We start from the raw sequence: 43,823 nt of genomic DNA on the forward strand, positions 1-43,823 counted from the left end.
ACGACGTGCTCACCGCGGGCCTGCACCCAGGCCAGCGCGAGCTGCCCGGCGGTCACCCCGCGGCGCTCCGCGACGGCCCGCAGGGCGTCCACGATCGCCAGGTTGGCGGCCAGGTTCTCCTCGGAGAAGCGGGGCATGCCACGCCGCATGTCACCCTCGCCGAGCTGCCCGGGCGAGGTGATCGCCCCGGTGAGGAACCCGCGCCCGAGCGGGGAGAACGGCACGATCCCGACGCCGAGCTCCGCGCACACCGGCGCGACGGCGTCCTCGATGCCGCGGGTCCACAGCGACCACTCGGACTGCACCGCGGCCGGTGGGTGCACGGCGTGCGCACGACGGACCGTGTCCGCGCCGCACTCGGACAGCCCGTAGTGCCGGATCTTGCCCGCCTCGATCAGCTCGACGAGCGCGCCGACGGTGTCCTCCACCGGGACGTCCGGGTCGATCCGGTGCTGGTAGTACAGGTCGACGTGGTCGACCCCGAGCCGGCGCAGCGACTCGTCGATGCAGCGGTGCACGTAGGCCGGGTCGCCCTGCGCGGCCTGGTTGCCGGCGGCGTCGCGGACGATCCCGAACTTCGTCGCCAGCACCACCTCGTCCCGCCGACCGGCGATCGCCCGGCCGACGAGCTCCTCGTTGCCGCCGCCGCCGTACACGTTCGCGGTGTCCAGCAGGGTGACGCCGAGCTCGAGCGCGCGGTGGATCGTCGCGATCGACTCGGTGTCGTCGCCCGCGCCGTAGCCCTGGCTCATGCCCATGCAGCCCAGGCCCTGTGCGGAGACCGTCAGCGACCCGAGCGTGCGGGTCCCGATGCCCATGCCGGCGCTCAGGGGATCCGGCGGACGGCGCCGGTGTCGGCGCTGGTCGCCATGTGCGCGTACGCCCGGAGCGCCTTGGACACGGTCCGCTGCCGGTCCACCGGCTGCCACGGCCGCTCGGACGCCTCCATCTTGGCCCGCCGGTCGGCGAGCACCTCCGGCTCGATCAGCAGCTCCAGCGAGCGGGCGCGCACGTCGAGCCGGACCCGGTCGCCGTTCTCCACCAGCCCGATCGTCCCGCCCGCCGCGGCCTCGGGGGAGATGTGCCCGACCGAGATGCCCGACGAGCCACCGGAGAACCGGCCGTCGGTGATCAGCGCGCACGCCTTGCCGAGCCCCGCGCCCTTGAGGAACGCGGTCGGGTGCAGCATCTCCTGCATGCCCGGCCCGCCCGAGGGGCCCTCGTAGCGGATCACCAGCACGTCACCGGGCTTGATGTCCTTGCGCAGGATCGCCGAGACCGCGTCCTCCTGGCTCTCCAGGACGACGGCCGGGCCCTCGAACTCCCAGATGTCCTCCGGGATCCCGGCGGTCTTGATCACTGCTCCGTCGACGGCCAGGTTGCCGCGCAGCACGGCCAGGCCGCCGTCGGCGGAGTAGGCGTGCTCCAGGTCCCGGATGCAGCCGCCCGCGGCATCGGTGTCCAGCGACGACCAGCGGTTCTCGGTCGAGAACGCCTGCGTGGTCCGGACCCCGCCGGGTGCCGCGTGGTACAGCTCGACCGCCGTCTCCGACGGGTTCGCCGACCGGATGTCCCACTCGGTGAGCCACTGCTCCAGGGTGGGGGAGTGCACGGTGTGCACACCGGTGTTGAGCAGCCCGGCCCGCCACAGCTCGCCCAGCAGGGCCGGGATGCCACCGGCCCGGTGGACGTCCTCCATGTGGTAGTCCGAGTTCGGCGCGACCTTGCTCAGGCAGGGCACCCGCCGCGAGACCGCGTCGATGGCGGCGAGATCGAAGTCGATCTCGCCCTCCTGGGCTGCGGCCAGGATGTGCAGGACGGTGTTCGTCGAACCGCCCATCGCGACGTCGAGCGCCATCGCGTTCTCGAACGCCTCGCGGGTGGCGATGCTGCGCGGCAGCGCCGAGGCGTCGTCGTCGCGGTACCAGCGGGTGGCGAGGTCCATCACGGTGCGCCCGGCGTTCAGGAACAGCTCGCGGCGGGCCGCGTGGGTGGCGAGGGTGGATCCGTTGCCGGGCAGCGACAGCCCGAGCGCCTCGGTCAGGCAGTTCATCGAGTTCGCGGTGAACATGCCCGAGCACGACCCGCAGGTCGGGCAGGCCGAGCGCTCGACCTCGGCCAGGCCCTCCTCGTCCACCTCGGACGACGCCGACGCGGCGATCGCGGTGATCAGGTCGGTGGGTGCCTGCGCGACCCCGCCGACGACGACCGCCTTGCCGGCCTCCATCGGCCCGCCGGAGACGAACACGGTCGGGATGTTGAGCCGCATCGCGGCGTTCAGCATGCCCGGGGTGATCTTGTCGCAGTTCGAGATGCAGACCAGCGCGTCGGCCGCGTGGCCGTTGACCATGTACTCGACCGCGTCGGCGATGATCTCGCGGCTGGGCAGCGAGTAGAGCATCCCGCCGTGGCCCATCGCGATGCCGTCGTCGACGGCAATGGTGTTGAACTCCTTGGAGACCCCGCCCGCCTCGGTGATCGCGCTCGCGACCAGGTCACCCATGTCCTTGAGGTGCACGTGGCCGGGCACGAACTGGGTGTAGGAGTTGGCGATCGCGACGATCGGCTTGCCGAAGTCGTCGTCGCCCATGCCGGTGGCGCGCCAGAGCGAGCGCGCTCCGGCGGCGTTGCGGCCGTGGGTGGTGACGCGGGAGCGCAGGGCGGGCATGTCGTGGATCTCCAGACGTGTTCTGGATGGTGCGGGCGGCCGGGCGGGCGCGCACGTCGCAGTGGTGTCGCGTGGTGGGGCGCACCGGCCCGGGGCGGCGCGCGCGGGCGGGCGGATCGACGCCCGGGGGTCCGTACGTGCCGTTCGTCCCCACGGTACGCCCACGGGCGGGCGCGCGGGCGGGCCGGGGAGCGTCCTCAGCGCGCGCGGAGGATCGTGAGGATCGCCTCGAGCTGGCGGTCGATCCCGTCGAGGCGTTGGCCGACCCCGTCGAAGCGTTGGTCCACGGCGTCGAAGCGTTGGTCCACGGCGTCGAAGCGCCGGTCCACGGAGCTGCTGAGCTCCTGCAGCCCGATTTCCACCGAACCGACCCGCCGGTCCACCGAGTCGACCTTGCCCTCGATCCGGGTACTGATCTCGTAGAGGGCGTCGATGTCGGCGCCCTGCCGCCGCACCCGGCGGTCGAGCTCGGAGCGGTCCATCCCGGGCGACGACATGGCGGCGAGGGTAGGGCACCGCCCGCGGCCGCGGGGCCGAACGGCGGATCCGGTCTCAGTCCTCGCCGACCGGGTCGGCGAACCGCCCGCCGGAGGCGACCGACAGCGCGGGCAGGTCCCGCACGTGCACCGCGGGCAGCACGAGCTCGTCGTCGCCGGAGAGCACCGCGCTCACCGACGACCGCTTCCCCAGGCGCAGGCCGCGCACCTCGTCCCAGGCGACCGTGCGCGACCCGGTGAGGGTCCGCACCGCCACCGTCGACGGGTCCACCGTGGTGCGGATCCGCAGCACCCACACCGTCACCGCGACCGGCACCAGCAGGAACAGCCAGAAGTACGGCACGCTGAAGTACAGCGGCAGGCCGCCGACGGCGGCGAACAGCGCCACCACGATGGTCAGCCGGGACGGTTTCAGCACCAGCCGGCGGGTGCCCTCCCGGACCTTGCGGCCCTCGTCGCGGACCCGGGGTGTGTAGGCGACGCCGACGTCCACATGCTGGACGGGCCCGGCGGCGGGGGTCGGCTCCCCGGCCGGGGCGGTCTCGGCGGCCTCGCGGTCGTCGGTGCTGCTCACGACTCCAGTGTGACACCGCCGGACGGACGCCCGCGGCCCCGCTCGGGTGGGGCCGTTTGACGACGCGCGTGGGACACGTGCTAGCGTCGGACCATGTTCGACGTTCGAATTATCGTACTTCCCGGGCGCGTCGCCGCCTGAGTTCGACTCCTTCGAACGGCACGACGACGCGCTCACCCTCGCAGGAGCCCGGATCTCCGGGCGGCGGGGGTTTTTTCATGTCCGGCATCTGATCGACAACGATCTCCAGCGAGGCAGACCCAGATGACCACCGCCCACTCCAGGTCCGGCGCGCCCGGCCCGAAACCCGGCCCGCCGCCGGGCCGGCCCACCGTGCCGCGCACCGATCCGGCCCCCCGCAGCCACGGCGCGGTGACCCCGGACACCACGGTGCCCGGCCCGCGGATCGTCGACGAGCCGATGAGCGGGGCCCAGTCCCTGGTGCGCTCGCTCGAGGAGATCGGCTGCGAGGTGGTCTTCGGGCTGCCGGGCGGCACCATCCTCCCGGCCTACGATCCGCTGCTCGACTCGACGAAGGTGCGGCACATCCTGGTCCGGCACGAGCAGGGCGCCGGGCACGCCGCCACCGGCTACGCCCAGGCCACCGGCAAGGTCGGGGTCTGCATGGCGACCTCGGGCCCGGGTGCGACGAACCTGGTCACGCCGATCGCGGACGCGCACATGGACTCGGTGCCGCTGGTCGCGATCACCGGTCAGCAGACCCGGCCGCTGATCGGCACCGACGCCTTCCAGGAGGCCGACATCACCGGCATCACCCTGCCGGTGACCAAGCACAACATGCTGGTGACCGACGCCGCGGAGATCCCGCGCGCGATCGCCGAGGCCTTCCACCTGGCGTCCACCGGCCGGCCCGGGCCGGTCCTGGTGGACATCCCGAAGGACGTGCTGCAGGAGCAGACCACGTTCTCCTGGCCCCCGGAGCTGCAGCTGCCCGGCTACCGGCCGACGACCCGGCCGCACGGCAAGCAGATCCGCGAGGCCGCCCGGCTGATCCGGGAGTCCCGCAAGCCGGTGCTCTACGTCGGCGGTGGCGTGCTCAAGGCGGAGGCGTCGGCGGAGCTGAAGGAGCTGGCGGAGCTGACCGGTGCGCCGGTCGTCACCACCCTGATGGCCCGCGGCGTCTTCCCGGACAGCCACCCGCAGCACCTGGGCATGCCGGGCATGCACGGCACCGTCGCCGCGGTCGCCTCGATGCAGCGGTCCGACCTGCTGGTCGCGCTCGGGTCCCGGTTCGACGACCGGGTCACCGGCAAGCTGGAGAGCTTCGCCCCGGACGCGAAGGTCGTGCACGCCGACATCGACCCGGCCGAGATCTCCAAGAACCGGCGGGCCGACGTGCCGATCGTCGGGGACTGCAAGGAGGTCCTGACCGAGCTGATCGAGGCGGTCCGGGCCGACCGCGCCCAGCACGGCGAGCCGGACCTGACCGCCTGGTGGCGGCAGGTCGGCGGGCTGCGCGACCGGTACCCGCTCGGCTGGACCGAGCCGGCCGACGGTGCGCTCTCGCCGGAGTTCGTGATCGAGCGGATCGGCGCCATCGCCGGCCCGGACGCGATCTACACCGCCGGCGTCGGCCAGCACCAGATGTGGGCCGCCCAGTTCGTCCGCTACGAGAAGCCGCGCACCTGGCTCAACTCGGGCGGGCTCGGCACCATGGGCTACGCGGTCCCGGCCGCGATGGGCGCCAAGGTCGGCGAGCCGGACACCGTCGTGTGGTGCATCGACGGCGACGGCTGCTTCCAGATGACCAACCAGGAGCTCGCCACCTGCGCCATCGAGGGCATCCCGATCAAGGTCGCCGTGATCAACAACGGCAACCTGGGCATGGTCCGCCAGTGGCAGAACCTGTTCTACGGCGAGCGCTACTCCAACACCGATCTCAACACGCACAAGCTGCGCATCCCGGACTTCCCGATGCTGGCCGAGGCGATGGGCTGCGTGGGGCTGCGGGTCGAGTCGAAGGAGGACGTCGACCGGGTCATCCACCAGGCGATGGAGATCGACGACCGGCCGGTCGTCGTCGAGTTCGTGGTCGGCGCCGACGCGCAGGTCTGGCCGATGGTCGCCGCGGGCACCAGCAACGACGAGATCAAGGTCGCCCGCGACATCCGGCCCGAGTTCGACAACGACGAGCTGGCCGCGTCGGTCGACGAGGTCGCGGATGTGACCGAGAAGGCCCTGTCCGAAGCGGAGAACGACCGATGAGCGAGCTGCACACCCTGTCGGTCCTCGTCGAGGACAAGCCCGGTGTCCTGGCCCGGGTCTCCGGCCTGTTCTCCCGCCGCGGCTTCAACATCAACTCGCTGGCGGTCGGCCCGACCGAGCACCCGGACATCTCCCGGATGACGATCGTGGTCGAGGTCGACGAGCTCCCGATGGAGCAGGTCACCAAGCAGCTGAACAAGCTCGTGCACGTCATCAAGATCGTCGAGCTGGAGCCGGACGCCTCGGTGCAGCGCGAGCTGCTGCTGGTCAAGGTCCGGGCCGACGCGACCGTGCGCAGCCAGGTGCTCGAGACCGTCCAGCTGTTCCGGGCGAAGGTCGTCGACGTGTCCCCGGAGGCCGTCACGGTCGAGGCCACCGGCACCGCCGACAAGCTCGGCGCCCTGCTCCGGATGCTGGAGCCCTACGGAATCCGCGAGATGGTCAAGTCCGGGATGGTCGCGGTGGGCCGCGGCCCCCGCTCCATCACCGCGGCCTCCGTCCGCTAGACAGACGTCACACACCCCTCCGAGAGGAACCGTCCCAGAGTCATGAGTGTCAACATCTACTACGACGCCGACGCCGACCTGTCGATCATCCAGGGCCGGAAGGTCGCCGTGATCGGCTACGGCTCCCAGGGACACGCCCACTCGCTGTCCCTGCGTGACTCCGGGGTCGAGGTGAAGATCGGTCTGCCGGAGAGCTCGAAGTCCCGGCAGAAGGCCGCCGACGAGGGCCTCGAGGTCGGCACCCCGGCCGAGGTGTCCGCCTGGGCCGACCTGATCATGGTGCTGGCGCCGGACACCAAGCAGCGCACCATCTACACCCAGGACATCGAGCCCAACCTGAACGACGGCGACGCGCTGTTCTTCGGGCACGGCTTCAACATCCGCTACGAGCTGATCAAGCCCCCGGCGAACGTGGACGTCGCGATGGTCGCCCCGAAGGGCCCCGGCCACCTGGTCCGCCGCCAGTTCGTCGACGGCAAGGGCGTCCCCGCCCTGATCGCCGTCGAGCAGGACCCGACCGGCAACGCCAAGGCGCTCGCGCTCTCCTACGCGGCCGGGATCGGCGGCGCCCGCGCGGGCGTCATCGAGACCACCTTCAAGGAGGAGACCGAGACCGACCTGTTCGGCGAGCAGGCCGTGCTCTGCGGCGGTGCCGCCGCCCTGGTGCAGACCGGGTTCGAGGTGCTCACCGAGGCCGGCTACGCCCCGGAGATCGCCTACTTCGAGTGCCTGCACGAGCTCAAGCTGATCGTCGACCTCATGTACGAGGGCGGCATCGCCAACGAGCGCTTCTCCATCTCCGACACCGCGGAGTACGGCGACCTCACCCGCGGCCCGCGGGTGATCACGCCCGAGGTGAAGAAGAACATGGAGGCGATCCTCAAGGAGGTCCAGGACGGGACCTTCGCGCGGGAGTGGGTGGCCGAGGACGAGAACGGCCGTCCGAACTTCACCAAGCTGCAGCAGCAGGGCCAGGAGCACCCGATCGAGCAGGTCGGCGAGAAGCTGCGCGGCCTGATGAGCTGGGTCGGCGAGAAGGCCAAGTGACGCCCGGCCCGGTGCACCGGGCCGGATGATCACCGCCGGGGGCGACCCGGCAGGATGAGGGCCCGCGGACCGCACGGTCCGCGCCCGCCTGGGGCCCGGGCGCACCCACTCGGGATCAGGCATGCGGAACCCCCGCCCGTCACCATCGGGCGGGGGTTCCGTGCATTCCGGGTCCCGGGTGTGGATCACCCCTACGACCCCGCTCACGTCGTTCCGCCGGGACGGCGGACCCGGCCTAGGATGGGCCGCGGCCAGGCACCGCACGACCCGACCCGGGGAGCACCGTCACACCGTGAGCACCGTCGCCACCCAGAACCGTCCCGTCGTCCTGCTCGCCGAGAAGCTCGCGCCCTCCGCGGTCGAGCTGCTGGGCGAGGACGTCGAGATCCGCCACGTCGACGGCACCGACCGGCCGGCGTTGCTGAAGGAGATCGCCGACGCCGACGCGCTGCTGGTCCGCTCCGCCACCCAGGTGGACGCCGAGGCGCTCGCCGCCTCGACGCGGCTGAAGGTCGTCGCCCGGGCCGGGGTCGGCCTCGACAACGTCGACGTCCCGGCGGCGACCGCGCGCGGCGTCCTCGTCGTGAACGCGCCGACCTCGAACATCGTCTCCGCCGCCGAGCACGCGGTCGCCCTGATGCTCGCCACCGCCCGGCACATCCCGGCCGCCGACGCCGCGCTGCGCAAGGGCCAGTGGAAGCGCTCGGCCTACGGCGGGGTGGAGCTCAACGGCAAGGTCGCGGGCATCGTCGGGCTCGGCAAGATCGGGCAGCTGGTCGCGCAGCGGCTGGCCGCGTTCGGCACCCGGCTGGTCGCCTACGACCCCTACATCGCGCCGTCCCGCGCCGCGCAGCTCGGCATCGAGCTGCTGGAGCTCGACGAGCTGCTGCGCACCGCCGATCTCATCTCGATCCACCTGCCGAAGACCCCGGAGACCCAGGGCCTGATCGGCAAGGACCAGCTCGCGATCACCAAGCCGGGCGTGATCGTCGTGAACGCCGCCCGCGGCGGCCTGGTCGACGAGGACGCGCTCGCCGAGGCGGTCCGCTCCGGGCACGTCGGTGGCGCCGGCGTCGACGTCTACGTCAGCGAGCCGGCCACCTCCAGCCCGCTGTTCGAGCTGGAGAACGTCGTCGCCACCCCGCACCTGGGCGCCTCGACCGCCGAGGCGCAGGACCGCGCCGGCACCGACGTCGCCCGCTCGGTGCAGCTCGCGCTGGCCGGCGAGTTCGTGCCGGACGCGGTGAACGTGCAGGTCCACGGCACCGTCGGCGAGGAGGTCCGGCCGTGGCTGCCGCTGGTGCAGAAGCTGGGCACCACGCTGCACGCCGTCGCCGGGCGGACGCCGACCTCGGTCACCGTCGACGTGGCGGGCGAGCTGGCCGGCGAGGACGTCTCGGTGCTCGCGCTGGCCGCGCTGCGCGGCGTGTTCACCCACGTCGTGGAGGACCAGGTCACCTTCGTCAACGTGCCGCAGCTGGCCGAGGCCCGCGGCGTCTCGGTCGAGGTCACCACCACCCCGGAGAGCGCGAACCACCGCTCCGTCGTGCAGCTGCGCGGCGCCATGCCCGACGGCGAGTCGATCACCGTCTCCGGCACCCTCACCGGGCGGGCCGAGGTGCAGAAGCTGGTCGAGATCAACGGGCGGCACTTCGACCTGCGCGCCGAGGGCGAGGTCGTGCTGCTGGAGTACGCCGACCGGCCGGGCGTGATGGGCCGGGTCGGCTCGCTGCTCGGGGAGGCCGCGGTGAACATCGAGGCGGCGCAGATCTCGCAGACCACCGAGGGCACCGACGCGGTCATGCTGCTGCGGGTGGACCGGCACATCGACCCGGCGGTGCTGGAGCCGATCGGTGCCTCGGTCGGGGCCCGCACCATCCGGCTCATCTCCTTCGACGGCTGAGCCGGCCCGCGGTGGTGCCCGCCGTACGGCGGTGCACACGCCGCTGCGGTGTGGGATCGTGTCGGCCCGCGCACGGGATGGGGGGATGCGCGATGTGGCTGGTGAGAACGATGCTGCTGTCCGCGACGGGGGTCGCGGTCGCACTGGTGCTGATGTTCCTGATCGCCTTCGTGACCGGCATCACGCTGACGGTGCCGGGGGTGGTCGCCGTCGAGTCGGTGATCACCGGGCCGCCGTCGGCGACGATGACCATCGGCCCCGGCCTCGCCCTGGTCGTCGCCGGGCTGGCCGTGCTGATCGAGGTCCCGGGCCGGCTGCGGGCGCGCCGGGCGCTCGCCGCCCGGCAGGCCACCCCGGAGCCGTGCGGGGCCGGGCGGTAGCGGGGCCCGGCCGGTCGTTCAGCCGCGCGGCGCCCAGCCCAGCGCCGGGCCCAGCTTCGTCGCCATGTCGGTGAGGATCTGCAGGTAGTCCTCCGGCGGGAAGCCGAACGGCAGCGCGAACACCACCTCGTCGACCTCCCGGAACCCGGCGTCCGCGTACAGCGCCGCGGCGATCTCGTCCGAGGTGCCGACCAGGTCCCTGGCGAACAGCATGCCCGCCGGGCCCTGCGGCCTCCCGACCCGGACGTCCCGGGCCCTGGCGTACTCGGTGTAGCGGGCCTGCTGCTTTGCCGTCGCCGAGTCGGTCGGCACCACCACCAGGCCCTGCGAGACGCGCCCGGCCGGGTTCGCCGCGCGGTAGGCGAGGATCTGCTGCCGCTGGATCGTCGCGAAGTCGGTCTCCCCGGACGCCGGGGCCCGCACGACGCTGCTGGTCAGCAGGTTCAGCCCCTGCTCACCGGCCCACACCGCGGAGCTGTCGCTGCCCGCGCCGTACCACATCCGGTCGATCAGGCCGGGGGAGTGCGGCTGCACCCGCTCGGAGAACGTCTCGATCCCGACCGTCCCGGAGAACGTGCTCGCCGGCTCGCCGCGGACCAGCCGCAGCAGCCGGGACACCCGCTCCCGACCGAAGTCCTCGACGTCGGCGGTGTCCGGGTACAGCGTGTCCCGCACGTGCTCCCACTGCATCGGCGGACCGACGCTGACACCGGGCTGCAGCCGGCCGCCGGAGAGCACGTCCACCGTCGCCAGGTCCTCGGCCAGCCGCAGCGGGTTCTCCCAGCCCAGCGGGATGACCGCGGTGCCGAGCTCGATCCGCGACGTCCGCTGGGTGGCCGCGGCGAGCACCGCGACCGGCGAGGAGATGCCGTGCTGCAGGTGCCGGTGCCGGACGAACGCGCTGTCGAACCCCAGCCGCTCGCCGAGCGCGATCACCTCGAGGGTGGCCTCGTGGCCGGGACCCGGGTCGTCGGCGTCGAAGGAACCGATCGTCAGGAAACCGAGCCGGCGCAGCGGCTCCGGGGATGTGGGCACACCGGTGCCAACGCGGTCAGATCCAGCCCTCTTCCCAGGCCCGCCGGGCGGCTTCGTGCCGGGTCCTGGCGTCGAGCGTGGTCATCGCCGCGGACAGGTAGTTGCGCACCGTGCCCTGCGCCAGGTGCAGCTCGGCGGCGATGTCGGCGACCGTGCCGCCGGACCGCGCGGCGCGCAGCACGTCCAGCTCGCGGGCGGTCAGCGGGCAGTCGGCCTCGGTCAGCGCCATCGCCGCGATGTCCGGGTCCACGAACCGGCGCCCGGCGTGCACCCGGCGGACCACGTCGGCGACCTGCTGGGCGGGCGTCGACTTGGGTAGGAACCCGGACGCGCCGGCGGCCAGCGCCCGGCGCAGCACGCCCGGCCTGGCGTGCCGGGTGACCACGATCGTCCGGGTCGGAGAGCCGGCGAGCCGCTCGCACACCTCCACCCCGTCGCGCACCGGCATCTCCAGGTCGAGCAGCGCGACGTCCGGTCGTTCCCGGGCCGCGGCGTCCACCGCGGTGCCGCCGTCGGGGCACTCGGCGACCACCCGGATGTCGTCCTCCAGGTCGAGCAGCGCGACCAGCGCGGTGCGGGTCAGCTCCTCGTCGTCGGCCACCAGCAGCCGGATCGGCATCCGTTCCGCTGCACTCACGCGTCCACCCCCGCCGTGTCGCCGGCCTGTTCACCGGTCCGGTCCCCCGGGCCGTCGGGTCCGTCCTCGGAGCCGCTGAGCAGCACCACCCGCAGCCGGAACCCGCCCGCGGCGTCCGGACCGGCCTCGACGTCCCCGCCCCGCTTGCCGATCCGGTCCCGCACCCCGGCCAGCCCGGTGCCGCCGTGCGGGTCGGCGGCGGCCGGCTCGTCCGGGACGCCGTCGTTGTACACGTCCAGCTCGGTGCGGTCACCGGCCCGCCGCACGGTGAACCGCACCCGGGACGGGTCGCTGTGCCGGAGCACGTTGGTCGCGGCCTCCCGGACCACCGGGCCGAGCAGCACCGCGTGCACCGCGGGGACCACGGACGCGTCGCCGACCACCTCGGCGTCGGCACCGGCGGCGCGCAGCAGACCGGCCGCGTTGCGCAGCTCGCCCGCGAGATCGGCGTCCCGGTAGCCGCGGACCAGCGCGCGGGTCTCGGCGAGCGCGTCCGCGGCCAGGGTGCGGACGGTGCGGGCGTGCCGCGCCGCCGCCTCCGGGTCGGCGCCGAAGAGCCGCTCGGTGAGCTCGGCGTGCATGGCGATCGCGTGCAGCGAGTGTCCCTGCACGTCGTGCAGCTCGGCCGCGATCCGGACCCGCTCCCGGGTGGTCGCCAGCTCCTCGGCCAGCCGCCGCGCCTCCTCCAGCCGGTCGAACACCCGGAGCATCCAGATCTGGCCGAGATCGGTCGCCGCCGGGAACGCGAGGAAGAACAGGGCGACCAGCGGGCGCAGCCACGGCGTCGCGTACTGCGGCAGGCCGGCCGCCGTCGCCGCGGCGGCCGCCGCGACGACCAGCAGCCCGGCGGCGACCAGGTCGGCGCGCCGCCAGCCGCGCACCGCCAGCAGCACCGACAGCGCCACCCCGGGCACCAGCAGCCACAGCGCGGCGGCCCGCGGCGCCTGGTGGGCCACCACCAGCAGGCCGGCGGTCCCGGCCAGCAGCGCGGCACCGGCGATCCCCTGGCGCAGCACGGTGGGCGGCGCGCCGTCCGGCCGGACGAGCGTCAGGTGGGCGCCCGCCACCCCGGCGAGCACCAGCACCAGCAGCAGCGACGGCGGGCTGGTCAGCGGGTGCGGCCAGACGCCGTCGGCCAGCACGAGCGCCGCCATGCCGGTGAACAGCAGCGCCGTCACGACGAGGCCGGAACGCAGGTAGACGCGCACCGCCCGGATCCCGCCGGCGGTCGGGCCCGCGCCGCGCCCGTCCGACCGCCTGACAGATGTCATCCCACGCCCTCGCCGAAGTCATCCCCGCCCGTGCGGTTCCGACCCTACTGACCGGACCGCCCGGTGGAGATGCTCGACGGGCGCACCGCCGGACCGGGGGAGGACCCGATGCAGCTGCTGATCGACATCGCGCCCGCCGGGGTGTCCCGGTGAGGGGGCGGGACACCCCGGGCGGCCCGGCGATCGAGGTGCGCGGCCTCGGTTTCCGGTACGGCGGCACGATCGCGGTCGACGGCGTCGACCTGGTCGTGCAGCCCGGCGAGGTCTTCGGGCTGCTGGGCACCAACGGCGCGGGCAAGACGACGACGCTGGAGCTGGTCCAGGGGTTCCGCGCGCCGCACGCCGGCACCGTCCGGCTGTTCGGGCTCGATCCGGTCACCGCGGGGCGCGCCGTCCGCCGCCGGACCGGCGCGGTACTGCAGCAGGCCGGGTTCCTGGCCGAGCTGACCGTCGCCGAGACGATCCGGATGACGGCCGCGCTCTCCAGCCGCACCGACGACGTCGATGGCTGCATCGACCGGGTCGATCTCGCGCACCGGCGGGACGTGCCGGTCGGGCGGCTCTCCGGCGGGGAGCGGCGCCGGCTCGACATCGCCACCGCCACCTGGGGCGGGCCCGAACTGGTGATCATGGACGAGCCCACCACCGGTCTGGACCCGGAGTCGCGCCGGGTGCTCTGGGCGATGGTCCGGCGGCTGCGGGCCGATGGCGCCGCGATCGTCCTGACCACGCACCACCTGGAGGAGGCGGAGGCGCTCGCCGACCGGCTGGCGATCATGCACGCCGGCCGGGTCGCGGTCGCCGGGACCCTGGCCGAGGTGCTGGCCAGCCGGCCCGCCGCCGTCACCGCGGAGCTGGACTCCGGGATCGGCCCGCCGCGGATGCCGGGGCTGAGCAGCGCGTCGGCCGGGCACGGCCGCACCGCGCTGCGGCTGGAGTCGGCCGACCTGACCCGCGCGACGCACGCGCTGACCGGCTGGGCGCTGGACGCCGGCGTCGTGCTGCATCGGCTGCGGGTCACCGGGGCCGGGCTGGACGAGGTGTTCCACGCCGTCAGCAGGGGGACCGACCCGGCGGACCCGGCGGGGCGGCCCCGGTGAGCGCGCCGGCCGGGCGGCGCGGCGGCCGGTGGTGGCGGCTGGCGCCGGTGGAGACGCGGATGCTGCTGCGCCGCCGCACCGTGGCGCTGAGCCTGCTCGCCGGGCCGCTGATGATGGTGTTCTTCGCGGTCGTGGTGGCGCCGGAGGACCCGGCGGGCTGGGGGATGCTGGCCGGCATCGCCGGGCTGGTCGGGATGCTGCTGTCGGTCTACGCGACCAGCGCGACGGTGTTCACGCTGCGCCGCGAGTCGGGCGCGCTGGCCCGGCTGCGGACGACCGAGCTGTCCGGGCCGGGGATCGTCGCGGCGACCGGGACACCGCTGTTCGCGGTCGGGGTGCTGCAGACGCTGCTGGTGCTCGCGGTGTTCACCGCGCTCGGCGCCCCGCCGCCGGCACAACCGCTGCTGCTGGTCGTCCCGATCGTGCTCGGCGCCGCGTTCTGCGTCGTCGCCGGGGCGCTGACCAGCACGTTCAGCGCGGGCGCGGAGAGTGTCCAGTTCACCGTGCTGCCGCTGGTGATCGCCACCTCGGTCGCCGCGAACCTGCTGGCCACCGGGATCGACGGGCCGCTGCGCGGGATCCTTCTGCTGGTTCCCGGCACCCCGGTCGCCGACCTGGTCGTGACCGCGTGGACCGGGGTCCCCGGAGCCGACGTCGGCGGCCTCGCCCCGGTCGTCCTCGGTCCGCTGCTGCTGCTGGCCTGGTGCGCGGTCGCGGTGCTCGGCGCCGCCGCCCGGTGGCGGTGGACGCCGCGCGGGTGACCGGGTCGCGGGTCACCCGGACGGGCGGTCCCGCGCGGTCCGGGCCCGGGCCGCGGACGTCCTGTGATGGGGTGCACGAACCACCGGAGGTGGCCGTGTGCCGCCCCGTGTGGTTCCTGCCGACCGCGAACGGCGCACGGTTCACTCTCCGGGGCACCCTCCTCCGGGTGGCCAGGCGATGACCCTGCGTCGGCAGGCGGTAGCGTGCGGCCAGCAGTACGACGAGAGGACGAGGTCATGCGCCTTGCGGTCATCCCCGGTGACGGCATCGGCCCGGAAGTGATCAACGAGGCACTCAAGGTCCTCGGCGAGGTCGCCCGCGACGTGGAGACGGTCGAGTACGACCTCGGTGCGGCGCGCTGGCACTCCACCGGCGAGCTGCTCCCGGAGACCGTGCTGACCGAGATCAAGCAGCACGACGCGATCCTGCTGGGTGCGGTCGGTGACCCGTCGGTGCCGAGCGGCATCCTGGAGCGCGGGCTGCTGCTGCGCCTGCGTTTCGAGCTGGACCACCACGTGAACCTCCGCCCGGCCCGGCTCTACCCGGGTGTGCGCGGGCCGCTGTCGGGCAACGCCGAGATCGACATGGTGGTCGTCCGCGAGGGCACCGAGGGCCCGTACGTGGGCACCGGCGGGCTACTCCGCAAGGACACCCCGCACGAGATCGCGACCGAGGTCAGCCAGAACACCGCGTTCGGCATCGAGCGGGTCGTGCGGGACGCTTTCGCGCGCGCCCAGCGCCGCCCGCGCAAGCACCTGACCCTGGTGCACAAGACCAACGTGCTCACCTACGCGGGCGCCCTGTGGTCGCGGATCGTGGAGGAGGTGTCGCTGGAGTACCCGGAGGTCTCGGTCGCCTACCAGCACATCGACTCGACCACGATCCACATGGTCACCGATCCCGGCCGCTACGACGTGATCGTCACCGACAACCTGTTCGGCGACATCCTCACCGACCTCGCGGCCGCCGTCACCGGCGGCATCGGGCTGGCGGCCAGCGGCAACCTCGACGCCAGCCGCACCAACCCGTCGATGTTCGAGCCGGTGCACGGCTCGGCGCCGGACATCGCCGGGCAGGGCATCGCCGACCCGACGGCCGCGGTGCTGTCCGTGGCGCTGCTGCTCGACCACCTGGGCCACGGCGACTCGGCCCGCCGGATCGAGGCGGCGGTCGCGTTCGACCTCGCCACCCGGGACCACTCGGCGACCGGCAACACCTCGTCGATCGGCGACCGGCTCGCCGCGCTGGTGTCCAGCCGCGAGGTCACCACACCCTGATCCGCGGGACGGCCGCCGGGAACCCCGGCGGCCGTCCGTCGGTCACACCTCGTCGGCGGGCCCGGTCAGCAGGCTGACCCCGGCACCGGCGAAGTTCTCCAGGTCGGCGACGGCGGCCTGACCCTCCTCGCTGCCCATCCCGGCCTGGAACGCGGCCGCGTCGGCGAACTCCAGGATCGCGACCAGGTGGTAGTCGGGCTTCGCCCCGTCCGGACCGGGCGCCGGGCGGGAGACCACGTAGCGCTGCAGCCCGGGCAGCTTCTTCGCCAGCGGCGCGTGCACCCCGTCGTAGTGCCGGTCGAACGCGGCCGGGTCCTCGGGGTGGTTGTAGAGGGCGGTCAACTGGAACACGTGTCGGTTCCTTCCGGTGTCGGTACGGCGGCGCCTCGCTGCGCGCGCCACCGTCGACACTGCTGCATCGGCCGCCTTCGCACCACCTCCGGACGGACCGGTCCGGCGACGCTGTCGGGTGGGGGTGGAGCCGGGCCGGAGACGGTGGGAGCCGCCGCGGGCGGCCGGACTACCCTGGGCCCACCATGAGTACTCCAGCCCAGGTCCGGGTGCGGTTCTCGCCGTCCCCGACCGGTATCCCGCACGTCGGTCTCATCCGCACCGCCCTGTTCAACTGGGCGCACGCCCGCCACCACGGCGGCACCCTGGTGTTCCGGATCGAGGACACCGACGCCAGCCGGGACTCCGCCGAGTCCTACCAGGCCCTGCTCGACGCGCTGAACTGGCTCGGCCTCGACTGGGACGAGGGGGTCGAGAAGGGCGGCCCGCACGGCCCGTACCGGCAGAGCGAGCGCGGCGAGATCTACGCCGACGCGCTGCGCAGGCTGATCGAGGGCGGCGAGGTCTACGAGTCGTTCTCCTCCGGCGAGGAGATCGAGGCCCGGCACCGGGCCGCCGGGCGGGACCCGAAGCTGGGCTACGACAACGCCGACCGGGACCTCACCGACGAGCAGAAGGCCGCCTTCCGCGCCGAGGGCCGGTCCCCGGTCTACCGGCTGCGGATGCCCGACTCCGACATCACCTTCACCGACCTGGTCCGCGGCGAGATCACCTTCCGGGCCGGCCAGGTACCCGACTTCGTGCTGGCCCGCGGCGACGGCACGCCGCTGTACCCGCTGACCAACCCGGTCGACGACGCGCTGATGGAGATCACCCACGTGCTGCGCGGCGAGGACCTGCTCGCCTCGACGCCGCGCCAGATCGCGCTGCTGCAGGCGCTGCAGCGGGTCGGGATCGGCAACGGGCCCTTCGTCTACGCGCACCTGCCGCTGGTCACCGGCGAGGGCAACCGCAAGCTGTCCAAGCGCGATCCGGAGTCCAACCTGTTTCACCATCGGGACCGCGGTTTCGTCCCGGAGGGGCTGCTCAACTACCTGGCCCTGCTCGGCTGGTCGATCGCCGACGACCGGGACGTGTTCGGCCTGGACGAGATGGTCGCCGCCTTCGACGTCTCCCGGGTGTCCGGCAACGCCGCCCGGTTCGACGTGAAGAAGGCCGAGGCGATCAACGCGGCGCACCTGCGGCTGCTCGCCCCGGACGACTTCGCCGCGCGGGTGGTGCCCTACCTCGCGGCCGAGGGGATCGAGCTCACCGCGGACCAGCGGGACCTGCTGGCCGCCGCCGCGCCGCTGGTGCAGGAGCGCAGCCAGGTGCTGTCCGACGCGGCCCGGATGCTCGCCTTCCTGTTCCGGGACGAGGAGAGCTTCACCCCCGACGCGGACGCGGCCGGGAAGAACCTGAACGCCGACGCCGAGCCGGTGCTCGACGCCGCCGTGGCCGGCCTGACCGAGCTCCCCGAGTGGACCGCGCATGCCATCGAGGAGTCGCTCAAGAGCTCGCTGGTGGACGGCCTGGGCCTCAAGCCGCGGAAGGCGTTCGCCCCGGTGCGGGTCGCCATCAGCGGCCGGACGGTGTCGCCGCCGCTCTACGAGAGCATGGAGCTGCTGGGCCGCGAGCGGTCGCTGGCCCGCCTGGGGGCCGGTGTCCGGCACTCCCGGGGCATGGGTTAGAGTACGTGCAGCACGGAGATCGGGGCCCGGTCGAAATGGGGCCCCGATTTTCGATGGGGTATGGTGTAATTGGCAGCACGACTGATTCTGGTTCAGTTAGTCTAGGTTCGAGTCCTGGTACCCCAGCGGAAATCGCCCCCTGGTTCATCCAGTTCCAGGTTCGGATTTCTGACATCGGCATCATCTCGTCTCGGCCCCGTCGTCTAGCGGCCCAGGACGCCGCCCTCTCAAGGCGGTAGCGCGGGTTCAAATCCCGTCGGGGCTACCACGCGAGATGCCTGTCGCGTCCGGTTCACGGTTCGTCCGTGGTCCGGTTCAGAGATGAATACCGATGTTCCTGGTCCCGTCGTCTAGCGGCCTAGGACGCCGCCCTCTCAAGGCGGTAGCGCGGGTTCAAATCCCGTCGGGACTACCACGGCGAAAGGCCCCTGCTCCATGCGGAGCGGGGGCCTTTCGTTCGTGCCGGGGGGTGCGAGCGGCCGCGCAATCGCCGGCCGGGCGGGACCGCTGTCCGGCTGTGAACCGTGCCGGTCGCTCGTGCCGGTCGGCGGTCCGTGCCGACCGGTGCCGTGGCCGCGGCGTGGTGGGCGGGCGGCCGGGACGGTCCGTCCGTGGGCGTGTGCGGCGCGGCGTGGGGCTCGCCTGCCTTCGGGTCCTCCGGTGGTGCGAGCGCGTGACCGGCGCGATGCCGGGCCCGAGCGGTGCCCCGCGCCGCGCGCGAACCGCCGGTCGCGCGCGGCGGTGCGGGATCGGTCGGTCATCCCCCGCCGGCTACTCGGGCGGTGGCTCCACCGGCGGGCTGACACTCGTGGTCGACGGCGGAGGATCATCCGTCGTCGGCGGGTCGACCGGGTCGGTGGTCGGCGGCGGGTCGTCCGGGGTGGTCACCGGGGGCGGCGGGGGCGGCGGCGCCTCCTCCGAGGTCGTCCGCACGGTGGTCCGCTCCCGGGTCGGCTCCGGGTCCTGCCGCTGCGGCGGCGGGGGCGCCTCCTCGCTGGTCGGCGGCGGCGCCTCGCTGGTCGTCGGCAGCGCGGGCAGCTCGGGCGTGGCATTGCTCACCGAGCGGTCCTGCGGCCAGAAGAACACCGCGCCCAGCACGGCGAGCGCGGCCACGACCCCGCCCGCCCCGATGAGCACCGCCGGGGAGCGCCGCGCCATCGCCGACGGCGGCGGCGAGACGGTGGTGCCGTCGTCGTAGCCGTAGCTCGCGGTGGCCGGATCGTCGCCGGGGTACCCGCCGTAGGGCGGCGGCACGACCGGGATCCGGTCGGTCGGCGGATCGGCGTTCGCGCCGTCGAGGTAGGCGGTCTGCCCGGCGGGTAGCTGGGTGGTCGGCGGCGGGCCGGCCGGGATCCGGCCGGTGACCGGGTCCGGGCCCTCCCAGGGCAGCGGGCCGGGATCGTCGGCCAGCGCGGCACCACCGGCAGCACCCGCAGCGGCACCGGCGGCGAGGTCGGCCCCCGGCGGGGTCGCGGTGGCCGGATCGACCGGGCCGAGCGCGAGCACCGCGCCCTTCGCGATCGCGTTCTTCGGGTCGGCGTCGACCTGCACCGGCCGCCCGAGCTCGGACGAGACCAGTTGTGCGACCAGCGGCACCCGGGACGAGCCACCGACCAGCAGCACTACCGACGGACCGGACGCGGCCAGCCCGGCGGACTCGATCGCCCGCTGCAGCGCCTCCACCGACTCGTCGAGCCGGGGCCGGATGCGCTCCTCGAAGTCGCTGCGGTGCAGCCGCACCGTCGTCCGGATCTCGCCCAGCCAGACCGGGATCGAGACCTCGGTGTCGGCGGACAGCGCCTCCTTGGCCTCGCGGCAGTCGCGGCGCAGCCGGGCCATCTGCGACCAGCTGTCCGGATCGGCCTCGTCGAGCGCCTCGAACGCCTGCGGCACGGCCTCCCGGACGTGGTCGACGACGGCCTGGTCGAAGTCCGCGCCACCCAGCTGCTCGACGCCCTCCGGCCGGCCGAGCAGCGTGAACAGCGTCCCGCCGATGACGGTGCCGCCCGTATCGGTGGTCCCGGCCGCCTCCTTGCGGACGACGGCGGCGTCGAACGTCCCCCCGCCCAGGTCGTAGACGGCGACGGTGGCGCCGCCCTCGACCCGCTCGTTGGCGGCGTAGTGCAGGGCGGCCGACTGCGGCTCGGTGAGGAAGGTGACGGCCAGTCCGCGCTCGGCGAGCGCGCCGGCGAACAGCTCCCGCTTGTGCCCGCCCCAGGACGCCGGGTGGGACACCGCGATCCGGTCCGGCGGACCGCCCTCGATCCGGGACACGATGTCGACGACGTGCCCGGCCAGCAGCGCGGACAGCTGATCGGGGGTGAAGGCGTGCTCGCCCAGCGGGATCGGGGTGGGGTCGCCGATGCGGCGCTTGAACTCGCGCGCGACCCGGTCGGGCTCGGTCAGCGCGCGGCGCTCGGCGGCGTCGCCGAACAGCAGCGCACCGTCCGGCGCGCAGTGGACCACGGACGGGATGTCGACCGAGTGGTCACCGAGAGTGACCATCTCCGGGCCGGGGCTACCGGAGCGGATGACCGCGGCCGCCGTCCTGGTCGTGCCCACGTCGACACCCAGGAGGTAGCCCGCCGATTTGCTGGTAAGCACAGTCTCCCCGGAAGCACTCCACCGTCGTCACGGGACCGGCCCGGTGCCGGACCCCCACACGGTAGTGGGACGGGGGATGTGCCGGGGCCCGGGGTCAGGCCAGCCGGTGCTGCAGCGCGTCGGCCGCCGCGAGCAGGTCGGCCGCCCAGCGCACGCCGGGCCGCCTGCCGATCCGGTCGACCGGCCCGGACACCGAGACCGCGGCGACGACCTGGCCCGCGGCGTCGCGGACCGGGGCGGAGACCGACGCGACGCCGGCCTCCCGCTCGGCCACGCTCTGCGCCCAGCCGCGGCGGCGGACGTCGACCAGCACCCGGTCGGAGAAGGTGGCGTCGGCGAGCACCTGCCGCTGGGTCTGCGGATCGGACCAGGCGGCCAGCACCTTGGCACCGGACCCGGCGGTCATCGGCAGCCGGGAGCCGACCGGCACGGTGTCGCGCAGCCCGGACGGCGGCTCGGCGTGCGCGATGCAGATCCGGTGCACCCCGTCGCGGCGGTAGAGCTGCACGCTCTCGCCGGTGATGTCGCGCAGCCGGGGGAGCACCGCGGCCGCCGCGTCGAGCAGCGGATCGGGACGCCCGCCGGCCAGCTGACCGAGCGTCGGGCCCGGGTGCCAGCGCCCGTCCGGCGTGCGCAGCAGCATGCCGTGCGCCTCCAGCCCGACGGCGAGCCGGTGCGCGGTCGCCCGGGGCAGGCCGGTGCGCTCACAGAGCTCGGCCAGCCCACAGGGTCCCTCCGCCGTCGCGCGGAGAACCCCCACCGCCTTGTCGAGCACGCCGATCCCGCTAGACTGTCCCACGTTCCGATACTAACGTCCCAGATCGTGGGAAGTCCACCCGCGATCAGATCACAGAGGGAGGCGAGCGTGAGCCCTGCAGAGACGCCGCGCACGCTGGCCGAGAAGGTCTGGGACCGGCATCTCGTCCGGGCGGGCGAGGGTGACGAGCCGGACCTGCTCTACATCGACCTGCACCTGGTGCACGAGGTCACCAGCCCGCAGGCCTTCGACGGGCTCCGGCTCGCGGGCCGGCCGGTGCGGCGCACCGACCTGACACTCGCCACCGAGGACCACAACGTACCGACCCTCGACGTCCTCGCGCCGATCGCCGACGAGGTGTCCCGCACACAGGTCGAGACGCTGCGCCGCAACTGCGCCGAGTTCGGCGTGCGGCTCTACCCGATGAACCACGCCGAGCAGGGCATCGTGCACGTCGTCGGGCCGCAGCTGGGCCTCACCCAGCCCGGCACCACCGTCGTCTGCGGCGACTCGCACACCTCCACGCACGGCGCCTTCGGGGCGATGGCCTTCGGCATCGGCACCTCCGAGGTCGAGCACGTGCTCGCGACGCAGACCCTGCCGCTCAAGCGGTTCCGCACGATGGCGATCAACGTCAACTCCTCCGACGGGACGCTGCGGCCCGGGGTCACCAGCAAGGACGTCATCCTCGCGGTGATCGCCCGGATCGGCACCGGCGGCGGGCAGGGCTACGTGCTCGAGTACCGCGGCAACGTCATCGAGAACCTCTCGATGGAGGCCCGGATGACGATCTGCAACATGTCGATCGAGGCGGGCGCGCGGGCCGGGATGATCGCCCCGGACGAGACGACGTTCGCCTACCTGAAGGGCCGCGACCACGCGCCCGCGGGCGACGACTGGGACGCCGCCATCGCCGACTGGCGGTCGCTGCGGACCGACGAGGGCGCCACCTTCGACGCCGTCGTCGACATCGACGCCGACGAGCTCACCCCGTTCGTCACCTGGGGCACCAACCCGGGGCAGGGGCTGCCGCTGGCCGAGTCCGTCCCGGACCCGGAGCGGATCACCGACGAGGCCGAGCGCGCGGCCGTCGAGAAGGCGCTGACCTACATGGGTCTGACCGGCGGGACCCCGCTGCGCGAGGTCGGGGTGGACGCGGTGTTCGTCGGCTCCTGCACCAACGGGCGGATCGAGGACCTGCGGTCGGTCGCCGGGATCCTGGACGGGCGCAAGGTCGCCGACGGCATGCGGATGCTCGTCGTCCCGGGCTCGATGCGGGTGCGCAGGCAGGCCGAGGAGGAGGGCCTGCACGAGATCTTCACCAGCGCCGGCGCCGAGTGGCGCTCCGCGGGGTGCTCGATGTGCCTGGGCATGAACCCGGACCAGCTCGCCCCGGGCGAGCGCTGTGCGTCGACGTCGAATCGGAACTTCGAAGGGCGGCAGGGCAAGGGCGGCCGCACCCACCTCGTCTCGCCCCTGGTCGCCGCGGCCACCGCGATCCGCGGCACCCTGTCGAGCCCGGAGGACCTGGACTGATGGAGAAGTTCGACACCCACACCGGGATCGGCGTCCCGCTGCGCTGGTCCAACGTGGACACCGACCAGATCATCCCGGCGGTCTACCTGAAGCGGGTCACCCGCACCGGCTTCGACGACGGCCTGTTCTCCGCCTGGCGGCAGGACCCGTCATTCATCCTGAACAACGAGCCCTACGACCGCGGTTCGGTGCTCGTCGCCGGCCCGGACTTCGGCACCGGATCGTCCCGCGAGCACGCCGTCTGGGCGCTGATGGACTACGGGTTCCGGGTCGTCATCTCGTCCCGGTTCGCCGACATCTTCCGCGGCAACTCGGCCAAAGCCGGACTGGTCGCGGCCCAGGTGGAGCAGCCCGACGTGGAGCTGCTCTGGAAGAAGCTGGAGAACGAGCCGGGCACCGAGGTGACCGTCGACCTCCGGGAGCGGTCGGTGCAGGCGGGCGACCTGACCGTCGCCTTCACGATCGACGACTACGCCCGGTGGCGGCTGCTGGAGGGGCTGGACGACATCGGTCTCACCCTCCGTCACGAGGACGCGATCACCGCGTTCGAGGGAACCCGCCCCGATCGGATGCCACGCACCACGGTGTGAGATCGCACCGGGTGGTCGCGGGCCGTCACCGGGCGGCCCGCGACCACCCGTACGGCCCTGCCCGACCGGTGGGTATGCGACCTCGACTCGCCGCCAGATCTGGTGCGTTGCAGGGCCTACCCCTACCGTTCGTGACCATGAACAAGGCTCAGCTCGTCGATGCGCTGACCACCCGGCTCGGTGACCGTCGGGCCGCCACCGCCGCTGTGGACGCGATGGTCGACGTCATCGTGGAGACCGTGGGTGCGGGCGGCTCGGTCACACTGACCGGGTTCGGCGTGTTCGAGCCACGCCGGCGCGCGCCCCGCACCGCTCGCAACCCGCGGACCGGCGAGACCGTGCCGGTGGGGGAGACGATCGTGCCCTCGTTCCGGCCGGGCGCCGCCTTCAAGGACCGGGTGGCCGGGAGCGAGGCCGCCGCCGCGGGTGCGACGAGCGCGCCGAAGCGCGCCCCGCGCGAACGCGCGGCCGCCGGTGCGGCCGGGGGGCGGGCCGCGTCCGCGGCGCCCGGGACACGCAGGCCCGCGGCGCGCAAGCCGGCCGCCGCCAAGCCCGCCGCTGCCCGGACCGGGCCCGCCGCCGGCACGAAGCCCGCTGCCGCCGGAAAGCCCGCTGCCGCCGGGAAGTCCACTGCCGGTGCGAAGTCCACCGGCGCGAAGTCCACCGGCGCGAAATCCGCAGCTGCCGCGACGAAGCCCGCCGCCGCGGCGAAGAAGCCCGCAACGGCCGCGTCGAGGAAGCCCGCGGCCAAGAAGCCCCCCGCCACCTGATCCTCCGTCCCCGGCACGACCGGTGAGGGGTACCCCTCGGCACCGGTGTACCGCTCGGTGGGATCAGGGGGAGGGGCGGCGGTAGTAGTCGGCGAAGAGGAGGGCGCCCGCCGGGTCCAGGCCGAGCAGCCAGGTGCTCGCCTTGTGGGAGGGGGCCTCGGCGCCGGCGCCCGCCTCGTCGAGCAGGTCCTCCACGACGTCCGGGATCACCCCGCCCTGACTGCTGATCAGTGTCACCCCGGGCTGGGCGGCGAGCTCGCGGAACCGGGCCCGCCCGGCGTCCGGATCGACCCAGTAGCCGTTCTCGCCGAGCAGCGGCTCCACCGGGAGGTCCTCGACCCGCCCGGAACCCAGCCCGCTCTTCCCGGCGAACGGCGCGATCGTCTGCCCGCAGCGCAGCGGCGGCGCCGTGTAGAGCCGGTCCGGGCCGAACCGGGGCAGGAACCCGGCGAGCCGGTCGGCCTGGGTGTGCCCGGTGCCGGACAGCGGGCGCAGGTCGTCGTCGCCCTCCCAGGCGGTGCGGCTGCCGGCCTTCGCGTGCCGGACCAGCACCACCGTCGACGACGGCACGCCGGTCGTGGCGAGCCGGGTGACCAGCCGCGTGTCGTGCCCGTGGGTGAGCAGCGACGCCGCCTCGGCCGGGGAGACCCAGCGCAGCGCGTCGGTCTCGTCGTTCGGGGTGAAGCCGTGGTCGCCGACCGCCTCGGCCGCCCAGTAGTGCACGACCTTCCGGCCGCGGCCGGGCACCCGGTAGGTGGTGTGCCCGAGCCGCGCACCGAGCCGGCAGTCCAGCCGGGCCTCCTCGGTGGTCTCGCGCAGCGCGGTCAGGGTCAGCGACTCGCCAGGGTCCTGGTGGCCCTTGGGCAGCGTCCAGTCGTCGTAGCGCGGCCGGTGCACCAGCGCGATCTGCAGCCCGCCGCCGGGGGAGCGCCGGTAGGGCACCGTCCCGGCGGCCACCACGTCGGCCAGGCCCGCCGGATCGACCTCGGCACCGTCGGTGCGCACCGGGGAGAGGAACGTCATCGGCCGGTCAGTCCTCGACCGACCCGCGGCGCGAGTTCATCATCTCCACCTGGTGGTCGCGCACCCGGATGTTCGACGACCCGGGCGCGGGCGAGGGCGACCAGATCCCGTCCGGCCCGAGCGTCCAGCAGCGGGTCGCCGGATCGAGGCAGGAGTCGAACATGTCGCCGAGCTGGTCGGCGAGCTTCGGATCGGTCACCCGCAGCATCACCTCGACGCGGCGGTCGAGGTTGCGGTGCATCATGTCCGCCGAGCCGATCCAGTACTCGTCGGCGGCGCCGAAGTGCAGCACCCGGGAGTGCTCCAGGAACGGCCCGAGCAGCGAGCGGATCGTCACGTTCTCCGACAGCCCCGGGCGCCCCGGGATCATCGCGCAGATCCCGCGGACCACGATGTCGACCGGCACCCCGGCCTGCGACGCCCGGTAGCAGGCGTCGATCACGGCCTCGTCGACCAGCGAGTTCACCTTGATCCGGACGCGCGCGCCGGGCTCCCCGGTGCGGTGCGCCTCGATCTCGTCGTCGATCCGGCGGACGATGCCGCGACGCACCCCGTACGGCGCGACCAGCAGGCTGCGGTACGACGTCTGCCGGGAGTAGCCGGTCAGCGAGTTGAACAGGTCGGTGAGGTCGGCGCCGATCGTCGGATCGGCGGTGAGCACGCCGATGTCCTCGTAGAGCCGCGCCGTCTTCGGGTTGTAGTTGCCGGTGCCGATGTGGCAGTACCGGCGGATCTCCGAGCCCTCCTGCCGGACGACCAGCGCCGTCTTGCAGTGCGTCTTCAGGCCGACCAGGCCGTAGACGACGTGCACGCCCGCCTTCTCCAGCTGCCGGGCCCAGCGGATGTTGGCCTGCTCGTCGAACCGGGCCTTGATCTCGACCAGCGCGACCACCTGCTTGCCGGCCTCGGCGGCGTCGATCAGGGCGTTCACGATCGGCGAGTCGCCGGAGGTCCGGTACAGCGTCTGCTTGATCGCCAGCACGTTCGGATCGGCGGCGGCCTGCTCGATGAACCGCTGCACGCTGGTGGAGAACGAGTCGTAGGGGTGGTGCACCAGCACGTCGCCCTCGCGCAGCGTCGCGAACACGCTGCGCGGGGTCTCCCGCTCGGCGAACGCCGGATGGGTGGCCGGGCGGAACGGCTCGTCCTTCAGGTCCGGGCGGTTCACCCCGTGCACCTGCCACAACCCGGTCAGGTCGAGCAGCCCGGGCACCGTGACGACGTCGTTCGGGTCCACGTCGAGCTCGCGCAGCAGCAGCTCCAGGACGTGCTCGGACATCGTGTCGAGCACCTCGAGCCGCACCGGCGGGCCGAACCGGCGCCGGGCCAGCTCGCGCTCCAGCGCCTGCAGGAGGTCCTCGTCGCGGTCCTCCTCGACCTCCAGGTCGGCGTTGCGGGTGACCCGGAACGGATGCACCTCGGCGACGTCCATCCCGGTGAACAGGTCGCCGAGGTGCGCGGCGATCAGGTCCTCGATCGGCAGGAACGTGACGGTCCGGTTGCCGGAGCGGGTGTCGGTGTCCGGCGGGTCGACGGTCACCAGGCGCGGCACGTTGTTCGGCACCTTCACCCGGGCGAAGCGCTCGGTCCGCCCCTCCGGGTCACGCACCGTGACCGCCAGGTTGAGCGACAGCCCGGAGATGTAGGGGAACGGATGTGCCGGGTCCACGGCGAGCGGGGTGAGCACCGGGAAGACCGACTCGGAGAAGTAGTCGGACAGCCGCAGCCGCTCGGCGTCGGTCAGGTCGTCCCAGGCCCGGATGTAGACGCCCGCCGCGTCCAGCTCCGGGCGCAGCTCGTCCATGAACACCTCGGCGTGCGCCCGGGACAGCGCCCGGGACCGCTCGGTGATGCGGGCCAGCTGCTGGCGCGGGGTGAGGCCGTCGGCGCTGCGCACGCTCAGGCCGGTCTCGTCGCGGCGCTTCAGGCCGGCCACCCGGACCATGTAGAACTCGTCCAGGTTGGACGCGAAGATGGCGAGGAACTTGGCCCGCTCCAGCAGCGGCTGGCTGGCGTCCTCGGCCAGGGCGAGCACCCGGGCGTTGAAGTCGAGCCAGGACAGCTCGCGGTTGAGGTAGCGGTCCTCGGGCAGCACGTCCGGCACCGCCGACGCCGGCGTGGTCGCCCCGGCCGGCGGCGCGATCGGGGCCGCACCCGGCGGCGGGGGCGGCGCTGCGGGCGGCGCCTGCTGGGCCGGGATCTCCGTGGGCACCGGCTGGTCCGGGCTGACCTGGTCGGCGACGGCCCGGCTCGCGGTGTGCATCCGGCGGGAGGCGGGGCGCGGGGCGCGGCGCCCGCCCGGCCGCGCCCGGGCCCCGGAGTGGGCGGGGCCACCGCGCTGGGACGAGCCGTTCCGCCCGTTCGGTGCTGCCGCGTCGTCACTCACCCCGCAATTGTTTCGCACCTCGCGCGGGTCGGCCAAGGGAGACACTGCGGGAGGTCGGTGAATTCCCGGTGCCACGGGCGGAGATGTGTCACACCTTCGGGCAGCGGAGCGCCCCGGGCGGGGGACTGCCCGCCGGTCCGGCCTGCGGTAGGGCGTCCCGCGCGTCGATCACCGCGCGGGTCCAGGCACCGACCCCGAGCCGCACCGCCTCGTCGAGATCGGTGACGGTGTCGACGTCGCGGCGCAGCCCGGGCCGCACCCCGGGCAGCACGACCGCCCCGGACTCCCGGTGCGCCGCCGCCGAGGCGCCGCCGAAGTGCGGATCGAGCCGCCGGCCGGGGGCGGCGAGCAGCAGCGTGGTGCCCTCGCCGGGGGCGTCGGGCTGGAAGGCGCGGTGCACTCCGGAGCCGAACAGCCGGGCCGCGACGGTGACGGCGTCGTCCAGCTCGGCCGGGCGCAGCGCCGGCAGGTCGGCCTGCAGGGCACCGACGATCACGTCGTCGTCGGCCGAGCGCAGCAGCGCGGCGCCGTGCCGCAGCGCCCCGTTCAGGCCGCGGCCGGGGTCGGTGACGACCTCGACGCCGAGCGCGCCGACCTCCATCGCGACCGCCGGGTCGGACGAGATCACCAGCACCCGGCGGACCGTGGTCGCCGCGACGGCCGCGGCGACCGTGTCCCGGGCCAGCGCCAGCGCGAGCCGCTGGTGCGCGCCGAGCTCGCCGACGCCGCCGTCCGCGGCGCCGCGCAGCCGGGTCTTGGCCTTGGGCAGCGGTTTCACCGGCACGACCAGGTCCGCCCGCAGGGTCACACCGACCATCGTCGCACCTCGGAGGCCGTTCCCGTGTCACGGAGGCGTCACGGGACCGGGTCGGGCGGGCGGCCGGCACCGGGGGTGGGTTTACCGGGACGGTCCGTTGTGGGGAGACTCCACCCGGACGATCCGGATCACTCGCGGTCCGGGACCGCTGACGACCCCGCCTCGACGCGGGTGTGAGGAGGCCGCCGGTGGCCCGCGAGAAGGGCGGATTCTGGGTCGGGCTCGCCGCGACCGTGTTCTACCCGCTGGGCTGGCTGACCGGCCGGCAACGCTACGAGGGCCGCGAGCACCTGCCCGCGACCGGCGGCGCGCTGCTGGTCGGGAACCACATCTCGTACCTGGACCCGATCCACACCGCGCTGTTCGTGCACACCGCGCGCCGGGTGCCGCGGTTCATGGCGAAGAACAGCCTGTGGGACGTCCCGGTGCTCGGGTCGATCCTGCGCGGCAGCGGGCAGATCCCGGTCTTCCGGGACACCGCCGACGCCCAGCAGAGCCTCGCTGCGGGCACCCAGGCGCTCGCCGACGGCAAGATCGTCATCATCTACCCGGAGGGCACCATCACCCGGGACCCGGACGGCTGGCCGATGCGCTCGCGGACCGGGGTCGCCCGGATGGCGCTGGCCTCCGACGTGCCGGTCGTGCCGATGGTGCACTGGGGCACCCGGGAGGTCTACGACCACTACGGCAAGCGGTTCCGGCCGCTGCCGCGCACCGAGCTGGTGCTGCGGGCCGGGGAGCCGGTGGACCTGTCCGGCCACCGCGGCCGCCCGGTCGACGCCGTGGTGCTGCGCGAGGTCACCGACCTGATCATGGCCGCGGTGCGGGACCTGCTGGCCCAGGTGCGCGACGAGCCGGCCCCCGCCGAGTTCTTCCGGCGCGGGCCGGAGCGGGAGGCCGGGCAATGAGCGCGCGTCCGGTGAACGAACCGGTGCACGACATCGCCCGGGTCGCCGTGCTCGGCGCCGGGAGCTGGGGCACCTCGTTCGCGAAGGTGCTCGGCGACGCCGGCCGCGAGGTGCGGCTGTGGGCCCGTCGCGACGAGGTGGCCGACGCCGTCAACGGGACCCGGCAGAACCCGGACTACCTGCCCGGCGTCGAGCTGCCGGACCGGCTGCGCGCCACCTCGGACCCGGCGGAGGCGCTGGACGGGGTGGACGCGGTGGTGCTGGCGGTGCCGTCCCAGTCGCTGCGCGCCAACCTGGAGCACTGGCGCGACCTGATCCCGGACGGGGTCACCCTGACCAGCCTCGCCAAGGGCGTCGAGCTGGGCACGCTGAAGCGGATGACCGAGGTGATCGACGACGTCACCGGGGTCGGCGTGAACCGGCTCGCCGTGGTCTCCGGGCCGAACCTGGCCGCCGAGATCGCACACGAGCAGCCGACCGCCACCGTGATCGCCTGCACCGACCACGGCCGCGCCGTCGCGCTGCAGACGGCGTGCGCGACCGGCTACTTCCGTGCCTACACCAACACCGACGTGATCGGCGCCGAGCTGGGCGGTGCCGGCAAGAACGTGATCGCGCTGGCCGTCGGCGTCGCGTCCGGGATGGGGCTGGGCGACAACTCGCGGGCGTCGCTGATCACCCGCGGGCTGGCCGAGATGTCCCGGCTCGGGATGGCGCTCGGCGCCTCGCCGCTGACCTTCGCCGGGCTCGCCGGGATGGGCGACCTGGTGGCGACGTGCTCGTCGCCGCTGTCGCGCAACCGCACCTTCGGCGAGCAGATCGGCCGCGGCGCGACCCTCGCCGAGGCCGAGCGGGCCAACCACGGGCAGGTCGCCGAGGGCGTCAAGTCCTGCCTGTCGATCTGCGAGCTCGGTGAGCGGCACGGCGTGGAGCTGCCGATCGCGGACGCGGTGCGCCGGGTCTGCCACGAGGGGATGACCGCGCCGCAGATGGCGAAGGAGCTGATCTCGCGGGCGCCGAAGCCCGAGTAGCGCGCCGCGGTCGCTCAGGGTCGCGGCTCGGGGGCCTCCCCGGCCAGGTCGAAGAAGCGGGCGACCTCGGCGGCCAGGTCCAGGTCGTGGTTCGTCGGGCCGAGCACGGCCGGCGCCGACGCCGGGCCGGGCACGGTGTGCCCGCCGCCGTGCACGGTGAGCAGCCGGACGGCGGGGCGGCCCGGCTGCCGGTGGTCGGTCTGCACGATCCGCGTCCGGTCCCGCGGGCCGGACCGGCGGGCGATCTCGGTGTCCACCGGCGGATCGGTGATGCCGTTGTGCCCGGCGAAGTAGCGGGCCGTGCCGGGCATCGACAGCGTGCGGCCGCCGACCGAGAACAGCAGCCGCACCCACCAGGACATCGCGCCGCCGGTGTACGGCACGATCCGGTCCGCGGTTCCGTGCACCAGCAGGACCGGCCGCGCCGCGGGGGCGTTGCCGGCCAGCAGGAAGTTCGCCGGCTCGGGCATGGTCGCCGCCAGCACCGCGATCCCGGCGACCGGCGTCGACGGCTCGTGGAGCAGCCGCAGCGCCATCTGCCCGCCGTTGGAGTAGCCGAGCGCGACCACCCGGGCCGGATCGACCCGGCCGTCGCCGGCCAGCTTGTCGATCACCGCGCGGGCGAAGGCCACGTCGTCGATCCCGTCCCGGCGGGCGGGGAAGCCGCTCTGCGCCCGGGCGTCGTTCCAGTTCCCGCGGTACCCGTCGAGATGGGCCACCACCACGCCCTGCTCGGCGAGGCGGTCGAACGACCCGCCGGTGACGGAGCGGAACGCGGCTCCGTCCTGCCGGGAGCCGTGGAACACCAGCAGCAGCGCCTGCGGCACGCCGGTGCCGGGTGCGCCGAGCACCGTGAACGTGCGGGTGCGGCCCGCCACCGTGACCGTCTCGTCGCTGTGCCGGACCCGGTCGTCGACCGTCATCGGATATCGCCCTCCGACCGCACCTCGGGACCTAGCGGATAAATATCTGTTTCACTGCCGGGGCCCGGGTAGCGTGTCGGCCGATGAGCGGCGACGGGACCAGATGCGTTCGGGGCGGCGGACACGGTGCGCCGGAGATCGGCGCCCCGGTGCACCACGGCCCGGTGCTGACCAGCACCTTCCATCTCGGCCGGCCCGAGCAGGCGGAGCCGGGTGCGGACTTCTACGCCCGCGCGGACAACCCGACGTGGCGTGATTTCGAGGCCGCCGTCGGCGAGCTCGACGGCGGGCCGTGCGTCGCCTTCCCCAGCGGCATGGCGGCGATCGCGGCGGTGCTGCGCGGGTTCACCGGGCCGGACCGCGGTGTGCTGCTGCCCTCCGACGGCTACTACGTGGCCCGGCTGCTGGCCGACGAGGAACTGGCTCCGCTGGGAATCGGCGTCGGGTACTGCGCGACGGCCGGTGACTGGGCCGCGGCGATCGAGGAGACGCGGCCGGGGCTGGTGCTGCTGGAGACGCCGTCGAACCCGGGCCTGGAGGTCTGCGACATCGCCGCGATCGCCGCCGCAGCGCACCGGACCGGCGCGGTCGTCGCCGTCGACAACACGACCTGCACGCCGCTCGGCCAGCGCCCCCTGGAACTCGGCGCGGACCTGGTGGTCGCCTCGGACACCAAGGCGCTGTCCGGGCACGGGGACCTGCTGCTCGGGCACGTCAGCGCGGCCGATCCGGTGCACGCCGAACGGATCCGGGCCGCCCGCACCCGGGGCGGGGCGGTCCCCGGCCCGATGGAGACGTGGCTGGCGCTGCGCGGCCTCGGCACCCTGGACCTGCGGCTGGCCCGGCAGGCGGAGAACGCCCGGGCGCTCGCGGTGGCGTTGCGCGGGCACGGCGCGGTGCGCGACGTCCGCTGGCCCGGGCTGGCCGACGATCCGGCGCACGCGCTCGCCCGCACCCAGATGCGCCGCTGGAACGGCATCCTCCGGTTCACCCTGCCCGACGTGCACGCCGTCTCGGACTTCCTCGCCCGCACCACCCTGGTCGACTCGACGACGAGCTTCGGCGGCCTGCGCACCGCAGCGGACCGGCGGGCCCGCTGGGGCGACGCGGTGCCCGGGGGGCTGGTGCGGCTGTCCTGCGGCGTGGAGGACACCGCCGACCTGGTGGCCGACGTGATCGGCGCGCTGGGGTAGCGGCCGGGATCAGTCCCGGGCGATCTCGCCCAGCCAGCCCTGGATCTCCGCCGGTTGCAGGTCGCAGTACGGGCAGACGGCGACGAACGTCGGCGCACCCGGACCGGAGACCTGGAACCGTTCGCGCGCCCCGCGGCGACCGCAGCAGGTGCAGGTGGAGTCCCGCACCTCCGGGTCGGCGTGCTCGCTGTTCTCGTCCATGGCCCGTGTATAGCCGCCCGGGGCGGGCCCGGCACCGGGCTGTGGCCGACCGCACGCCGGGTGTGAAGCAGACGTTTCCGCTGGTTACGCCGGGATGGCCGGTGGACGGCCGGGGCGGTCGGCGGCGCCGGACGGGCACCGCGTACACCGGTCGTCGGTACTGCTATCACACTCGCGTAACCCGGCTTCCGTATGGTCGACTACATCACGGACCTCGAGCGTTCGCGGAGGTGGTCGCGTGCCGTACCGACAACCCGTCCCCAGTGGTGCCGGGACCGTCGTCACCCCCGACCTGAGAGCGGTCGATCCGCTCCCCGACGATCACCCTCCCGCACCGGGTACCGAGCCGCCGACGGCGGTGCCGGTGCCGACTGGGGCCCGGGTACTGCTCCTCAACGCCAGCTTCGAACCGCTGGCCGTCGTCACCTCGAAGCGGGCGATCCGCCTGCTGCTCTCCGGCAAGGCCGAGTGTCTCCAGGAGGCGCTGGAGGGCACGGCGTTCCGGTCCGAGAACCTCTCGCTCCCCGCGCCGTCGGTGCTGCGGCTGTCCCGCTACGTGCGCGTCCCGTACCGCCGCGCGGTCCCGATGACCCGCGCCGGCGTGCTGCGCCGGGACGGCCGCCGCTGCGCCTACTGCGGCAAACGGGCGGACACCATCGACCACGTGGTCCCGCGCAGCCGCGGCGGTGCGCACAGCTGGGAGAACTGCGTCGCCGCCTGCCGGGCGTGCAACTCGCGCAAGGCGGACCGGCTCGTCGAGGAGCTCGGCTGGACGCTGGCGACCGTTCCCGGGCCGCCGTCGCGCAGCGGGGCCGGCGTGCTGGTGCTGGCGGTCGAGCCGCTGCCGGCCTGGGAGCCCTGGCTGTCGGCGGCGTAGCGCTGCACGGATGCCGGACCGCGCCGCACGGGTGCTGGACCGCGCCGCACGGGCGCGGATCGGGGCGCGGATCAGGGCCGGATCAGGGGCGGAGCAGCCGGGAGGCCAGCCGCACCCGGCGCCGGATCGGGCGGGCGTCGCGGGCCCGGAACGCGCTGCAGCCGGTGCCGCAGGCGCCGCAGTCGGTGCCCGGGCGGTAGTGCTCGTGCGCGTCGCGCCCGTGCCCGCACCGGCACGGGTCGACGACCGCGGGGGCGTGCGGCGTGGCCGGCGGGCCTGCGGGGTTCGCGGCGGCGTCGTCCGCGGCGGACCGCGGGGCCGGGATCGCACCGGCCGGGGAGACGGCGGTCGGGGTGTCCGGGGTGACGCTCATCGGGGCTCCTGTCGGGTCCGCTACGACCGGGTGGCCGTACTGCCCGGTGATTCGCTTACTCCGGCCGGCCCATTAACGATTCCCCCGTTGGTTCGCCAGAACTGACGACGGGTTCCCAGAACGTTCACGATGGGTACTCGCCAGGCCCTGACCTGCAACTATGCGTAACGGTGATCTCGATCGCGAAGGCCGGGCGTCAACCTTTCGGTAGCGCCGGACGTCTTACTACGACGAGACAACCGGACCATCGAGCGGTCCCGGAAGGATTCCGATGCGCAACGCCGTCCCCCCGCCCCCCGTGACGCGGCGCCGTACCGGCCGCAGGTTCCTGGTCACCTTCCTGACCCTGCTGCTGGTGCTGCTGCTCGTCGTGGCGGGCGCGGTCGCGTACCTGGTGTCGAGCGTCGGCAACGACGTGCCGCGGATCCCGGACGCCTTCCGCGGCCTGGAGGCGACCGACCGGCCGGCGACCTTCGGCGGGACCACGTTCCTGCTCGTCGGCACCGACTCGCGGGCCGACGAGCCGATCACCGGTGCCGGTGCCGCGCCGGACGCCGACGGCGGCTCCGAGCGCAGCGACGTGATCATGCTGGGCACGCTCGCCCCGGACGGCCGGAGCGCGTCGGTGGTGTCGATCCCGCGCGACTCCTGGGTGGAGATCCCCGGCCGCGGCATGGACAAGGCCAACGCCGCGTACGCCTACGGCGGGGCACCGCTGCTGATCGAGACCGTCGAACAGCTGACCGGGGTCCGGGTCGACCACTTCGGCGTGATCGACTTCGCCGGCTTCACCTCGCTGGTCGACTCGGTCGGCGGGATCGACGTGACGGTCGCGCGGGCCACCAGCAACGCCGGCGTCGACTTCACGGCGGGTGAGAACCACCTCGACGGCACGCAGGCGCTCGCCTACGTCCGGCAGCGCTACGACCTCCCGGGCGGCGACCTGGACCGGGCGGCCCGCCAGCAGAACGCGATCAAGGCGCTGCTGGAGAAGGTGCAGGCGGCGGCGACCACCGACCCGGCGACGCTGTACTCGTTCGCGACGAGCGTCGGCGACGCGGTCAGCATCGACGACTCGCTGACCAACACCGGGCTCGTCACGCTGGCCCTGCAGAACCGGAACCTGCGCGGATCGGACGTGGCGTTCGTGACCGCGCCGGTCGCCGGGCTGGGCCGGGAGGGGGCGCAGTCGGTCGTCCACCTGGACGAGGCCCGCGGGCAGGAGCTGTGGGGGGCGGTACGGAACGGGTCGGTGCAGCAGTACGCGGACCTGAACCCGGGGGAGGCGCTGGGGGAGACGCCGTCGTAGCCGGTGGTGGTTGAGCCGCGGGTCACATCACCGGCGCGCTGCTAACGGCCGGTCCCGCTGCGCCGACCTCAGTCTCGATCATCGAGGGAGGTTCCGTGCGGGTCCTGCATGTGAGCCAGCCGGTGGACGCCGGAGTGGCGGCGGTGGCCGGCCAGCTCTGCGTGGACCAGCGGGCCCGCGGTTGGGACGCCCGGATCGCCTGTCCGCCGGGGCCGCTGGCCGACCGGATGACGGCGGCCGGTGTGCCGGTCGAGGACTGGCGGGCGGCCCGCAGCCCGGGCGCGTCGACGGTGCCGGAGGCCCGCGCGCTGCGCCGGATCGTCGACCGGTGTGATCCCGATGTCGTGCACCTGCACAGCGCGAAGGCCGGGCTGGCGGGCAGGCTCGCCGTCCGCGGTCGACTCCCGACGCTGTTCCAGCCGCACGCCTGGTCGTTCGACGCGGTCACCGGGCCGGTCGCGCGGGCGGCGCTGGGCTGGGAACGGCTCGCCGCCCGCTGGACGCACCGGCTGATCGCGGTCAGTGACGCCGAGCTCGCCGCCGGCCGGGCCGCGGGCGTCGACGGGCCGGCCACGGTCGTGCCGAACGGAGTCGACACCAGCTGGTTCACCCCGGCGCCGGCCGCGGAGGCCCGGGCCGCGCTCGGTGTCCCGGAGGCGCCGACCGTGGTGTGCGTCGGCCGGGTGACCCGGCAGAAGGGGCAGGACCTGCTGCTCGCCGCCTGGCCCCGGGTCCGGCAGGCGGTGCCGGCGGCCCGGCTGGTGCTGGTCGGCGACGGCGAGTACGACGGCCCGCTCGACGCCTCGGTGCGCCGGGAACCCGCGTCGGCCGATCCCCGCTGCTGGTACCGGGCGGCGGAGGTGGTGGCGCTGCCGTCGCGGTGGGAGGGGATGCCGCTGGTCGCGCTGGAGGCGATGGCCTGCGGCCGGCCCGTCGTCGGTTTCGACGTGACCGGTGTCGCGGAGGCGGTCGGCGACGGCGGCGCGGTGGTGCCGCCGGGCGATCTCGACGCACTCGCCGATGCGCTGGCGGCGCGGCTGGTCGACGGCGGGCCCGGGCGGAGCGAGGGGCGGGCCGCCCGGACCCGTGTGCTGGAGCACTTCGGGTCCCGGCTGGCGAGCGACCGGGTGGCCGCCGTCGTGCGTGAGGTCCACGGGGGGACGCGATGACGCTCGACCACAGCGACGTGGAGCGGACCACGCCGACCAGGCTGCCGGCGCCGGCCACCGACGAGGGGCCGGGACCGCCGGACGCACCGGCCCGGCGGGTCCGGCGGTGGCCGCTGTGGCTGGTGATCGCGCTGGTCGGGGTGCTGACCACGGCACTGGTGTACGGGGTGACCGCGCTGCTGCCGGTGCGCTACGAGGGGCGGATCGGCCTGCTGGCCGTACCGGCCGCTGAGGGTACGGCGACGGACGCGATCGCCCCCGGCATCTCCACCGGCTACGGCGAGGTGGTCGGGCTGGCGATGCCGTCGATCGCCGAGATCGCGACGTCGCCGTCGGTGCTGGCCGGTGTCGCGGACCGGGTGCCCGGGGCCCCGCCCGCCGACGAGCTCGCGGGCCGGGTCGGGGTCGAGCTGCTGTCCGGGGCCGGTGTCGCGCGGCTGACGGTGAGCGCGGACTCGGAGCGGGTCGCGGGTGAGCTGGCGGAGGCGATCGCGGACCGGGTGATGGCCGCGGACCTGCTCGCACCCGCGGGGCACCTGCGGGTGCTCGACCGGCAGGCGACCGTCCGCCAGGTCTCACCCGATCCGGCGTCCGGAGCGGGGACGGCGCTGTTCGTGGGCCTGGTCGTCGCCGGGCTGGTCGCGGTCGGGGCCGTGGCGCGGCGCAGGCGGGCGGCGGTGCGCTCCGGGGTGGAGGGTCCGCTGCAGGAGGCGCTCGCGGCCGCCGGGCGGGCCGGGGCGCCGGTGCTGGACGGCGCGGCCCCGGACGTGCTCGACCGGATCGTCGTGCTGGTCCGTGCCGCGGGCCGCCCGGTCGAGGTGCGGCCCGGATCGGCCGGCACCGCCGACGCGGTCGTCGCACTGCGCAGCGAGCTGGCCAGGGAGCCGTTCGGCAGGGCCCGCCCGGCAGGAGTGCTGCTGGCGGTGGACCGGGCGGGTGTCGCCCGGGGTGAACTGGACGAGGCACTGGCGAACCTCGACGGCGGCGTGCCGCTCGTCGCAGTGGTCCGGGTCTGAGGAGACGGATGCGGTGACCACCGACAGCAGCACCCCCGATCTGGCGACCCGGGTGGCCCGCGGCACGCTGTGGCTGGCGCTGGTCAACGTGCTCGCCAAGGGCAGCCAGGTCGTGCTGACGATCGTGCTGGCCGGCTTCCTCACCGAGTCCGAGCTGGGCGCAGTCACGGTCGCCGTGTCGCTGGTCGCGGTCGGCCAGGTCGTGCAGTCGATGGGCGTCTACGACGTGGTGTCGCGGACCCGCCGGGATCCGCTGCGGATGGCCGGCGTCCTGATGACGCTCAGCGTCGGGACCGGCGCGGTGCTGGCCGCGGTGGTGGTCGCCGCGGCCGGGCCGATCGCGACGGCGCTGGGATCCCCGCAGTCCGAGCCGCTGGTGATGATCGCCGCGCTGTCCCTGCCGTTCAGTGCAGCCGGCGGTGTGCAGATGGGCCTCATGCACCGGGACCTGCACTTCCGCAAGCGGATGCTGCCCGATGTCGGCAGTGCGCTGGTCGCGACCGCCACCACGATCGCGCTCGCGGCGTCCGGGGTGGGCGCGGCGTCGCTGGCGATCGGGCTGCTCGCGGGCGCGGTGGTGATGCCGGTGCTGGGCACCGTCGCGGGCGGCTGGATCCGGCCGTGCTGGGACGTGCCCGCCGCGGCGGAGGCGCTGCGCTGGATCCGGGTGGTCGGTCCGGGGGCGGTCGTCGCGGTCCTGCTGATCAACCTGGACTACCTGATGGTGGCCCGGGTCCTCGGGCCGCACGACGTCGGCGTGTACTCGCTCGCCTTCCGGATCGCCTGGGCGCCCTACGTGATGGTGGCGTTGGTGCTCGGCCCGGTGTCGTTCCCGGTGTACGCCCGGCTGCTCCGGGAGGGGCTCGAGATCCGCGGGGCGGTCACCCGTTTCGTGCGGGCGTTGCTGGCGATCGGCGGTGTCCCGTACATCGTGCTGGCGCTGCTCGCGGACCGGGTGGTGCTGATCGACGCCCGGTGGGCCGCCGCCGCTCCGGTGCTGGTCGTGCTGTGCGGGTACGGACTGGGCTTCTGCCTGCTGTACGTGCTGCAGGAGGTGGTCCGGGCACTCGGCAGGCCGGGCTCGTACCTGTTGCTGCAGCTGGGGCACCTGGCCGGGCTGGCGGTGGGGCTGGCGGTGCTGACGCCGTACGGCGTGGTGGCCGCGGCGTTCGCGCAGCTGATCGCGGTCTGGGTGGTCGTGCTGGTGGCGTTGCCGGTGCTGTGGCGCTCGGGTGGCCTGCCGGCTCCCCGGCCGGTGGCCCGGACGGTCGGCGGGCTGCTGCTGGCGGTGGGTGCCGGCGTGTTCGTCGACGTCGAGCTGCTGCGCGCCCCGGTGCTGGCGGATCCGGCGTCGCTGGTCGGTCTGCTCGTGACGGGGCCGGTGGTGACGCTGGCCGTCGTCGGGGTGCTGGTGGCGACGAATCTCGACCTGGTCCGAGAGCTGAGGCGGGGTCTGCGCGGCTGAGACCGGTGGCTGTTGTGTGAACAACAAACGGAGAGTAGGTCACATATCGTGGCAGTTCGGACTAGATCGTCACCCTCAGCTAACGGCGTCCGGTCGACCGGCGAGTCCACGACGAAAAGTTGGCGGGTCCGGACCGGTGGAGGACGCTCGATGATGGTCGAGGAGACGGCGCTGCCGGGAGTGCTGGTCATGAGACCGACACCGATCCGGGACGTGCGGGGATTCTTCAGCCGGATCTACGACGAGGCGGTCGCCGCCCGGTACGGCATCCGGCGTGCCGATCACGTGCAGGACAGCCAGTCCCGGTCGAGGTTCGCGGTGCTGCGGGGCCTGCACGGCCGTGCCGACGGCGGCGAGGCCAAGATCGTGCGGGTGGCCCGGGGCGCGGTCCACCTGGTGGTCGTGGACGGGCGGACCGAGTCGCCGACCCTGGGCGAGCACCTGGCCCTGCAGCTCGACGACCGCGACCTGGCGTCGGTGCGGGTGCCGCGGCGGATGCTGCTCGGCTTCCAGGTGCTCACCGACCTCGCCGACGTGTGCTACTCGATCGACCGGGTGCACGACGACGGGCAGGCCGTGGCCGTCCGGTTCGACGATCCGGATCTCGGCGTTCACTGGCCGCTCCCGCCCGGCACACAGAGCGCGCGGGATCTCGCTGCGGGGACCTGGCAGGACTACCTGGCCTCCGGGGCCGGGTTGCCGCCGGTGCACCCGCCGCGCGGCGCCCCGGCGGTCGAGGGTCGTCCGGTGCCGGCCGGGCCGGCGTCGTGATCCACTGCAGGTTCTGCCGCGGCGACGCCGGGGAGATCGTGCTGGACCTGGGGGAGCAGCCCCCGGGGACCGGGTTCCCGCCGCTGTCCGATCCGGGGCCGGACGAGATGTTCGCGCTGCGGATGTGGATGTGTGCGGCCTGCGGGCTGGCGCAGCTGGCGGAGGACCCGGGTGGCGTCGAGGAGGTCGTCGGCCGGGAGCCGGTGGCGGTGATCGAGCAGGGTGAGCAGGCGGTCGCCGAGCTCGTGTCGGCCGGGCTCGTCGGTCCGCACGCGACGTTCGTCGAGTACGGGAGCCCGCACGGCGGCAGCTGGGCGGGTGGCCTGGTCCGCGCCGGGGCCACCCCGGTGGCGGACGGGGCCGCGGCGGACGTCGTCGTCGACAACTTCGGGTTGATGCACGATGCCGACCAGCGTGCCGCGCTGCGGGAGCGGATCGGCCGGCTGCGCCCGGGCGGGACGCTGGCGATCTGCTACAACTCGCTGCAGGCCGTGGTGAAGGGCAGTCAGTGGAACGCGCTACGGCACGGCCACTTCGCCTACTACTCGACGTCGACGCTGGTCGGCATGCTGGCGACGCTCGGCCTGACCGCGACCCGGGTGCGGTGGTATCCGCTGTTCGGCGGCACCGTGCTGCTGACGGCGAGCGCCGGTGGTGTCCCCGACGACTCGGTGCGGGAGCTCGTCGCGGACGAGGACACCGACGGCGTGCGGGATCCGGCGTCGCTGGCGGCGCTGCAGCCGGTGGCCGACCGGATCACCGTCGGCATCCGGGAGTTCCTGGAGTCCGAGCGGGACGCGGGCCGGACGGTGTGGGGCTACAGCGCGGCCTCGCGGGCGGTGCCGGTGCTGTCCCGGGCCGGGATCGGGCCGGACCTGCTGCCGGCGATCGCCGACGGCGGCGTGGCGAAGCAGGGGAGGCGGACGCCGGGGAGCGCGATCCCGATCGTCGCGCCGGCCGAGCTGGTGGCGGCGGCGCCGCAGTCGGTGCTGCTGTTCGTCGAGGACCTGCTGCCCGAGGTGCGGCAGTCGCTGCCCGAGATCGAGGCGGGCGGCGGACGCTGGCTGCTGCCCGACACGGTCCCGGCCCGCACCTGAGCCTGTGCCGCGGTGGAGCGGTGACCGGTGCCCGTCGAGCACCGGTCACCGCTCCACCGGACGGTCAGGGCATCAGGACCAGGTCTTCCAGGGCGCCTCGCCGGCCGACCACAGGCCGTTGAGGAACTCGAAGTCCTTGAAGGTGTCCATCGCGCACCAGAAGTCCTCGTGCTGGTGGACGCCGAGCTGGCCGTCGCGGGCGAGCCGCTGCAGCGGGGCGTGCTCGAGCCACACGTCGTCGTCGCCGGGCTCGCCGAGGTAGGTGTCGAGGAACTCGCGCTTGAAGGCGAAGAAGCCGCCGGAGACGAACCCGGTGACCTGGGTGGGCTTCTCGTTGAACTCGACGACCTGGTTGCCGTCGACGTGCATCTCGCCGAACTTCGAGGTCGGGTGCACGCCGGTGACGGTGCCGATCCGGCCGGACTCCTCGTGCTCCTTGGCCAGGGCGTTGATGTCGACGGTGGCGACGCCGTCGCCGTAGGTCAGGAAGAAGTTGTCGGTGTCGACGTACTGCGCGATCTTCCGGATCCGGGAGCCGGTCGCGGCCTCCAGGCCGGTCTCGGCGAAGGTGATCTCCCAGTCCTCGTCGACGCCGTTGTGGAAGTCGATCCGGTGCTTCTCGGACATGGAGAGCGTGAAGTCCGCGGAGCGGGCGCGGTAGTCGAGGAAGTACTCCTTGATCGCCCAGCTCTTGTAGCCCAGACACAGGATGAAGCGGCGGTAGCCGGCCTCCCGGTAGATCTTCATGATGTGCCAGACGATCGGGCGACCACCGATCTCGACCATCGCCTTCGGCAGGCTCTCGCTCGCCTCCCGGATGCGCGTGCCCTTGCCTCCGCAGAGGATGACGACGGGGGTCTCGGGGTTCATGCGGTCCTCTCGATCTACGGGGAGCGTGGTGGGGCGGCTACGTCGCTAGTGGTTCAACCGCTCACCACTACCGCATCGTTATCCCACACCGACCGAGAAACAGGTCACAGCGGACCCTTCCGGGCACGGTTTGCGCAGGGATGATCACGAAGCGTCATGTCTGTCGGGGTCGTCCGGTTCGGCGGTGCTCCCGGTGCCACGGCGGGCCGCGCGCTCGACGTGCCGGCGGTGGTCGAGCACGAGGAACCGCATCGCGGCCGCGGTCCACGGCTGTGCGGCGGTTTCGCAGCTCGCGCACGCCGTGGCCGGCGCGGTCCCGGGGGCCGGGGGTGACTTCTGGCTGTTCGACGCCGACACCGCCGAGCCCAGTGGGTTCCGCACGCACTACGACGCCGGCGGGCGTGTCGCCGTCCGCGAACCCGTCGACGATCCGGACGAGCTACGTATGCTGCGTCGGATCCGGGACCGCGCGGTGGCCGCGGCCATCCCGCTGAACGAGTTCCTGGCCCGTGAGGATGAGGTGACCCGCCCGCGTGGTCGACGAGAGCCCGACCCGTAGCCGGCTCCGCAGCGAGTTGATCCGGGTCCGCGACCTGGCCGGCATCTCGGCGCGCGGGATGGCGCGGACGCTGGGCCTGAACCGCGGCGTCGTCCAGCGTTTCGACACCGGCCGCGGGATGCTCCCGCTCGACCGGATCGAGGCGTGGCTCGACGCCTGCGCGATCGATGGCGCGGAGCGGGAGCGCATCCTCGGTCTCGCCGAGCGCGCGACCGGCGAGACCCGGCCGTGGCGCGAGCTGCTGGAGCGGACCGGGCACCTGCAGACGGACGTCCGCGAGCGGGAGGCCGAGGCACTCGCCGTCGTATTGTTCCAGCCCACCGTGTGGCCCGGCCTGCTGCAGACACCGGAGTACGCGCGGCTGGTGCTCTCCGCCGGGCACACCACCGACGTCGACGGCGCGGTCGCCGCCCGGATCGCCCGCCAGCAGGTGCTCTTCGAGGGCACGACACGCTTCAGCTGGGTGCTGACCGAGCACGTGCTGCGTGCCGACCTGGGGCGACCGGACGTACTGGCCGCGCAGCTCGACCGGGCCCGGTCGCTGTGGGAGAAGCTCGAACGGCACGCGCGGCCGTTCAGCTGAGGAGGATGGCTCAGTCCCCGGTCACGATCCGGCGCACGGTGTTGCGGTGGTATCCGGTGAGTTCGGCCAGCTCGACCTGGGAGACGCCCGCCGCGGCAGCATCACGGATCGCGCTCCGCAGGACCGCTTCCGCGGCATCGAGGTCGTCCTTCGCCCGTTCCCGTTCGCGCACGGCTGCGTCCAGGCGCGTGCGTGCTGGGCCGGTGTCCACCGACGGACTCTGACACTGCACTATCCGAGTGCAGTACATCCGAGATCTACTGCACACCAATAGTGCATACTGGTCATGTGAACGTCTACGCGGTCCACACGGCCAAGCCGGACTCGGTGAGCGCCGTCGAGGTCGTCTTCACGTCGGAGCAGGAAGCGCGTGCCTTCGCGGCCGATCGCTCGACCGACGACCGGGTCCTGTCGGCCTCGGTGACGTCGTACGTCGTAGGGCTGCTCGGCAGCCGGCGTCCGGTGTGCTGGTTCCGGGAGGGGGAGGAGCAGTCGGTGCGCTTCGATCGACCGGACATGTTCGGGACGTGAGCGCCGGCCGCAACGCCCGTAGATGGAGCGCTTTCCAACTTGAACTCAGCCGGGTGAAGTGACACCTACTTGCCGGACACTGGTTGGCCCCGGGTTCGGTGGAGTCGGGTTGCTGGAATTCTGGCCACGTGACCCTGAAGGAGGGTTCGTGGGCAGGCGTGGATATCCGCCGGAGTCCCGGCGCAAGGTGCTCGATCCCGTCGAGGCCGGACGGCCGGTCGTCGACGTGGCGCGGGACCTCGGGATCAGTGAGCCTTTGCCAACCTGATCAAGCGCTGGCGATCATGAGGGTCTGAACTGCAGCGATGAGCCGGTCGGCCTGGTTCGGACTGGACCGGATCTTGCGCAGGATCTTCCAGTTCTTCAGCTCGGTGTTGACCCGCTCACCCGGTCCGCGGCGGCGGGCGTGGGCGGTGTTCACGTCCTTCCGGAACTGGGAGAGCTTCCGGAACCGGCCGGTGCCCGGTGTCCGCGTACGGGCTCTGATGTCGCTGTAGGTACGAGCTGATCTGTCGTTGGTCCGGCGCGTCGGATTCAAGATCGGCTCAGGGAGGGACCAC

The 43,823-nt window shown here is 73.8% G+C and carries 43 protein-coding genes, 3 tRNA genes and 1 pseudogene (1 of these 47 cut by a window edge); 28 read left to right on the plus strand and 19 right to left on the minus strand.

What is annotated here, in order from left to right:
* The 4 genes from ACVJO7_RS16520 to ACVJO7_RS16535 all read right to left on the minus strand — a co-directional run.
* Nucleotides 1-818, minus strand: partial view of an aldo/keto reductase gene (locus ACVJO7_RS16520; protein ID WP_491673593.1) — the 5' portion only. The gene continues 166 nt to the left of window position 1, outside the view; 818 of the gene's 984 nt are visible here — the first part of the coding sequence; the start codon lies at nt 816-818; its stop codon lies off the left edge, out of view.
* A gap of 8 nt (nt 819-826) precedes the next feature.
* The gene (ilvD, locus tag ACVJO7_RS16525; protein ID WP_491673594.1) at nt 827-2,668 is read right to left on the minus strand and encodes a dihydroxy-acid dehydratase; all 1,842 of its coding nucleotides are present in this window, start codon (nt 2,666-2,668) and stop codon (nt 827-829) included.
* A 197-nt stretch (nt 2,669-2,865) separates the two neighbouring features.
* Nucleotides 2,866-3,150, minus strand: a complete 285-nt coding sequence (locus ACVJO7_RS16530) for a hypothetical protein (protein WP_491673595.1) — start codon at nt 3,148-3,150, stop codon at nt 2,866-2,868.
* Between the two features lie 70 nt (nt 3,151-3,220).
* Nucleotides 3,221-3,739: a PH domain-containing protein gene (locus tag ACVJO7_RS16535; protein ID WP_491673596.1), complete on the minus strand. Its 519-nt coding sequence runs from the start codon at nt 3,737-3,739 to the stop codon at nt 3,221-3,223.
* 264 nt (nt 3,740-4,003) lie between these two features.
* Between ACVJO7_RS16535 and ACVJO7_RS16540 the strand changes: the two genes are divergently transcribed.
* From ACVJO7_RS16540 to ACVJO7_RS16560, 5 genes are all read left to right on the plus strand, one after another.
* Nucleotides 4,004-5,965, plus strand: coding sequence for an acetolactate synthase large subunit (locus tag ACVJO7_RS16540; protein WP_491673597.1), 1,962 nt, complete (start codon nt 4,004-4,006; stop codon nt 5,963-5,965).
* Nucleotides 5,962-6,471: an acetolactate synthase small subunit gene (gene ilvN / locus ACVJO7_RS16545; protein WP_344027366.1), complete on the plus strand. Its 510-nt coding sequence runs from the start codon at nt 5,962-5,964 to the stop codon at nt 6,469-6,471. The genes ACVJO7_RS16540 and ilvN overlap by 4 nt, the downstream gene beginning before the upstream one ends.
* Nucleotides 6,472-6,513: 42 nt before the next feature.
* Nucleotides 6,514-7,518, plus strand: coding sequence for a ketol-acid reductoisomerase (gene ilvC, locus ACVJO7_RS16550; protein WP_344027368.1), 1,005 nt, complete (start codon nt 6,514-6,516; stop codon nt 7,516-7,518).
* 292 nt (nt 7,519-7,810) lie between these two features.
* On the plus strand, nt 7,811-9,421 hold the full coding sequence (gene serA / locus ACVJO7_RS16555; protein ID WP_491673598.1) for a phosphoglycerate dehydrogenase: 1,611 nt from the start codon (nt 7,811-7,813) through the stop codon (nt 9,419-9,421).
* A gap of 92 nt (nt 9,422-9,513) precedes the next feature.
* Nucleotides 9,514-9,801, plus strand: a complete 288-nt coding sequence (locus ACVJO7_RS16560) for a hypothetical protein (RefSeq protein ID WP_491673599.1) — start codon at nt 9,514-9,516, stop codon at nt 9,799-9,801.
* Between the two features lie 18 nt (nt 9,802-9,819).
* Here the strand turns inward: ACVJO7_RS16560 and ACVJO7_RS16565 are convergent, their stop codons facing one another.
* The 3 genes from ACVJO7_RS16565 to ACVJO7_RS16575 are packed head-to-tail and all read right to left on the minus strand — an operon-like array spanning nt 9,820 to nt 12,744.
* Nucleotides 9,820-10,836 (minus strand): LLM class flavin-dependent oxidoreductase, encoded by a 1,017-nt coding sequence (locus tag ACVJO7_RS16565; RefSeq protein ID WP_491673600.1) that lies wholly within the window; start codon nt 10,834-10,836, stop codon nt 9,820-9,822.
* 16 nt (nt 10,837-10,852) lie between these two features.
* Nucleotides 10,853-11,455, minus strand: a complete 603-nt coding sequence (locus ACVJO7_RS16570) for a response regulator transcription factor (protein ID WP_491673631.1) — start codon at nt 11,453-11,455, stop codon at nt 10,853-10,855.
* Nucleotides 11,456-11,469: 14 nt separating this feature from the next.
* Nucleotides 11,470-12,744, minus strand: coding sequence for a sensor histidine kinase (locus ACVJO7_RS16575; protein ID WP_491673601.1), 1,275 nt, complete (start codon nt 12,742-12,744; stop codon nt 11,470-11,472).
* Between the two features lie 149 nt (nt 12,745-12,893).
* Between ACVJO7_RS16575 and ACVJO7_RS16580 the strand changes: the two genes are divergently transcribed.
* The 3 genes from ACVJO7_RS16580 (at nt 12,894) to ACVJO7_RS16590 (ending at nt 15,883) form a co-directional block, all read left to right on the plus strand.
* Nucleotides 12,894-13,844 (plus strand): ABC transporter ATP-binding protein, encoded by a 951-nt coding sequence (locus ACVJO7_RS16580; protein WP_491673602.1) that lies wholly within the window; start codon nt 12,894-12,896, stop codon nt 13,842-13,844.
* Nucleotides 13,841-14,605: an ABC transporter permease gene (locus ACVJO7_RS16585; protein ID WP_491673603.1), complete on the plus strand. Its 765-nt coding sequence runs from the start codon at nt 13,841-13,843 to the stop codon at nt 14,603-14,605. The genes ACVJO7_RS16580 and ACVJO7_RS16585 overlap by 4 nt, the downstream gene beginning before the upstream one ends.
* 237 nt (nt 14,606-14,842) lie before the next feature.
* Nucleotides 14,843-15,883, plus strand: coding sequence for a 3-isopropylmalate dehydrogenase (locus tag ACVJO7_RS16590; protein ID WP_344027378.1), 1,041 nt, complete (start codon nt 14,843-14,845; stop codon nt 15,881-15,883).
* A gap of 42 nt (nt 15,884-15,925) precedes the next feature.
* Here the strand turns inward: ACVJO7_RS16590 and ACVJO7_RS16595 are convergent, their stop codons facing one another.
* Nucleotides 15,926-16,234, minus strand: a complete 309-nt coding sequence (locus ACVJO7_RS16595) for an EthD family reductase (RefSeq protein WP_344027380.1) — start codon at nt 16,232-16,234, stop codon at nt 15,926-15,928.
* 185 nt (nt 16,235-16,419) lie between these two features.
* Here ACVJO7_RS16595 and gltX point away from each other — a divergent pair, with 185 nt between their 5' ends.
* The 4 genes from gltX (at nt 16,420) to ACVJO7_RS16615 (ending at nt 18,319) form a co-directional block, all read left to right on the plus strand.
* Nucleotides 16,420-17,904 carry a glutamate--tRNA ligase gene (gene gltX / locus ACVJO7_RS16600; RefSeq protein ID WP_491673604.1) on the plus strand — a complete coding sequence of 495 codons (1,485 nt, stop codon included), beginning with the start codon at nt 16,420-16,422 and terminating at the stop codon, nt 17,902-17,904.
* Between the two features lie 54 nt (nt 17,905-17,958).
* Nucleotides 17,959-18,030 (plus strand) — tRNA-Gln (locus tag ACVJO7_RS16605).
* Between the two features lie 66 nt (nt 18,031-18,096).
* Nucleotides 18,097-18,172 (plus strand) — tRNA-Glu (locus tag ACVJO7_RS16610).
* 71 nt (nt 18,173-18,243) lie between these two features.
* Nucleotides 18,244-18,319, plus strand: a tRNA-Glu gene (locus ACVJO7_RS16615).
* Nucleotides 18,320-18,675: 356 nt separating this feature from the next.
* Here the strand turns inward: ACVJO7_RS16615 and ACVJO7_RS16620 are convergent.
* Together ACVJO7_RS16620 and ACVJO7_RS16625 are read right to left on the minus strand one after the other, a co-directional pair.
* The gene (locus tag ACVJO7_RS16620) at nt 18,676-20,466 is read right to left on the minus strand and encodes an Hsp70 family protein (RefSeq protein WP_491673605.1); all 1,791 of its coding nucleotides are present in this window, start codon (nt 20,464-20,466) and stop codon (nt 18,676-18,678) included.
* 136 nt (nt 20,467-20,602) lie between these two features.
* A complete protein-coding gene (locus tag ACVJO7_RS16625) occupies nt 20,603-21,307 on the minus strand; it encodes an IclR family transcriptional regulator (protein WP_344027386.1) in 705 nt (234 codons plus the stop codon).
* A gap of 66 nt (nt 21,308-21,373) precedes the next feature.
* Here ACVJO7_RS16625 and leuC point away from each other — a divergent pair, with 66 nt between their 5' ends.
* The 3 genes from leuC (at nt 21,374) to ACVJO7_RS16640 (ending at nt 24,161) form a co-directional block, all read left to right on the plus strand.
* Nucleotides 21,374-22,801 carry a 3-isopropylmalate dehydratase large subunit gene (gene leuC, locus ACVJO7_RS16630; protein WP_491673606.1) on the plus strand — a complete coding sequence of 476 codons (1,428 nt, stop codon included), beginning with the start codon at nt 21,374-21,376 and terminating at the stop codon, nt 22,799-22,801.
* Nucleotides 22,801-23,391, plus strand: a complete 591-nt coding sequence (leuD, locus tag ACVJO7_RS16635) for a 3-isopropylmalate dehydratase small subunit (protein ID WP_491673607.1) — start codon at nt 22,801-22,803, stop codon at nt 23,389-23,391. The genes leuC and leuD overlap by 1 nt, the downstream gene beginning before the upstream one ends.
* 137 nt (nt 23,392-23,528) lie before the next feature.
* Nucleotides 23,529-24,161, plus strand: a complete 633-nt coding sequence (locus ACVJO7_RS16640; RefSeq protein ID WP_491673608.1) for an HU family DNA-binding protein — start codon at nt 23,529-23,531, stop codon at nt 24,159-24,161.
* A gap of 63 nt (nt 24,162-24,224) precedes the next feature.
* On the opposite strand, the gene ACVJO7_RS16645 is transcribed toward ACVJO7_RS16640, so the two are convergent.
* From ACVJO7_RS16645 to cofC, 3 genes are all read right to left on the minus strand, one after another.
* On the minus strand, nt 24,225-25,184 hold the full coding sequence (locus tag ACVJO7_RS16645) for an NUDIX hydrolase (RefSeq protein WP_344027394.1): 960 nt from the start codon (nt 25,182-25,184) through the stop codon (nt 24,225-24,227).
* A gap of 7 nt (nt 25,185-25,191) precedes the next feature.
* Complete coding sequence (locus ACVJO7_RS16650; RefSeq protein ID WP_491673632.1) at nt 25,192-27,447, minus strand: RNA degradosome polyphosphate kinase; 2,256 nt, start codon at nt 27,445-27,447, stop codon at nt 25,192-25,194.
* A 211-nt stretch (nt 27,448-27,658) separates the two neighbouring features.
* Nucleotides 27,659-28,387 carry a 2-phospho-L-lactate guanylyltransferase gene (gene cofC / locus ACVJO7_RS16655; RefSeq protein ID WP_491673609.1) on the minus strand — a complete coding sequence of 243 codons (729 nt, stop codon included), beginning with the start codon at nt 28,385-28,387 and terminating at the stop codon, nt 27,659-27,661.
* A gap of 188 nt (nt 28,388-28,575) precedes the next feature.
* Between cofC and ACVJO7_RS16660 the strand changes: the two genes are divergently transcribed.
* Together ACVJO7_RS16660 and ACVJO7_RS16665 are read left to right on the plus strand one after the other, a co-directional pair.
* Nucleotides 28,576-29,295, plus strand: a complete 720-nt coding sequence (locus ACVJO7_RS16660) for a lysophospholipid acyltransferase family protein (protein ID WP_491673610.1) — start codon at nt 28,576-28,578, stop codon at nt 29,293-29,295.
* Nucleotides 29,292-30,326, plus strand: coding sequence for an NAD(P)H-dependent glycerol-3-phosphate dehydrogenase (locus ACVJO7_RS16665; protein ID WP_491673611.1), 1,035 nt, complete (start codon nt 29,292-29,294; stop codon nt 30,324-30,326). The genes ACVJO7_RS16660 and ACVJO7_RS16665 overlap by 4 nt, the downstream gene beginning before the upstream one ends.
* 14 nt (nt 30,327-30,340) lie before the next feature.
* Here ACVJO7_RS16665 and ACVJO7_RS16670 read toward each other — a convergent pair whose 3' ends face one another.
* A complete protein-coding gene (locus ACVJO7_RS16670; protein WP_491673612.1) occupies nt 30,341-31,249 on the minus strand; it encodes a CE1 family esterase in 909 nt (302 codons plus the stop codon).
* Nucleotides 31,250-31,332: 83 nt separating this feature from the next.
* Here ACVJO7_RS16670 and ACVJO7_RS16675 point away from each other — a divergent pair, with 83 nt between their 5' ends.
* Nucleotides 31,333-32,442 carry a cystathionine gamma-lyase gene (locus ACVJO7_RS16675; protein ID WP_491673613.1) on the plus strand — a complete coding sequence of 370 codons (1,110 nt, stop codon included), beginning with the start codon at nt 31,333-31,335 and terminating at the stop codon, nt 32,440-32,442.
* A 9-nt stretch (nt 32,443-32,451) separates the two neighbouring features.
* Here the strand turns inward: ACVJO7_RS16675 and ACVJO7_RS16680 are convergent, their stop codons facing one another.
* Nucleotides 32,452-32,643 carry a hypothetical protein gene (locus ACVJO7_RS16680; RefSeq protein WP_344027406.1) on the minus strand — a complete coding sequence of 64 codons (192 nt, stop codon included), beginning with the start codon at nt 32,641-32,643 and terminating at the stop codon, nt 32,452-32,454.
* Between the two features lie 238 nt (nt 32,644-32,881).
* Here ACVJO7_RS16680 and ACVJO7_RS16685 point away from each other — a divergent pair, with 238 nt between their 5' ends.
* Entirely contained in the window at nt 32,882-33,520 is a 639-nt protein-coding gene (locus ACVJO7_RS16685) for an HNH endonuclease (protein ID WP_425563669.1), read from the plus strand.
* Nucleotides 33,521-33,602: 82 nt separating this feature from the next.
* On the opposite strand, the gene ACVJO7_RS16690 is transcribed toward ACVJO7_RS16685, so the two are convergent.
* On the minus strand, nt 33,603-33,893 hold the full coding sequence (locus ACVJO7_RS16690; protein ID WP_491673614.1) for a hypothetical protein: 291 nt from the start codon (nt 33,891-33,893) through the stop codon (nt 33,603-33,605).
* Nucleotides 33,894-34,164: 271 nt separating this feature from the next.
* Here ACVJO7_RS16690 and ACVJO7_RS16695 point away from each other — a divergent pair, with 271 nt between their 5' ends.
* The 6 genes from ACVJO7_RS16695 (at nt 34,165) to ACVJO7_RS16720 (ending at nt 40,720) form a co-directional block, all read left to right on the plus strand.
* Nucleotides 34,165-35,202: an LCP family protein gene (locus ACVJO7_RS16695; RefSeq protein WP_491673615.1), complete on the plus strand. Its 1,038-nt coding sequence runs from the start codon at nt 34,165-34,167 to the stop codon at nt 35,200-35,202.
* Between the two features lie 95 nt (nt 35,203-35,297).
* Nucleotides 35,298-36,371 carry a glycosyltransferase gene (locus tag ACVJO7_RS16700; RefSeq protein ID WP_491673616.1) on the plus strand — a complete coding sequence of 358 codons (1,074 nt, stop codon included), beginning with the start codon at nt 35,298-35,300 and terminating at the stop codon, nt 36,369-36,371.
* Complete coding sequence (locus ACVJO7_RS16705) at nt 36,368-37,387, plus strand: YveK family protein (protein WP_491673617.1); 1,020 nt, start codon at nt 36,368-36,370, stop codon at nt 37,385-37,387. The genes ACVJO7_RS16700 and ACVJO7_RS16705 overlap by 4 nt, the downstream gene beginning before the upstream one ends.
* Before the next feature lie 13 nt (nt 37,388-37,400).
* Nucleotides 37,401-38,852, plus strand: coding sequence for an oligosaccharide flippase family protein (locus ACVJO7_RS16710; protein WP_491673618.1), 1,452 nt, complete (start codon nt 37,401-37,403; stop codon nt 38,850-38,852).
* A gap of 150 nt (nt 38,853-39,002) precedes the next feature.
* The gene (locus tag ACVJO7_RS16715; protein ID WP_491673619.1) at nt 39,003-39,623 is read left to right on the plus strand and encodes a dTDP-4-dehydrorhamnose 3,5-epimerase family protein; all 621 of its coding nucleotides are present in this window, start codon (nt 39,003-39,005) and stop codon (nt 39,621-39,623) included.
* Nucleotides 39,620-40,720, plus strand: a complete 1,101-nt coding sequence (locus ACVJO7_RS16720) for a class I SAM-dependent methyltransferase (RefSeq protein ID WP_491673620.1) — start codon at nt 39,620-39,622, stop codon at nt 40,718-40,720. Before ACVJO7_RS16715 ends, ACVJO7_RS16720 begins: the two co-directional genes overlap by 4 nt.
* 72 nt (nt 40,721-40,792) lie before the next feature.
* On the opposite strand, the gene ACVJO7_RS16725 is transcribed toward ACVJO7_RS16720, so the two are convergent.
* A complete protein-coding gene (locus ACVJO7_RS16725; protein WP_491673621.1) occupies nt 40,793-41,590 on the minus strand; it encodes a glucose-1-phosphate cytidylyltransferase in 798 nt (265 codons plus the stop codon).
* A 301-nt stretch (nt 41,591-41,891) separates the two neighbouring features.
* Between ACVJO7_RS16725 and ACVJO7_RS16730 the strand changes: the two genes are divergently transcribed.
* Together ACVJO7_RS16730 and ACVJO7_RS16735 are read left to right on the plus strand one after the other, a co-directional pair.
* Nucleotides 41,892-42,149 carry a DUF6879 family protein gene (locus ACVJO7_RS16730; RefSeq protein WP_491673622.1) on the plus strand — a complete coding sequence of 86 codons (258 nt, stop codon included), beginning with the start codon at nt 41,892-41,894 and terminating at the stop codon, nt 42,147-42,149.
* Nucleotides 42,124-42,732 carry a Scr1 family TA system antitoxin-like transcriptional regulator gene (locus tag ACVJO7_RS16735; protein ID WP_491673623.1) on the plus strand — a complete coding sequence of 203 codons (609 nt, stop codon included), beginning with the start codon at nt 42,124-42,126 and terminating at the stop codon, nt 42,730-42,732. Before ACVJO7_RS16730 ends, ACVJO7_RS16735 begins: the two co-directional genes overlap by 26 nt.
* A gap of 10 nt (nt 42,733-42,742) precedes the next feature.
* On the opposite strand, the gene ACVJO7_RS16740 is transcribed toward ACVJO7_RS16735, so the two are convergent.
* A complete protein-coding gene (locus ACVJO7_RS16740; protein ID WP_491673624.1) occupies nt 42,743-42,904 on the minus strand; it encodes a hypothetical protein in 162 nt (53 codons plus the stop codon).
* Nucleotides 42,905-43,020: 116 nt separating this feature from the next.
* On the opposite strand from ACVJO7_RS16740, the gene ACVJO7_RS16745 reads away from it, so the two are divergent.
* A complete protein-coding gene (locus ACVJO7_RS16745; protein WP_344027436.1) occupies nt 43,021-43,263 on the plus strand; it encodes a hypothetical protein in 243 nt (80 codons plus the stop codon).
* A 268-nt stretch (nt 43,264-43,531) separates the two neighbouring features.
* Here the strand turns inward: ACVJO7_RS16745 and ACVJO7_RS16750 are convergent.
* Nucleotides 43,532-43,823 (minus strand): annotated as a pseudogene (locus tag ACVJO7_RS16750) (hypothetical protein); the annotation flags it as partial.

Source organism: Pseudonocardia sp. DxW (genome assembly GCF_058448985.1).

What these genes read in the sequence shown, in the direction of transcription:
- ilvD (WP_491673594.1), bottom strand. Translation starts at nt 2,668, where the DNA reads ATGCCCGCCCTGCGCTCCCGCGTCACCACCCACGGCCGCAACGCCGCC.
- ACVJO7_RS16530 (WP_491673595.1), bottom strand. Translation starts at nt 3,150, where the DNA reads ATGGACCGCTCCGAGCTCGACCGCCGGGTGCGGCGGCAGGGCGCCGAC.
- ACVJO7_RS16540 (WP_491673597.1), top strand. Translation starts at nt 4,004, where the DNA reads ATGACCACCGCCCACTCCAGGTCCGGCGCGCCCGGCCCGAAACCCGGC.
- ilvN (WP_344027366.1), top strand. Translation starts at nt 5,962, where the DNA reads ATGAGCGAGCTGCACACCCTGTCGGTCCTCGTCGAGGACAAGCCCGGT.
- ilvC (WP_344027368.1), top strand. Translation starts at nt 6,514, where the DNA reads ATGAGTGTCAACATCTACTACGACGCCGACGCCGACCTGTCGATCATC.
- ACVJO7_RS16560 (WP_491673599.1), top strand. Translation starts at nt 9,514, where the DNA reads ATGTGGCTGGTGAGAACGATGCTGCTGTCCGCGACGGGGGTCGCGGTC.
- ACVJO7_RS16570 (WP_491673631.1), bottom strand. Translation starts at nt 11,455, where the DNA reads ATGCCGATCCGGCTGCTGGTGGCCGACGACGAGGAGCTGACCCGCACC.
- ACVJO7_RS16575 (WP_491673601.1), bottom strand. Translation starts at nt 12,744, where the DNA reads ATGACATCTGTCAGGCGGTCGGACGGGCGCGGCGCGGGCCCGACCGCC.
- ACVJO7_RS16590 (WP_344027378.1), top strand. Translation starts at nt 14,843, where the DNA reads ATGCGCCTTGCGGTCATCCCCGGTGACGGCATCGGCCCGGAAGTGATC.
- gltX (WP_491673604.1), top strand. Translation starts at nt 16,420, where the DNA reads ATGAGTACTCCAGCCCAGGTCCGGGTGCGGTTCTCGCCGTCCCCGACC.
- leuD (WP_491673607.1), top strand. Translation starts at nt 22,801, where the DNA reads ATGGAGAAGTTCGACACCCACACCGGGATCGGCGTCCCGCTGCGCTGG.
- ACVJO7_RS16640 (WP_491673608.1), top strand. Translation starts at nt 23,529, where the DNA reads ATGAACAAGGCTCAGCTCGTCGATGCGCTGACCACCCGGCTCGGTGAC.
- ACVJO7_RS16645 (WP_344027394.1), bottom strand. Translation starts at nt 25,184, where the DNA reads ATGACGTTCCTCTCCCCGGTGCGCACCGACGGTGCCGAGGTCGATCCG.
- ACVJO7_RS16650 (WP_491673632.1), bottom strand. Translation starts at nt 27,447, where the DNA reads ATGCACACCGCGAGCCGGGCCGTCGCCGACCAGGTCAGCCCGGACCAG.
- cofC (WP_491673609.1), bottom strand. Translation starts at nt 28,387, where the DNA reads ATGGTCGGTGTGACCCTGCGGGCGGACCTGGTCGTGCCGGTGAAACCG.
- ACVJO7_RS16665 (WP_491673611.1), top strand. Translation starts at nt 29,292, where the DNA reads ATGAGCGCGCGTCCGGTGAACGAACCGGTGCACGACATCGCCCGGGTC.
- ACVJO7_RS16670 (WP_491673612.1), bottom strand. Translation starts at nt 31,249, where the DNA reads ATGACGGTCGACGACCGGGTCCGGCACAGCGACGAGACGGTCACGGTG.
- ACVJO7_RS16675 (WP_491673613.1), top strand. Translation starts at nt 31,333, where the DNA reads ATGAGCGGCGACGGGACCAGATGCGTTCGGGGCGGCGGACACGGTGCG.
- ACVJO7_RS16680 (WP_344027406.1), bottom strand. Translation starts at nt 32,643, where the DNA reads ATGGACGAGAACAGCGAGCACGCCGACCCGGAGGTGCGGGACTCCACC.
- ACVJO7_RS16690 (WP_491673614.1), bottom strand. Translation starts at nt 33,893, where the DNA reads ATGAGCGTCACCCCGGACACCCCGACCGCCGTCTCCCCGGCCGGTGCG.
- ACVJO7_RS16695 (WP_491673615.1), top strand. Translation starts at nt 34,165, where the DNA reads ATGCGCAACGCCGTCCCCCCGCCCCCCGTGACGCGGCGCCGTACCGGC.
- ACVJO7_RS16705 (WP_491673617.1), top strand. Translation starts at nt 36,368, where the DNA reads ATGACGCTCGACCACAGCGACGTGGAGCGGACCACGCCGACCAGGCTG.
- ACVJO7_RS16715 (WP_491673619.1), top strand. Translation starts at nt 39,003, where the DNA reads ATGATGGTCGAGGAGACGGCGCTGCCGGGAGTGCTGGTCATGAGACCG.
- ACVJO7_RS16725 (WP_491673621.1), bottom strand. Translation starts at nt 41,590, where the DNA reads ATGAACCCCGAGACCCCCGTCGTCATCCTCTGCGGAGGCAAGGGCACG.